This is a genomic window from Stenotrophomonas sp., assembly GCF_032056425.1.
In the GTDB taxonomy this organism is placed as follows: domain Bacteria; phylum Pseudomonadota; class Gammaproteobacteria; order Xanthomonadales; family Xanthomonadaceae; genus Stenotrophomonas.
Window position 1 is genome coordinate 54,381 of the sequence record NZ_DAMBCN010000013.1, and the last position, 50,314, is coordinate 104,694.

The 50,314-nt window shown below is 65.1% G+C and carries 46 protein-coding genes and 1 tRNA gene; 19 read left to right on the plus strand and 28 right to left on the minus strand.

Annotation, left to right across the window (positions count from 1 at the left end):
- Window positions 1–920: 920 nt before the first annotated feature.
- The 3 genes from RTY46_RS10535 to RTY46_RS10545 all read right to left on the minus strand — a co-directional run bounded on the left by RTY46_RS10535 (window position 921) and on the right by RTY46_RS10545 (window position 3,454).
- Window positions 921–2,333: an XVIPCD domain-containing protein gene (locus tag RTY46_RS10535; protein WP_312708256.1), complete on the minus strand. Its 1,413-nt coding sequence runs from the start codon at window positions 2,331–2,333 to the stop codon at window positions 921–923.
- On the minus strand, window positions 2,326–3,009 hold the full coding sequence (locus tag RTY46_RS10540) for a hypothetical protein (RefSeq protein ID WP_312708257.1): 684 nt from the start codon (window positions 3,007–3,009) through the stop codon (window positions 2,326–2,328). The genes RTY46_RS10535 and RTY46_RS10540 overlap by 8 nt, the downstream gene beginning before the upstream one ends.
- A 97-nt stretch (window positions 3,010–3,106) precedes the next feature.
- Window positions 3,107–3,454, minus strand: a complete 348-nt coding sequence (locus RTY46_RS10545; protein ID WP_312708259.1) for a helix-turn-helix domain-containing protein — start codon at window positions 3,452–3,454, stop codon at window positions 3,107–3,109.
- Between the two features lie 101 nt (window positions 3,455–3,555).
- On the opposite strand from RTY46_RS10545, the gene RTY46_RS10550 reads away from it, so the two are divergent.
- Window positions 3,556–4,545, plus strand: coding sequence for an MDR family oxidoreductase (locus tag RTY46_RS10550; RefSeq protein ID WP_312708261.1), 990 nt, complete (start codon window positions 3,556–3,558; stop codon window positions 4,543–4,545).
- 68 nt (window positions 4,546–4,613) lie between these two features.
- Here RTY46_RS10550 and RTY46_RS10555 read toward each other — a convergent pair whose 3' ends face one another.
- On the minus strand, window positions 4,614–5,348 hold the full coding sequence (locus tag RTY46_RS10555; RefSeq protein WP_312708262.1) for a hypothetical protein: 735 nt from the start codon (window positions 5,346–5,348) through the stop codon (window positions 4,614–4,616).
- Window positions 5,349–5,527: 179 nt separating this feature from the next.
- On the opposite strand from RTY46_RS10555, the gene RTY46_RS10560 reads away from it, so the two are divergent.
- The gene (locus RTY46_RS10560; RefSeq protein ID WP_312708263.1) at window positions 5,528–8,281 is read left to right on the plus strand and encodes a UvrD-helicase domain-containing protein; all 2,754 of its coding nucleotides are present in this window, start codon (window positions 5,528–5,530) and stop codon (window positions 8,279–8,281) included.
- A gap of 122 nt (window positions 8,282–8,403) precedes the next feature.
- On the opposite strand, the gene RTY46_RS10565 is transcribed toward RTY46_RS10560, so the two are convergent.
- The 4 genes from RTY46_RS10565 to RTY46_RS10580 form a co-directional block, all read right to left on the minus strand.
- Entirely contained in the window at window positions 8,404–10,593 is a 2,190-nt protein-coding gene (locus RTY46_RS10565) for an XVIPCD domain-containing protein (protein WP_312708264.1), read from the minus strand.
- Window positions 10,594–10,640: 47 nt separating this feature from the next.
- Entirely contained in the window at window positions 10,641–11,336 is a 696-nt protein-coding gene (locus RTY46_RS10570) for a hypothetical protein (protein ID WP_312708265.1), read from the minus strand.
- 390 nt (window positions 11,337–11,726) lie between these two features.
- Window positions 11,727–11,816: transfer RNA gene (locus RTY46_RS10575), tRNA-Ser, on the minus strand.
- A gap of 102 nt (window positions 11,817–11,918) precedes the next feature.
- Window positions 11,919–12,911, minus strand: a complete 993-nt coding sequence (locus RTY46_RS10580; protein WP_079222336.1) for a LysR family transcriptional regulator — start codon at window positions 12,909–12,911, stop codon at window positions 11,919–11,921.
- 124 nt (window positions 12,912–13,035) lie between these two features.
- On the opposite strand from RTY46_RS10580, the gene RTY46_RS10585 reads away from it, so the two are divergent.
- The gene (locus RTY46_RS10585) at window positions 13,036–13,620 is read left to right on the plus strand and encodes an NAD(P)H-dependent oxidoreductase (protein WP_108753482.1); all 585 of its coding nucleotides are present in this window, start codon (window positions 13,036–13,038) and stop codon (window positions 13,618–13,620) included.
- A 147-nt stretch (window positions 13,621–13,767) separates the two neighbouring features.
- A complete protein-coding gene (locus RTY46_RS10590) occupies window positions 13,768–14,118 on the plus strand; it encodes a ligand-binding protein SH3 (protein WP_312708267.1) in 351 nt (116 codons plus the stop codon).
- Between the two features lie 82 nt (window positions 14,119–14,200).
- On the opposite strand, the gene serS is transcribed toward RTY46_RS10590, so the two are convergent.
- A complete protein-coding gene (gene serS / locus RTY46_RS10595) occupies window positions 14,201–15,481 on the minus strand; it encodes a serine--tRNA ligase (protein ID WP_312708269.1) in 1,281 nt (426 codons plus the stop codon).
- A gap of 113 nt (window positions 15,482–15,594) precedes the next feature.
- Here serS and RTY46_RS10600 point away from each other — a divergent pair, with 113 nt between their 5' ends.
- On the plus strand, window positions 15,595–16,233 hold the full coding sequence (locus RTY46_RS10600; protein WP_312708271.1) for an energy transducer TonB: 639 nt from the start codon (window positions 15,595–15,597) through the stop codon (window positions 16,231–16,233).
- A gap of 118 nt (window positions 16,234–16,351) precedes the next feature.
- Window positions 16,352–16,912, plus strand: a complete 561-nt coding sequence (locus RTY46_RS10605) for an energy transducer TonB (RefSeq protein ID WP_312708272.1) — start codon at window positions 16,352–16,354, stop codon at window positions 16,910–16,912.
- A gap of 128 nt (window positions 16,913–17,040) precedes the next feature.
- Here the strand turns inward: RTY46_RS10605 and aroA are convergent, their stop codons facing one another.
- The 4 genes from aroA to RTY46_RS10625 form a co-directional block, all read right to left on the minus strand.
- Window positions 17,041–18,348, minus strand: coding sequence for a 3-phosphoshikimate 1-carboxyvinyltransferase (aroA, locus tag RTY46_RS10610; protein ID WP_312708273.1), 1,308 nt, complete (start codon window positions 18,346–18,348; stop codon window positions 17,041–17,043).
- Between the two features lie 72 nt (window positions 18,349–18,420).
- Window positions 18,421–19,605: a prephenate dehydratase gene (gene pheA, locus RTY46_RS10615; protein WP_312708274.1), complete on the minus strand. Its 1,185-nt coding sequence runs from the start codon at window positions 19,603–19,605 to the stop codon at window positions 18,421–18,423.
- Between the two features lie 51 nt (window positions 19,606–19,656).
- Entirely contained in the window at window positions 19,657–20,742 is a 1,086-nt protein-coding gene (serC, locus tag RTY46_RS10620; RefSeq protein WP_312708275.1) for a 3-phosphoserine/phosphohydroxythreonine transaminase, read from the minus strand.
- Window positions 20,743–21,032: 290 nt separating this feature from the next.
- Window positions 21,033–21,842: an FHA domain-containing protein gene (locus RTY46_RS10625; protein WP_312708276.1), complete on the minus strand. Its 810-nt coding sequence runs from the start codon at window positions 21,840–21,842 to the stop codon at window positions 21,033–21,035.
- A gap of 125 nt (window positions 21,843–21,967) precedes the next feature.
- Between RTY46_RS10625 and RTY46_RS10630 the strand changes: the two genes are divergently transcribed.
- From RTY46_RS10630 to RTY46_RS10640, 3 genes are all read left to right on the plus strand, one after another.
- Entirely contained in the window at window positions 21,968–22,243 is a 276-nt protein-coding gene (locus tag RTY46_RS10630) for a polyhydroxyalkanoic acid system family protein (RefSeq protein WP_312708277.1), read from the plus strand.
- An 80-nt stretch (window positions 22,244–22,323) separates the two neighbouring features.
- Complete coding sequence (locus tag RTY46_RS10635; RefSeq protein WP_312708278.1) at window positions 22,324–22,812, plus strand: phasin family protein; 489 nt, start codon at window positions 22,324–22,326, stop codon at window positions 22,810–22,812.
- Between the two features lie 236 nt (window positions 22,813–23,048).
- Window positions 23,049–24,068, plus strand: a complete 1,020-nt coding sequence (locus RTY46_RS10640; protein ID WP_312708279.1) for a restriction endonuclease — start codon at window positions 23,049–23,051, stop codon at window positions 24,066–24,068.
- A 145-nt stretch (window positions 24,069–24,213) separates the two neighbouring features.
- On the opposite strand, the gene RTY46_RS10645 is transcribed toward RTY46_RS10640, so the two are convergent.
- From RTY46_RS10645 to RTY46_RS10660, 4 genes are read right to left on the minus strand one after another with little or no spacing between them, the layout of a single operon-like run.
- Window positions 24,214–24,591 carry a type II toxin-antitoxin system HicB family antitoxin gene (locus RTY46_RS10645; RefSeq protein WP_312708280.1) on the minus strand — a complete coding sequence of 126 codons (378 nt, stop codon included), beginning with the start codon at window positions 24,589–24,591 and terminating at the stop codon, window positions 24,214–24,216.
- Between the two features lie 23 nt (window positions 24,592–24,614).
- Entirely contained in the window at window positions 24,615–24,881 is a 267-nt protein-coding gene (locus RTY46_RS10650) for a type II toxin-antitoxin system HicA family toxin (RefSeq protein WP_312708281.1), read from the minus strand.
- A gap of 17 nt (window positions 24,882–24,898) precedes the next feature.
- On the minus strand, window positions 24,899–25,627 hold the full coding sequence (gene hutC, locus RTY46_RS10655) for a histidine utilization repressor (RefSeq protein WP_312708282.1): 729 nt from the start codon (window positions 25,625–25,627) through the stop codon (window positions 24,899–24,901).
- A gap of 43 nt (window positions 25,628–25,670) precedes the next feature.
- Entirely contained in the window at window positions 25,671–27,041 is a 1,371-nt protein-coding gene (locus tag RTY46_RS10660) for a formimidoylglutamate deiminase (RefSeq protein ID WP_312708283.1), read from the minus strand.
- A gap of 67 nt (window positions 27,042–27,108) precedes the next feature.
- Between RTY46_RS10660 and hutI the strand changes: the two genes are divergently transcribed.
- Genes hutI through hutU form a run of 4 tightly spaced genes read left to right on the plus strand, consistent with a single transcriptional unit; the run spans window position 27,109 to window position 32,385 of the window.
- Complete coding sequence (hutI, locus tag RTY46_RS10665) at window positions 27,109–28,332, plus strand: imidazolonepropionase (protein WP_312708285.1); 1,224 nt, start codon at window positions 27,109–27,111, stop codon at window positions 28,330–28,332.
- Window positions 28,329–29,870 (plus strand): histidine ammonia-lyase, encoded by a 1,542-nt coding sequence (gene hutH / locus RTY46_RS10670; RefSeq protein ID WP_312708287.1) that lies wholly within the window; start codon window positions 28,329–28,331, stop codon window positions 29,868–29,870. Before hutI ends, hutH begins: the two co-directional genes overlap by 4 nt.
- On the plus strand, window positions 29,867–30,721 hold the full coding sequence (gene hutG, locus RTY46_RS10675) for an N-formylglutamate deformylase (RefSeq protein WP_312708289.1): 855 nt from the start codon (window positions 29,867–29,869) through the stop codon (window positions 30,719–30,721). The genes hutH and hutG overlap by 4 nt, the downstream gene beginning before the upstream one ends.
- On the plus strand, window positions 30,718–32,385 hold the full coding sequence (gene hutU, locus RTY46_RS10680; protein ID WP_312708290.1) for a urocanate hydratase: 1,668 nt from the start codon (window positions 30,718–30,720) through the stop codon (window positions 32,383–32,385). The genes hutG and hutU overlap by 4 nt, the downstream gene beginning before the upstream one ends.
- Before the next feature lie 75 nt (window positions 32,386–32,460).
- Here the strand turns inward: hutU and RTY46_RS10685 are convergent, their stop codons facing one another.
- Window positions 32,461–33,054 (minus strand): Imm30 family immunity protein, encoded by a 594-nt coding sequence (locus RTY46_RS10685; protein WP_312708291.1) that lies wholly within the window; start codon window positions 33,052–33,054, stop codon window positions 32,461–32,463.
- A gap of 108 nt (window positions 33,055–33,162) precedes the next feature.
- Here RTY46_RS10685 and RTY46_RS10690 point away from each other — a divergent pair, with 108 nt between their 5' ends.
- The 4 genes from RTY46_RS10690 to RTY46_RS10705 all read left to right on the plus strand — a co-directional run bounded on the left by RTY46_RS10690 (window position 33,163) and on the right by RTY46_RS10705 (window position 39,554).
- Window positions 33,163–34,713, plus strand: coding sequence for a serine hydrolase domain-containing protein (locus RTY46_RS10690; protein ID WP_312708292.1), 1,551 nt, complete (start codon window positions 33,163–33,165; stop codon window positions 34,711–34,713).
- A complete protein-coding gene (locus RTY46_RS10695; RefSeq protein WP_312708294.1) occupies window positions 34,706–36,340 on the plus strand; it encodes an AAA family ATPase in 1,635 nt (544 codons plus the stop codon). Before RTY46_RS10690 ends, RTY46_RS10695 begins: the two co-directional genes overlap by 8 nt.
- Before the next feature lies 1 nt (window position 36,341).
- Window positions 36,342–37,214: a hypothetical protein gene (locus tag RTY46_RS10700; RefSeq protein ID WP_312708295.1), complete on the plus strand. Its 873-nt coding sequence runs from the start codon at window positions 36,342–36,344 to the stop codon at window positions 37,212–37,214.
- A 231-nt stretch (window positions 37,215–37,445) separates the two neighbouring features.
- A complete protein-coding gene (locus RTY46_RS10705; protein WP_312708296.1) occupies window positions 37,446–39,554 on the plus strand; it encodes a TonB-dependent receptor in 2,109 nt (702 codons plus the stop codon).
- 39 nt (window positions 39,555–39,593) lie between these two features.
- On the opposite strand, the gene RTY46_RS10710 is transcribed toward RTY46_RS10705, so the two are convergent.
- From RTY46_RS10710 to RTY46_RS10720, 3 genes are read right to left on the minus strand one after another with little or no spacing between them, the layout of a single operon-like run.
- Window positions 39,594–40,115, minus strand: a complete 522-nt coding sequence (locus RTY46_RS10710; RefSeq protein ID WP_312708297.1) for a hypothetical protein — start codon at window positions 40,113–40,115, stop codon at window positions 39,594–39,596.
- Window positions 40,116–40,145: 30 nt separating this feature from the next.
- A complete protein-coding gene (locus RTY46_RS10715; protein WP_312708298.1) occupies window positions 40,146–41,033 on the minus strand; it encodes a hypothetical protein in 888 nt (295 codons plus the stop codon).
- Between the two features lie 37 nt (window positions 41,034–41,070).
- Complete coding sequence (locus RTY46_RS10720) at window positions 41,071–41,337, minus strand: hypothetical protein (RefSeq protein WP_312708300.1); 267 nt, start codon at window positions 41,335–41,337, stop codon at window positions 41,071–41,073.
- Window positions 41,338–41,465: 128 nt separating this feature from the next.
- Between RTY46_RS10720 and RTY46_RS10725 the strand changes: the two genes are divergently transcribed.
- Window positions 41,466–41,774, plus strand: a complete 309-nt coding sequence (locus tag RTY46_RS10725; protein WP_312708301.1) for a hypothetical protein — start codon at window positions 41,466–41,468, stop codon at window positions 41,772–41,774.
- A gap of 24 nt (window positions 41,775–41,798) precedes the next feature.
- Here RTY46_RS10725 and RTY46_RS10730 read toward each other — a convergent pair whose 3' ends face one another.
- Entirely contained in the window at window positions 41,799–42,374 is a 576-nt protein-coding gene (locus RTY46_RS10730) for a TetR/AcrR family transcriptional regulator (RefSeq protein WP_312708302.1), read from the minus strand.
- Between the two features lie 69 nt (window positions 42,375–42,443).
- Here RTY46_RS10730 and RTY46_RS10735 point away from each other — a divergent pair, with 69 nt between their 5' ends.
- Window positions 42,444–42,989 carry a thioesterase family protein gene (locus RTY46_RS10735; RefSeq protein ID WP_312708304.1) on the plus strand — a complete coding sequence of 182 codons (546 nt, stop codon included), beginning with the start codon at window positions 42,444–42,446 and terminating at the stop codon, window positions 42,987–42,989.
- A gap of 8 nt (window positions 42,990–42,997) precedes the next feature.
- Here RTY46_RS10735 and RTY46_RS10740 read toward each other — a convergent pair whose 3' ends face one another.
- The 6 genes from RTY46_RS10740 to RTY46_RS10765 all read right to left on the minus strand — a co-directional run.
- Window positions 42,998–43,465 (minus strand): hypothetical protein, encoded by a 468-nt coding sequence (locus tag RTY46_RS10740; RefSeq protein WP_312708306.1) that lies wholly within the window; start codon window positions 43,463–43,465, stop codon window positions 42,998–43,000.
- A gap of 15 nt (window positions 43,466–43,480) precedes the next feature.
- Complete coding sequence (locus RTY46_RS10745) at window positions 43,481–44,233, minus strand: SGNH/GDSL hydrolase family protein (RefSeq protein WP_312708307.1); 753 nt, start codon at window positions 44,231–44,233, stop codon at window positions 43,481–43,483.
- Between the two features lie 176 nt (window positions 44,234–44,409).
- Window positions 44,410–46,797, minus strand: coding sequence for a GH92 family glycosyl hydrolase (locus tag RTY46_RS10750; protein WP_312708308.1), 2,388 nt, complete (start codon window positions 46,795–46,797; stop codon window positions 44,410–44,412).
- A gap of 283 nt (window positions 46,798–47,080) precedes the next feature.
- Complete coding sequence (locus RTY46_RS10755) at window positions 47,081–47,275, minus strand: hypothetical protein (protein WP_312708310.1); 195 nt, start codon at window positions 47,273–47,275, stop codon at window positions 47,081–47,083.
- A gap of 127 nt (window positions 47,276–47,402) precedes the next feature.
- Window positions 47,403–49,865, minus strand: a complete 2,463-nt coding sequence (locus RTY46_RS10760) for a prolyl oligopeptidase family serine peptidase (RefSeq protein WP_312708311.1) — start codon at window positions 49,863–49,865, stop codon at window positions 47,403–47,405.
- Between the two features lie 182 nt (window positions 49,866–50,047).
- The coding region (locus RTY46_RS10765; RefSeq protein ID WP_312708312.1) for a hypothetical protein at window positions 50,048–50,314 on the minus strand (267 nt) is incomplete at its 5' end.

Genomic DNA, 50,314 nt, shown 5'->3' on the forward strand with positions numbered 1-50,314 from the left:
CCAAGGTGGGCACCTACCGGGCAGCGCGCCGCCCTGCGTGGCCCCGGCTTGGTAGATGCCCACCTTGGTGGGCATTGCTCTTCGCCTATCCCTCGTGCCCACCAAGGTGGGCACCTACCGGGCAAGCCGCCGCCTCTGGCCTGTCACGGAACAAGACACCGTTCCACCTGCAGCGACGATGCCTCGCAGGCATCGAACAACCCATCGACCACCGCCGCTGACGGGCGGCCCGTCGGATCATCACTTTCCCGCGCCAAATGGGCGGCATGCAGCACGGCGGTCAATGCGGTAATGCCCGACGCGCAGCGTGTGGCAATGGCCAGGTCGAGCGCGCGGGGGCGCTTAGACGGTGTTCGACCCACGGTTCACCGTCGGCACGCAGGTTCCTGCCGTGGGCTTTCAGGTGCGCGAAGAACGCAGACAGCTCGACGCTGTCGGCGGAATCGCAGAGCGCGTCTTCCAGCTGTTCGGCGATGGCATTGGGCAGATCGCGCGTGGCGTTACCCAGCAGTGGCGGACGGTGCGGGTTGGCGTGCCGGATACGAAGTACGAGAAGCCGGCGGATCGGAAGATCCCCACGCACCGTCCACCATGGACTGGCAAGCGGTGCATTGTCGGGGCCGCACCGTGCGGTGCAAACCCGACGCCATGTACTTCGTAAGTTCGGGACGCCAATCCCGGCCAGGGCGAGTGCCTTGGCCGGGGCCATCATTCGCGCGCCGTCCAGGCCTGAAAAGAGGCAGAAACGGCAACGTGTGCACCCTGCGACAACCGGGCCGTTTCGGCTGCTGAAGCCGTGACGAAACGCACGCGGCGGAGAGCTCAATCGTCCGCTATTGCATAGCCGATAACGACGTTGGAGACATCAGAACCGCTCCCCACGTGCGAACCGCGACAGACCCGCAGTCCTGCAGCCCCCGTCACAGGCCCCGCATCGACTGCGCGTGTGTCTGCATCTCCGTCTGCCGCTGTGTCCGCTCTTGGGTCTGCTGCAGGGATCGGGTCTGGCGAATCCCTTCCGCCTGCTCCAGGCTCTGCTGCGCAGGCTCCTGGGCTGCCAGACGACCGTCCACGCGTGCGTGGAAATGCGGCCCAGCGTCTCCGAACGGCGCGTGCACGGCAAAGACGGCCTGGGCGCCATCGCCGCGCAGCGCACCGGTTACCTGGTCCACGCGCTTTATCAGCGGATCGCCGACCTGCTGCCGGTACAGAGAAGCGCTGACGTTGCGGGACTCCTCGGCGGACCAAGTACCCGTCCCCTGCACCCAATCATGGATTCTGGCGTAGGTGGAATGATCGGGGTGCGCCGGATTATCGGCCAGCACCGGGGCGTCGCGCACCGCCGAGGGCGGAAGCACATCGGGCTGCGCCCTGATGGTCGGGCCGATCTGCCTGATGCTGTACGGATGCAGTTCGCCATGGGACGTATCAGTGAGCGGGAACGTATTACCCTGCCCTCCCAGCTGAACACCGTTTGCCTGTATCTGGATGAGGTTGCCCTTCAGTTCGGCAACGTTCAAGCCAATATGGGGCACCGTCCCGCCGGATTCCCTGGCTACCCGTGCCGACACCTGCGCCGCGATGGAGACGGCGGAGGAAAGGTAGAAGTTATTGTAGTCCGAGGTGCCTGAGTGGCCCAGCCCGGAACTCGGCGGATCAAAATGACAGACCGCCACGGCGTTGACGGCAGGGCTATCGATGTTGCCCCCGGTTCGCTGCATGCCATTGGGGTCAAGGTGGATACCGGGAGCAGCGCGGCCATTGGCGAAGCAACGCGATGTACCCTCGAGCCGCCGCATCAACATTTCCCCGTCAATGTCCGCATCCTCGTGCTTGACGCGGCTGGCAACTGCGTTCATCGACACCAGCTCGGCAAAGGCTTCGTTCTGACGAAACGCTTTGACGAAGTTGCGGGTGTGCTCGGTGATATCGGCAGTGGATGCCCCCGAGGCAGCGCCTCTGTTCAGAGATGATTCCACGTAGGACGCAAAGGCGGCCGTACTGAACTCACTGGACCTGGCCATCAGGGCATGACCTGTTTCATGACCCAGCACCCCAGTGATGAGATCAATCCGCGCCACGGGGTCGGCCTGCAGGAAGATGTTGGAATTGATGCTGATGGATCGGGTGCCCGGGTTGAAGTGCCCACCTTCATTGGGCGTGCTCGCCACAGTGATGTGTTTCAGATCGCCGCGCTCGACGGCCTCGCGCATCAGGTCCGCCAGCACGGGCGACGATGTGACCGCCTCGCGCAAGTTGTCGGCCGCCCATTTGGGAAGCGCCGACTGGCGCCCGGTCTCCTGCAGCATGCGTTCGACACGGGGATCAATCATCGTTGCGCCCCAGCTGGAACGTTACCGTGGTGAAGCAGGTCGGATCATCCCGGCGATCAGGCCTTACGACAACAAACAGACTGACCGATGGCGCCACTCGTCTGTGGAAGGTGATCCGCTGGTCATAGCCGAAGGTAGGAACGACTGCGGCAAAACCGTCTTCCCCCAGCTGACGACTGAGCGGCGTGTAAGACAGACAGGCCTGCGGGCTCATCGTCAGCTCGATGAAAAGACCGGGTCGTTGCCGGTCCAGCTTCCAGGCCGCCCAACTGTAGCGGCCCTCGCCGATGCGCCCGGCAGCTCCCCAGCGTTGGTTGCGCACATCTGGCGGCAGCTTCAGCCCAAGGATTTTCTCCAGGCGCTCCGGCTCCGAATCGCCTGCTGCTCGGTAGGCACTGGCCAGCGCAAGGATCTTCTCCAGCATCTGCGCTTCAGTAAGCACGGGGCCGGGCGACAGCTCGGCATACCCGGCGAACGGCTTGATTGACCGATTGTCCAGGGAAGCAGCTTCATCCGCGATAGCGGCGGCACCGTCCTGGGCCTGGCGAATCTGCAACTCGGTTGCGTCCTGCACTGCCTTCTCCTGTTGTGCGTCTGGTGGCGCAGCGCAGGCTACCGGTCCGAGCAACACGGCAACGGTGAAAACGGCGGCCATTCCTTTGCCAAAATTATCCATGGCCCACGCGATCCTGGGGGGTTGCGGCCAGCCTACCCCCGGCTGTGCAGCCCGTGCAACGCGGGCTTCGTGAATCCATGCGCACCATCGCGCTTGGTCAGCTGCCGCTGCCCTCGCGCTGGTAGCCGCGATACGTTTCGCCCCACTCGCGCATGGCCAGCAGCACCGGCACCAGCGTGTGGCCGAACTCGGACAGTTCGTACTCCACCTTCGGCGGCACTTCCGGATAGACATGGCGGATCACCACGCCATCAGCCTCCAGCTCGCGCAGCTGGCTGGTCAACATCGATTGGGTGGCGTTGGGCACACGCCGCGTCAGTTCCATGAACCGGCGCCTGCCCTTGATCAAGTGGAACAGAATGATCGGCTTCCACACGCCGCCCATCACCGAGAGGGTGACTTCCACGGCGCATCCACTTTTGTTGTCCCAACGCTTACTACGCATGAATACTCCGGAAAACCATAGTACCTACGAAAAACCATCGTTCTTGTTGCAATAACGGTGCGAGCCTAGCATGGGCGCATCCATTGACCGTGAGGCCCGCGATGACATTCAAGGCACTACTTTCCAGCAAGACCGACGACCGCGTCGTTACTGAACTGGTCGATTTTGATGAGGCCGACCTGATGGACGGCGATGTGCTGGTGCAGGTCGATTATTCGACCCTGAATTACAAGGACGCGCTGGCGCTGACCAACAGCCGCCCGGTCATCCAGAAATTCCCGCTGATTCCCGGTATCGACCTGGCAGGCGTGGTGCTGGAATCCAGCAATGCCGATTTCAAGGCCGGTGATCGCGTGGTGCTCAATGGCTGGGATCTGAGCATGGGCCACCACGGCGGCCTGGCCCAGCGCGCCCGCGTGCGCGGCGAGTGGCTGAACAAGATTCCCGGCAACCTGACTACCCGCGATGCCATGGCCATCGGCACCGCTGGCTATACCGCCATGCTGTCCGTGCTGGCACTGGAAGATGCGGGCGTGACACCGGAGAAAGGCGATGTGCTGGTGACCGGCGCCAATGGCGGCGTAGGCTCGATTGCCGTCTCCATCCTTTCCAAGCTGGGCTATCGCGTGGTGGCCGCCACCGGCCGCCCCGAACATGCCGAGTACCTGCACAGCCTGGGCGCGGCGGAGATCATCGACCGCGCGCAGCTGTCCGAGCCGCGCAAGAAGCCGATCAGCGCCGAGCGCTGGGCAGGCGTGGTGGACGTGGCCGGCGGCCCGACCCTGGTCAACGCGCTTGCCGAAACGAAGTACCGCGGCGCGGTGGCCGCCTGCGGCCTGGCACAGAGCGATGCGCTGCACGGCTCGGTGCTACCGTTCATCCTGCGCAACGTCACCCTGGCCGGCGTGGATTCGGTGAACGCACCGCAGGACGTACGCCAGCGTGCATGGGACCGCCTGGCCACCGATCTGGACCCGCAGAAGCTGGAAAGCACGGTGCAGTTGATCGGGCTGGCTGAAGTGCTGGATGTGTACGAGCAGATCATCCCGGGCAAGGTGCGCGGGCGGATCGTGGTGGATGTGAACGCCTGATGGCAGGCAGGCCCACGGTGGCACAGTGCCACCGCGGGGCCGATGGCGTGCCCTGCTTCAATGCAGCGCTATTCTGAAACTGCAATCGGCGGATTGCATTCGCTGCGGAATTTCCCCGCTTTCCGGTCCAGCTCAGCACGCAGCTTGGGAATCTTCGCCAGCTTGCCGCGCATCGTCGCGATGGGCAGCACACCCTTGAAGTAGCTTTCCGTCACACCCACCGCGTCTGGCGCACCGCGGATGTTCCACACCAGTTTTTCCAGGCCCGTACCGTAAGCCAGCAGCGTATCCAGAGACAGGAAAGCCCTTCCGCCAAGGTTGCCGTCGCGGAAGCGATTCCAGTCCATATTGGTTGTCAGGCTGGTGGAGTACACCGAAAACTGCTTGCTCGGATCTTCCGACCGATACAGGTGTATCCAGGTGTGTTTGGGATCTTTCAGCTGCTGGCCGATTTCCTTGGCGTCAAAACGGAAATTCATGACCACCACGACCTCAGCCTCGGGAACGACCTTCTGGCGCGTCGCGTCCACGGGCCAGTAGTAACTCAGGCTCCAGGTGCTGGTCATGCCAGTGCCGAATGGCGTGCTGTTTGACGTCCACTGGTAGGTATCCCGCGATGCCGTAGCGCCCGTCGCTCCGTCTACCTGCCGGGACACAGTCCATGCACCGTCCGCCTCATCCATCCCGAAGCTGCAGAACAGTGCCGGGCCCGACGATTGCGCCAATGCGGGCAGTGCTGCGGCACACAGTGCAATGGCCACAACACAGGTGCGACCAGCGGTGGAAAACAGTCCTGCAGGCATTGGATTCCTTCCCGGGTTCCCATCCATGGAGGGGTCGCAGCCATCCGCTACGGCCTGGCGACAGCCTAACTCACTTTGACCGCACGGCAACAGTCACACGCCTCATCAAGCCCCCTTATCATGGGGCTGTAAGGGCGCTTCACGCCCAGTGACGTACGCAAGGCAGTATCTGGATGTCTATGGAATGGCGCCCCTCGGGCTGGGGCCAACGCGTGACCCGCTCACCGGACTGGCGACTGCGGCTGGAAGGCGAGCACGTCGCGCTTCTGATCGAGGGTCGGCAGTACCGACAACACCTGGACGGCGACCAGCGGGTACGCGTGCTTCCCGGCCTGTTCTGGGCCAGGGTTGCGCTGCAGACCGAGGACGGCGAAATGCTGTCCGTCGATGGCCTGCCCAACCGCGAGGCCTCCCGGTTGTCGGCCGCTGTCCAGCAGGTGCTCTTTGTACGCACCACGCGTGGGCGCAAGGCGCTCTTTGCAGACACCCTGGCGCAGATCCAGGCCTGGCTGGCCGAGGCAGATGCGCTGACCGACCGAAGCAGCGCCGGCCGCCGCTGGATCACGCACGAGCAGCAGCAGACGCTGCTGGCCGAGCGCCCCGCCCTGCCCCTGTCGCCTGCCGAGCTGCGGCGACTGTTCCTCGATGATGCCGTGCACGATGACCTGCATTCGCACAGCCACCGTGCCGCGATGGACGCCCTGCACGACTGGGAACTGGATTGGCCATCCGTCTGGGCCGAGGCCAACGCAACCATGACAACGCGCGAGCTGGTGCTGGCCAAGGACTTCCTGGGCCGGGTCGAGAGCAAACCGCTGACCGAGGAACAGGCCCGCGCGGTCATCTGCTTCGACAACTGCGTGCAGGTCGTCGCTTCGGCTGGTTCCGGCAAGACCTCGACGATGGTGGCCAAGGCCGCTTATGCCATCGACCGTGGTTTTGTGGCGCCCGACCGCATCGTAATGCTGGCCTTCAACAAGGATGCGGCCAAGGAACTGGAAGCGCGCGCGCAGCGGTCGTTCGAGCGGCTGGGCATGGGCGATACCGTGGTGGAGGCGCGCACCTTCCACGCACTGGGCCTGTCGATCATCGCCAAGGCGACCGGGCGCAAGCCCGATGTTCCCGAATGGGCCATCGATGCAACGCTGGGCTTCAACAAACTGGCCGAACTGGTGGACGACCTGAAGGACCGCTCGACCCACTTCCGTACCCAGTGGGACATGTTCCGGCTGGTATTCGGCCGCGACCTTCCGCCGCTGGGCGCGCAGATGCTGGCCGATGGCTACGATCGCGATGGCACGCCCTACATCCGCACCCTGCAGGGCGAGCGGGTGAAGAGTCTGGAAGAGTGCGTGATTGCCGATTGGCTGTTCTACAACGGCGTGGCCTACGACTACGAGCGGCGCTACGAATTCGATACTGCTACCGATACCCATCGCCAGTATCGACCAGACTTCTATTACCCGGATGCCGAGCTCTATCACGAGCACTTCGCGCTGGATGCCGACGGCCAACCGCCGCCGCAGTTCGCCCACTATGCCGAGGGCGTGCGCTGGAAGCGTGAGCAGCATGCCGCACGCGGGACTGCGCTGGTCGAGACGACTTCGTTCGGGCTGCGCAGTGGCGAAGCCCTGCACCATCTGTCGGAACGGCTGGGCGAATCGCGCATCGAACTGGACCCGAACCCGGACCGCGAACTGCCCGACGCCGGCGCCAAGCCCATGCCCGATGCCGATCTGATCGGTTTGATGCGCACCTTCATTGCCCATGCCAAGAGCAACTGCCTGAGCCTGGAAGACATGGCCGAGCGCCTGCGACAGATGCCCGAAGACCAGTTCAAGGAACGCTACCGGCGCTTCCTGGAAATCGCCGGGCCCGTGTTCCAGGCGTGGGATGACGCGCTGGCCGACGAACGCAGCATCGATTTCGAGGACATGTTGAACATGGCCGCCGGACTGCTGGAACAGGGCCATTATGAATCGCCCTACGAACTGGTGATGGCCGACGAATTCCAGGACGCCTCGCGCGCCCGCGCCCGCCTGTGCCGCGCCCTGGTCAGCCGCCCGGGCCGTTATCTGTTTGCGGTGGGCGACGACTGGCAGTCGATCAACCGGTTCGCCGGTGCCGATGTTTCCGTAATGACCGGCTTCCGCGAATGGATGGGGCACGGCCAGGTACTGAAACTGGAGCAGACCTTCCGCTGCCCACAGGAGCTGTGCGATATCTCCAGCCGCTTCATCAGCCGCAACCCGGCGCAGATCGCCAAGGCGGTTCGTTCTGCGACGGCGCCTGTTGGACCGGTGCTGCAGGCATTCCAGATGACCCGGCGCGAAGAAGTGCAGGATGGCGTTCACCAGTATCTGGCGACGCTGCACCAGCAACTGCTGTCCGGCGCGGTGCCTCGCGGCCGCAGCGGGCGCGTGACGGTGTTCATTCTGGGCCGCTACCGGAATGAGCGCAGCGCACTGCCGGCGGATTGGAAGACGGCGTTTGGCAGCACGATGGACGTCGAATTCCTGACCGCGCACCGTTCAAAGGGGCGCGAAGCCGACTACGTGATTCTGCCGGGAATGGTGAACCGTGGATTCCCCAGCCTGCGCGCAGACGACCCGGTGCTTTCGCTGGCGATGCCCGAAGGCGATACCTTCCCGCTGGGCGAAGAACGACGGCTGTTCTATGTGGCGCTGACGCGTGCGCGGCGGAGTGTTGTGATGTTCACGCTGCAGGGCAAGCGCTCGCCGTTCCTGGATGAGTTGGTGGAGGATGGCGTGATGGAAGTTACGAGCGTGTCGGGTGTGGCGATCAAGGAGGAGCGCTGCCCGGTGTGCAAGGTGGGGGTGTTTGTCGAGCGGAATGGGCCGCACGGGGCGTTCCGGTCGTGTTCCAGTTATCCGTTGTGCCATAACAAGCCACGGGGTGGGCGCAGCAGCTAGGATCCAGGATCTGCACTCACTTGCGGTCCTCATCAGCCCCAAACGCCCTGGCGTGTCGTTGCCCCCACTCCGTCATCTACGAGCGGCGACAGAGGCGTCCCCCGTCGCGCCGCTCAGGCAAGTTAAAGTCCTCGAATCGAGGCGTCTGACACTTGCTGCTGCGACAGGCGCTCGTCTTGCTGCGTCAGCGCCTGTCGCTGAGTGAGTTCCTGCACCTTCTCGGCAGTCTCTTGCATGGGCGGGTGCCTCTGCGATACGTCCGTGATGGCTCGGTAGCCGGCGCACGTACCCAGTACCACCAGCCGGTCACCCATCATCTGGATGCTGCCAATGCTGGACACATCGGTCATGCCATTCTTCCTGGTCGCATAAAGTGCCGTAGCGACCACGTCATCCGAGATATGCGGGGGCGTTCCGCTTCGGATCGTGTCGAAAATCCGCCTATCGCCAGTCGACAGCGAATTGTAGGCCTGCAGCTGCTCACGGGTGCGCTCGTCCGCGGTCGCGCTTCTCACATAGTGCGGAGAGCGCGCTTGCGCCCACTGACACGCGTAATCCTCCATGGTTCCGGCGAGTACCTCGCCTGGATTGACGCTTACGCGTCGTTCCGGCGCGGACGCACGGCCACGCATGACTCCATCGATGTTTCCATCACGACCCATTTCCACGTTGGTGATCAGCATTTTCCCCCGCTCAGCGGCAACCAACAGCGCAGCCGCCAATTTTTCGCTATGAGGCCCATGCTGGATGCGCTGACCATCTTCCATGCGGTACACCTCCCCAAGGTTCTGCCGATACATGGCGTGCGCCGGGTGAGTCGAGTCGCGCAGATCATTCGGGAGTTGTAGCGATGGCCCGGCTCCCGCCAGTGGATCGCCTTGTGCGGGCGCAACAGGAACATGCTGATGATCGTGTCTGGGATCGACACTACCGTCCTGGGTGTGATGGAAGTTTCCTGATGTCGCCGGCGTCTGGCTGCTGTCGTAATAGGGTTGCGGCACCGACTTGTTGATCGTGATATTGATGCCTTCCTGCTCCATCAGACGTTCCTTCAGCCCGATGCTCGCCATGTTGAGCGTAAGCCTGTGAACGACGCCAGGATGACCTTGCACGTGCTCCCTCTCGGCCTCGGTTATTTTCTCCACCGCCCAAGTGCCGTAGCAATTTATATAGTCGGTCTTCCCACTCTCACCGAGATGCACGGGGCGCTGCCCAGGTGGTGCACTTGCATCCGGGCGATTGAAATAATGCTGCCCCATCGCGGCAATATTAGCCGGCGATTGGGAAAGCGTATTGTCAGAGTTGAAGGCGAGACCAGACCTTGGGACTGTCGCGTTTGTAGTGTTGTCCAGCTCTACGAAGTCCCGGGTGCGGCCTCGCCCCGCATGGCTCGGCAACAAACGCATGCCTTCGAGTGCAATACCCGGATTCAATCGTTCCTGACGACTCAGCAGAGCATTCCAGCCTGCAATTTCAGCTTTCGCCTCGTCGTTACGGCCAGCCTGAACGTAGTTCCGTACCGTGGGCGTGTAATCGTGAACTATCGCCGGCGATGCGGCAATCTGTCCAACCTGGCGGATAAATAAAGCCGTCGCTTGATTTTTCGCTGGGTGATTGAAGGCATGCTGCACTTCATGCCCGATCACGAATGTCAGATCATCCGGATCAAACCGGCCATTGGGATCAGCCACCGTGCTCGTCTGAAGGCCCGCCGGGGGAAGATTCAAGGTGTGCCTCCCGCCGTCGTAAGTTCCGCCAGCAGAGACGCCCGCTCGAACAAAGCCAAAGTTCTCCAACAGCATCCCTGACGCATTTCGGCTTGTATCGGGCGTTGTCGCCGCCCGCTTTACCTCTTCGGCCAGCACCTGAGAGCCGTTGAGTGTTGCCTGAAGATTCTCAAGCATATCCTGGCTGACGGGCTGCGGAGCCACCGGCGCACCTGCCCCGGGCAGCGTCGGAACGGTATAGGTGGAATGCCCGAACCGAATGGTCATCTCCTGGACCTGAAGCACTGCCCTCAGATCATCACCTGGCACCGCCCCACCAGGCTGGAGCGCAGCAGGAGGCAACGAGACAACTCCCGACTGTAGATCATAGTGCCCGACGTGATTCGGGACGCCGCCATCAGCCGCAGCCAGGGCGAAACCGCGAAGCTGGTTGGCAAGTGCTGCCGCATTCAATTCTGCAAGAAGCTTCGTATCGCTCGTGATTGCGGCGCGCAACTGTGCGCCCTGGTCGGGCGATACTTCCGCTTGTTGCCCAAATTGAGCAAGTGCAGCCTCAAGCCGCGCATTTGGCTGTAACCGAGCCATATCAGACCTTCCTTGTCAACGATCCTTAGGATTGTCCCGGTGCGCAGTTATGGGTGCCCTGACACATCATTGGTGACGAACAATCCAACCTTTCGAACGCATGCTGGATAGGCCTTTCCATCTGTGGATTGTCCCAGCTCAGGATCCAGTTCAACGTACAAACCCTCTTTGTCGTACTGGTTTTTTCCCGGAAATGTTCCATTCCTGCCACGCCTGTCGCGATACCCCATTCGTAACAGCGCATTGTGGTATTCGCGATAGCTTGGTGTGCAGAACGGAAACGGCTGCGGTGATGCGTCAGCATCACTGTGGAATTCCAGTTCAACGCCCCAGGTCTCGCCCGGCATCTCGATGGAGTATCGAAGAGCAAGGAACCAACCATTCCCTAATGGTTGACGATAAGAAGGGTAGATCGGATCTGAATCGAGCGTTACGCCCATGATTTCCTGGACGAGCTTCACAGATACATTGCTTTTTGACTGCACAGTAGCGATCAGCCTCAGGAATCGTTGTGCAGCGATTTCTGCACTGAGTCCCTGATCGGATACGTCATTGCGTTCCACGGGCATCATGACGGGGCTCTCCTTGCCTTCTTCGTAACGCGTCGCTGCATCGTAGTTGGCGGACACTGCTTTTGCCGCCTTGGTGTCTGGTCCTTCTGCGCGCACGGTTGGGACGCCAAGTCTTGCAGATTGCGCAACAGCGCCATGAGCACAAGCTGTAAGCAGAAGTGCATGCAGCATCAGGAGTGCGTGCCGAGTGAGATCCATCCTCATTGCGCACTGTCCGAATTGGAATGTGACCCCAGCATATCGCGGGTGAACGGAGAAAGCGCAACCGCGCCTTTGCATGCCGACAGCGAAATATTCTATTTCCGTGACCGGCACCCGGTAATTGCCCCAGGGCCACCACACAAACGTGCGCAATCGCACAATTAATCGGTGCGCACTTCGAGACACGTCAGTGCGAGAGGACACCGACAGAGCCGGGACCGACTTACGAAACGCCCGTCAGGCAGTCAAACAACAAACAAGGGGTGCGAAATGCGACCGCAGCGTTGTTCAGACTTGCACACTGCACCCGGAAGCAACCCGGATACGACGACAGCTGAACAGCCAAGAATCTGCAATCCGTGGCGGAGAGAGTGGGATTCGAACCCACGGAAGGTTTGACCCTTCGCCGGTTTTCAAGACCGGTGCCTTAAACCGCTCGGCCATCTCTCCGTATCGGCCCAGCCTGCTGGCCGGGCACGCATTCTCGCACGGCCGGGCGATTTGCCCAAGACCGGCGTAACGCCGGGCGTGACCCGGCGCTATCGGCAGGGCTCAGCCTGCATCCACCGCCAGCGCACCCAGCGCACTGGCCTTGATCTTCTCCTTGGCCTTCTCGCACGCGCCACCGCAGTCCAGGCGCGAGGCCTCCAGCTGCGGCGGCAGGTGTTCGGCCAGGAAGTCGATGAACACGCGCACCGCCGGCAGCAGGCCGCGGCGCGAGGCGAACACGGCGTGGCACACGCCCTGCGGCAGAGACCAGTCCGGCAGCACCACTTCCAGCTCACCGTTGCGCACGGCTTCGGCGCACACGGTTTCCGGCAGCATGGTGATGCCGAAACCGTCCTTCACCATGCTCTGCAGCAGCGGGAAGTCGAAGCCGGCCACGCGCGGCTGCAGGTCCACCCGGCGCACTTCGCCTTCCGGGCCATGCAGTTCCCAGCGCTGGCGCGCCTCGTCTTCGCTGATGCTGAGGGTGACGTGCTGGGTCAGCTCTTCCGGGTCCTTCGGGCGGCCGGCGCGGTCCAGGTACTTCGGGCTGGCCACCAGCAGTTCCTGCACCTGGCCGAAGCTGCGCATGACCAGGCTGCCGTCGTCGTCCAGGCGCGAACGCACGCGCAGGGCCACGTCGTAGCCTTCATTGATGATGTCCACGCGGCGGTTGCTGATGTTCAGCTGCAGGCGCACCTTGGGGTACTGCTCGAGGAACTTGGGCAGCAGCTTGGGCAGCTGCATCTGCGCCAGCGAGACGGGCACGCTGGCGCGCACGACGCCCCGCGGCTCGGCGCTGAGGCGGTCGACCACCTCGCGCGCGGCCTGGGCCTCGGCCAGCATGGTCTGCGCATGGCGGTGCACGCTGGTGCCGACGTCGGTGACGGCGAAGCGGCGCGTGGAACGCTGCAGCAGGCGCACGCCCAGGTCGGTTTCCAGCTGGCTGATACGGCGGCTCAGGCGCGATTTGGGAATACCCAGGGCGCGCTCGGCGGCGGCGAAACCACCGTGGTCCACGACCATGGCGAAGTAGTACAGGTCATTCAGGTCATGCATACCCGAGTTCCATATCTAGAACAATTCGTGGCATTGAACCACCTTTATCCCGCCCATGCAACAACCTATCGTTCTCTCCGTCGGCGGCGAACCCGCCCCTCCTTCCCGAACATAGGTGACTGCCATGAAGCTTCTGCATCTCGACGCCAGCGTGCTTGGCGACAACTCGGTCTCGCGCCAGCTGACTGCGGCGGTGGTCGCCCAGTTCAAGGACCAGATCGACGGCCTGCAGGTCGATTATCGCGATCTGGACGCCAACCCGGTACCCCATTTGCGCAGCGGCTCGCTGGCCGGCGCCGATGCCGCTGAGGCGGCCGATGCTGAACAGGTGATGCAGCAGTTCCTGGCCGCCGACATCCTTGTCATCGGCGCGCCGATGTACAACTTCAGCATTCCGTCCACCCTGAAGGCCTGGATTGACCGCGTGGCCGTGGCCGGGCGCACCTTCAAGTACACCGAGAACGGCCCGGTCGGCCTGGCCGGCGGCAAGCGCGTGATCGTGGTGAGCGCCCGTGGTGGCATCTACACCGATTCGCCGGCCGACTTCCAGGAGCCCTTCCTGCGCCAGGTGTTCGCGTTCATGGGCATCGACAACGTCGAGTTCGTGCGTGCCGAGGGCATCGCCTACTCGCCGAAGCACCGCGAAGACGCCATTGCCGGCGCGCTGTCGGCCCTGCCGTCGCACGCTGCCGAAGAAGTGGCTGCGTAAGTACTGCGTTCCAGCGACCGGCGCCCTCCCCCCTCCTCGTCGGGGGCGCTGATTGCGGGCCGGGAACCCCTCCCCCATCCCGGCCCACCCTGACGGCTCCGCATTGCGGGGCCGTTTTTTGTTGCGTGGGGCCGGTAGGCTGGGGGCATGGACTACATCGTGACCACTGCGCACCGCAGCGAATTTCCGCAACCGATCACCCTGCGCCGTGGGCAGGCGCTGGTGGTGGGCGAACGTTATGAAGGCCCTGAGGGCTGGGAAGACTGGTTTCTATGCCAGGCCGAGGGACAGGAGCCAGGGTTCGTGCCGGCCCCGGTGATCGGCCGCGATGCGCACGGTGGCGCATTTGCCACGCAGGATTACTGCGCGCGGGAGCTGGATGTGGATCCAGGGCAGGTGTTGCGTGGGGTACGCACGCTCAATGGCTGGGCGTGGTGTGTGCCGCAGGCGGGCGAGCCCGGGTGGGTGCCGTTGGAGAAGGTGCGGGTTGTGGGGTGAACCACGGACGGGGTCAGAGCCCTTTCCTGCGGAAAGGGAATCTGACCCCACACCCGCCGGGCATGGCCCGGCGCTACCGGGTTCAACCGATGGTTTCGATACCGCCCATGTACGGGCGCAGCACGTCCGGCACGGTGATGGTGCCGTCGGCGTTCTGGTAGTTCTCCATCACGGCGATCATCGCGCGGCCGACGGCCACGCCCGAACCGTTCAGGGTGTGCACCAGTTCCGGCTTGCCGGTGGCCGGGTTGCGCCAGCGGGCCTGCATGCGGCGGGCCTGGAAATCACCGGTGTTGGAGCACGAGCTGATCTCGCGGTAGGTGTTCTGCGACGGCAGCCAGACTTCCAGGTCGTAGGTTTTGATGGCCGAGAAGCCCATGTCACCGGTGCACAGCAGCACCTTGCGGTACGGCAGGCCCAGCTTTTCCAGCACCACTTCGGCACAACGGGTCATGCGCTGGTGCTCGGCGTCGCTGTCTTCCGGGCGGCAAATGGACACCAGTTCCACCTTCTCGAACTGGTGCTGGCGGATCATGCCGCGCACGTCGCGGCCGCCGCTGCCGGCCTCGGCGCGGAAGCACATCGAGTGGGCGGTCACGCGCAGCGGCAGGCGCTCGGCGTCGACAATCTCGTCGCGCACCAGGTTGGTCAGCGGCACTTCCGAGGTCGGGATCAGGTAGCGCGTGGAATCGCCCACGGCGGTCTTGAACAGGTCGTCCTCGAACTTCGGCAGCTGGCCGGTGCCACGCAGCGAATCGGCGTTGACCAGCAGCGGCACGTTGGTTTCTTCGTAGCCGTGCTCACCGGCGTGCAGGTCCAGCATGAACTGGGCCAGGGCACGGTGCAGGCGGGCCACCTGGCCGCGCAGCACGGTGAAGCGCGAGCCGGACAGCTTGGCGGCGGTCTCGGCGTCCAGGCCGGCGTTGCGTGCGCCCAGCTCGACGTGGTCCAGCACCGGGAAATCGAAGCTGCGCGGGGTGCCCCAGCGCGCCTGTTCCACGTTGTCGTTCTCGTCGGCACCGGCCGGCACATCGTCAGCCGGCAGGTTGGGAATGCCGGCGGCGATGATTTCGATCTTCTCGCGCAGCGCGTCCAGTGCCACTTCCGAGGCCTTCAGCTCGTCGGCAAACGCGGCCACTTCGGCCATGATGGCCGACACGTCCTCGCCCTTGGCCTTGGCCTGGCCGATGGCCTTGGAACGGCTGTTGCGCAGGCTCTGCAGTTCCTGGGTACGCACCTGGATACGCTTGCGATCGGCCTCCAGGGACTCCAGGGCAGACACGTCGAGCTCGAAGCCGCGGCTGGTGCGCAGGCGTTCGGCGAGGTCGGCGGGCTGGTGGCGGAGCAGGGCTGGATCAAGCATGGCAGGTGTCGTGGTGGGTAACAGGGACGGGATTATCGCCTGTTATACGGATTTCTGCCGCCCGGTTCATTCCGGGCATGGCAGAATCGGGGTACCCCATGCTGGTCTGGTCCATGTCTGCACCTCGCTCGTCCTCTGCCAAGTCGTTCACTGTGCACATTCCGCGCAACGCCCTGAAGATCGCCGGCATCGCCTTCGGCGTGGGCATTGCGCTGTTCGTGGTGGTCTGGCTGACCGGCCGCGACAAGGAATTCTTCCGCGCCGACCCGGCCACGGCCACCCCGCAGGAAACGGCGCAGATCGAGCCGCTGCCCGAGCCGTTGCCGGCCGCCGCCGGCTCCAGCGACATGCCCGATGCCAAGCCGGCGCCCCTGCCCGAGGAGGAGGCGCCGAAACTGGTGGAAACCGCCCAGCCGCCGCCCGCGGCAGTGGACCCGGCCGCCCCTGCCCCGGGTACGGCCGCGCCGGCGGCAGCAACCTCGCAGCCGATGCCGATTGCCGAGCAGTCACCCGCGCCCAGTTATCCGCCTGCCGCCCTGCGCCGTGGCGAAGCGGGCAGCGTGGTGGTACGCGTAGACGTGGATGCCACCGGCTACCCGAACAACGTGACGGTGATCCAGCGCAGCGGTTCGCGTGACCTCGACCGAGCCGCCACCGACGCGGTACGCCGCTGGCGTTTCACCCCGGCGCAGAGCAACGGCCAGGCCGTGCCGGGCAGCATTGAAGTGCCGTTCGACTTCAAGCCGCAGTAACTGAACGCTGCCCGGCAGGCAACCTGAACCCTGCCGGTTGCGTTGACGCAACGCTGACACATTGCCACTGCTGCCCGGTCCAGACTCGGGGCGTCGTAACAGACGCGAGGAGCGAGCAATGACGGCTACTACCCACGAAAACCTTCATTCGCGCCAGCTGCAGCAGGACGTGCCGCACCGGCCGACCTCGCCGTGGCTGTGGATGGCGCTGATTGTGGCAATGTTTGCCGCGGCCTTTGTGTGGCTGCGCTTTGCCAACCAGGAAGACGTGGCGCCGGCCCCGGTGGGCGAGCGCATGCTGCCGGCCACCGAAACCCCGGTCGCGACCACGGCGCCGGCGGCGCGTACGGCGGCACCGGCCAACAGCCCCCGACGCAGCGCGCCGGCGGTCAGCAATCGCGAAGCGCGCCCGCTGGCCAGCAATGCCAAGCCGACCTATCCCCCTGCCGCGCTGCGCAGCGGCGTGCAGGGCAGCGTGGTGGCCAGTCTGAACGTGGATACGCGCGGCAATGTGACCCAGGCCAGCATCGTGTCGCGCAGCGGCGAGCGCAGCCGCGACCTGGACCGCGCGGTGATCAATACCGTGCAGGGCTGGAAGTTCCAGCCGGCCATGCATGAGGGGCGCGCCGTGGCCAGCGTGGTGCGCGTACCGGTGGATTTCCGCACCGAACAGCGTTGATCGCGGACGAGGGGTTCGTGATGGGGCGGAGGCTTCGGCCTCCGCCTTTTTTTGATGCCCTGTAGAGTCGAGCCATGCTCGACTGAGGGCGTGCAGCAGTCGAGCATGGCTCGACTCTACAAAGGCGGTCAGGCCAGGTTGAACCCTGCGCTGCGGGCCAGACCGTCGAAATCCGGGAACGAGGTGGCGACGTTCGCAATGTCGTTGATACGCACCTCACCGCTGCTGATCTGCCCGGCAATGGCAAACGCCATGGCAATGCGGTGGTCGCCGTGGCTTTCGATGGTGCCGCTGCCCAGGGTCACGCCGCCGTGCAGGGTGGCGCCGTCTTCGGTTTCGTCCACCTGCATGCCCAGCGCGCGCAGGCCGGTGGCCATGGCCGCCAGACGGTCCGATTCCTTCACCCGCAGCTCGGCCGCGCCGGTCACCACGGTCTGGCCTTCGGCCGCTGCGGCAGCAACGAACAGTGCCGGGAACTCATCGATCATGTCCGGCACCAGTGTCTCGGGAATGCGCGCGCCCTTCAGCGGGGCATGGCGCACCACCAGATCGGCCACCGCTTCCCCACCCTGCACGGCCGGGTTCTCTTCGGTGATGTCCGCCCCCATCAGCCGCAGTGCATGCAGCAGGCCGGTGCGGCGCGGGTTCAGGCCCACCTGCTTCAGGCGGACGTGCGAATCGGGAACGATGCTGGCGGCCACCAGGAAGAACGCCGCCGAGGAGAAATCGGCCGGCACCACGATGTCGGTGGCGCGCAGACGCTGGCCGCCGCGCAGGCGGGCCTTGCCCGGCGAGAATTCAATGTCCACGCCAAATGCCGACAGCATGCGCTCGGTGTAGTCGCGGGTCGGGTGCGGCTCAACCACGCTTGTTTCGCCCTGCGCATACAGGCCGGCCAGCAGGACCGCCGACTTGACCTGCGCACTGGCCACCGGCGAAGCGAAGTCGATGCCGTGCAGCACCTGCCCACCGTGCACGTGCAGCGGCGGGGTGCCATCATCCTGCGTGTCGATCTTCGCGCCCATCTGCGACAGCGGACCGGTGACCCGGCGCATCGGACGGCCCGACAGCGATTCATCACCCACCAGGGTGCAGTCGAACGCCTGCCCGGCCAACAGACCGGCCAGCAGGCGCATGCCGGTGCCGGCGTTGCCGCAGTCCAACGGCGCGCTGGGCGCCTGCAGGCCGTCGATGCCAACGCCATGCACGATGCGCTGCGAAGCGCTGGGGGTCTCGATGCGCACGCCCAGCTGGCTGAAGATCCGCGCGGTGGCGCGGGTGTCTTCACCTTCCAGGAAACCGTCGATCTGCGAAGTACCATCGGCCAGCGCGGCGAACATCACCGAACGGTGCGACACCGACTTGTCGCCGGGAATGGTCAGGCTGCCCTGCAGGGGCTGGCCCTTGCGGGCAATCCAGTGTTGCGCGTTGCTCATCGTTCGATTGTTCCGTAGACGCCGGCGAACCGGCGGTGCTTCAAGAGATGCGGCAGGTGGCCGCCACAGCCATCAGGGCACGGCGACCGGGTAGGAACCCAGCACCTTGATCTGCGCCGAGTGCGCTTCCAGTTCTGCCAGCGCGGCCTGCATGGGCGCATCGTCGATATGGCCGGCCAGATCGATGAAGAAGCCGTATTCCCACTTGCCGTGGTGCGACGGGCGCGACTCGATGCGGTTCATGCTGATGCCGTGGCGGGCGAACGGGCTGAGCACATCGAACAGCGCGCCAGGCTTGTCATGGATGAACACCAGTACCGAGGTGCGGTCGTGGCCGGAAGTGGGGAAGATGTTGCGGCCCACCACCAGGAAACGGGTGGTGTTGTCGGCATCGTTCTGGATGGGCTTGGTCACGACCTTCTTCAGGCCGTACACGTGCCCGGCGCTCTCGCCACCGATGGCGGCGGCATCGTCGGCATTACGTGCACGACGCGCGCCCTCGGCGTTGCTGGACACCGGAATCTTCTCGGCCTTGGGCAGGTTGGCGCGCATCCATGCCGAGGTCTGCATGAACGACTGCGGGTGGCCGTAGACACGCTCGATATCTTCGATGCGGCCGCTGCGCGACATCAGGTACTGATGCACGCGCAGTTCCACTTCGCCGCAGATCTTCAGGTTGGAGGTCAGGAACATGTCCAGGGTGATCTGGATCGTGCCCTGCCCCGAATTTTCCACCGGCACCACGCCGAAATCAGCGTTGCCCGCTTCCACTTCCTGGAACACTTCTTCGATGCTGGCCATCGGCAGGCCCAGCGCCGAGCGACCGAAGTGCTTGAGCACGGCCTGCTGGCTGAAGGTGCCTTCCGGGCCGAGGTAACCGATCTTCAGCGGTTCCTGCTGGGCCAGGCAGGCGGACATGATTTCGCGGAAGACGTGCACCAGCAGCTCGTCGCTGAGCGGCCCTTCGTTGCGGTCCACCACCATGCGCAGCACCTGCGCTTCGCGCTCGGGGCGGTAATAATCGACGGCGGCGGCCAGCTTGCCCTTGGCCTTGCCCACCTGGTGCGCAAACTGCGCGCGTTCGGCGATCAGGCCCTGGATGTCGCGGTCGATCTGGTCGATCTTGGCGCGCACATCGGCCAGCGCCAGCGGTGCCAGCGTGGGGGCCGCGGTGGTGGTCTTCTTGCCCTTGGGGGCCGCGCTGCCCTTGGCCGTTTCAGCCTTAGCGGGCGCCTTCTTGGCGGGTTTGCTTGCCATTGGAATTCCTTGTTGCAGGGCACGCACCGGCTGGCGCGCGCCGTTCAGTGCTCAACCGTGACGCTGCTGGAAATCGGCCATGAAGGCGACCAGCGCCTCGGCCCCGGCCAGCGGCATGGCGTTGTACAGCGAGGCGCGGATGCCGCCCACCACCTTGTGGCCCTTCAGCGCCAGCAGGCCAGCGGCCTTGGCCTCGGCCACGAAGCGCGCGTCCAGATCGGTGCTGGGCAGGAAGAACGGAATGTTCATCCGCGAGCGCGCCGAGGGCGCCACTTCATTGCGATAGAAGCCGCCGGAGGCATCGATGGCGCCGTACACCAGCGCGGCCTTGGCGGCATTGCGCTTGGCGAACTCGACCACGCCACCTTCGGCCAGCATCCACTTGAACACCAGGCCGGCCAGGTACCAGTTCCAGGTGGGCGGGGTGTTGAGCATGGAGTCGCGGGCGACGTGCGAGCGGTAATCGAAGATGTCCGCGCGCGGCTGGCCGGCGCGCTCCAGCAGGTCGCGGCGGATGATCATCACCGCAATGCCGACCGGGCCCAGGTTCTTCTGCGCCCCCGCATAGATGACGCCATAGCGGCGCACATCCAGCGGCTCGCTGGCGATGGACGAGCTGAAATCGGCCACCAGCGGCACCGTGCCGGTATCGGGCACATCACGGAATTCGACGCCGTGGATGGTCTCGTTGGCGGTGATGTGCACGTAGGCCGCATCGGCCGAGAGCTGCCAGCCCTCGCGCGCAGGCAGTTCGCGATATCCGTTGGCTTCGCTGCTGGCGGCGATGTTCACATCCACATAGGGGCCGGCCTGCTTGACCGCCGTCTTTCCCCAATGGCCACTTACCACGTAGTCGGCGCGCTGGCCGGGCTGGGCGAAGTTGAGCGGGATGAGCGCCTGCTGGGTGGTGGCACCCCCGGGCAGGAACAGCACCGCGTAGTCGTCGGGGATATCGAGCAGGCGGCGCAGGTCGGCCTCGGCCTCGGCGGCCACGGACATGAATTCCGGGCCGCGATGGCTCATTTCCACGATCGAGGCGCCGGCACCGTGCCAGTCCAGCATTTCCGCCTGCGCCTGGCGCAGGACCGATTCCGGCAAGGTTGCAGGGCCGGCACTGAAGTTGAACGCGCGCGTCATGTCACACCTGTGGGGCAAGACCCCTAGTATGCCGCAGCGCACCAGCCTTGCGGCCTTGTCGCGCAAGGGAAATTTGGTTGCATTCGTATCCAATTGCCGGCGGGGGCAATGTGCCAACCAAGGTTGGCACCTACCGAAGCGGGGCATGCCCTGCTCTGGTAGCCGCCGACCTTGGTCGGCGTACGCCGTCAGGCGTCATGCGGCCGGGCGCATCGTGCCAACCAAGGTTGCCACCTACCGGAGCGGGTTGGGTCGGGCGGTCGCGCCGGGCCATGCCCAGCGGAACGGGTTCAGCGCGCGCCGAACCAGAGCAGCAGGCTGAGCACGCTGGCCAGCAGCAGGGCACTGACCAGCAGCCACGGCCAACGACGCACGCGGCGCGGTTCGGCAGGGGCCATCGGGGCCTGCACGCTGTCGGTGGCCTCGTCGTCCGCACTGGGCAGCGGGCGTCGGCGCGGGTCGTGCGGCACTTCCAGCACGAAGCGATGCTGGCCGTCGAACACCAGCTGGTCACCGGCCTGCAGCCAGCAATGGCGCACGGCCACGCCATTCACCCGGCTGCCTTCGGCACTGCCCAGATCGCGCAGCAGAACGCGTTCGCCGTGCAGTTCCACCCGTGCATGCTGATCGGCGAAGGCCGGCTCATCAATGGCAATGTCCGCATCGTCGCCGCGACCGATCACCCGCGGCCGCGCCAGGGTGAAGCCGCGGCCATGATGCAGGCCGCCCACACCGCGCAACAGGCGCTGTTCGTCGATGCCCGGATCGGCCAGGGCCGCGGGCGCCGGTGCCTGCAGCAGGGTTTCCACTTCGCCCTGCAGCACCATCTCCACGCCGTCCACGTACACCGCATCGCCTGCGCGCAGCAGGGCCATGCGCCGCACCGGGCGACCGTTCACATGGATACCGCGGATGCCGTTGCCGACCTGCAGCCACAAGCCGCGATCATCCAGGCAGAACTGCGCCAGCAGCAGGGCGCCGTTGCCAGCATCGCCCAGCCGCACGCTGCCGTTGGCCTGGCGCACGATGCGCTGCACCCCGGGCCGCAGCGGCTGGTCGGGCTGTTGGTGTTGGCTGAAGTGAACAAGCAGGTTCTGCACGCGGCGCAGACTAGCAGGTTGGCCGCCAACGCAGAAGAACCTGGCCTGAGTGCTTGGCGTCACGCCCGCCGATGCGCACAATGACCGCCCTCTTACTACAACCCGGCCCTGTGCCAGGAGCCTGCATGTCCAGCATCGACGTCCGCCACGCCCATTCCCTGCCCGACGCGCAGGCGCGCGAGGCCATCGACCAGGTGGCCGCCAAGTTGTCCGAACGCTTCGGCCTGAAGGCGAACTGGGCGGCCGACGTGCTGAACTTCAGCGGCAGCGGCGTGGACGGTGCCATTGAACTGCAGCCGGGCGCGGTGCGGGTCACGGCCAAGCTGGGCTTCCTGCTGTCGGCCATGAAGGGCATGGTGGAAACCGAGATCCAGCGGGTGCTGAAGGAAAAGCTGGGCTGAATTCCAGCGTCGGGCCGTCACGGCCCAGCAACGCAACACCGCGCTACTCTCGGGGCAGGCCCAACCTCCCCGGAAGCGCGATGAACACCTACGACAATGACGACCGCCGCGACGACGATGCCAGCTTCGGCGAACAGGCCGGGCGCTTCTCGCGCAAGCTGAGCGATTCGGCACAGCAGGTCTGGCTGGCCGGTCTGGGCGCGCTCGGGCGTGCGCAGGCTGAGGGCAACCGCTTCTTCGATGGGCTGGTGAAGGAAGGCGAGGCATGGGAAGCGCGCCGCCGCGAACGCAGCGGCGAACAGGGCCCGGGCTGGCGCGACAATGTGGAACAGTCGCTGGACGAGGCCCGCGAAAAGGCGTCGGGCACCTGGACCAAGGTTGAAAAAGCCTTCGATGACCAGGTGCAGGGCGTCCTGAAACGCATGCATGTGCCCACCGCGCAGGATGTTGCCGCGCTGGAAGCCCGCCTGGATGCGCTGCATGCGCGTCTGGCCAAGCTGGAAAACCGCGCCGCATCGGGCACGGATGCACCCGCACCCGGCAGCCATCAGGGGCCGGGCGCCGCCTGACCGGCCGATTGTTGCAATGCAATAAAATTTGCCTGACAATCGCGAGAACCCGCCAATCGCTTCGCCTGCCGTTTGTTCCCTCCCCTCACGGCTTCAGGATTGGCGGGTTTTTTCGTGCCTGCACAGCGCTGATCTGCGCGCTGCATCACGCTTCTGGTCGGGATCGTCCTGACGCAATCGCCCAGTGTGGCCTTTACACTGTCGGCTTCTGAATTTCCCCTTCCGTTCGCACCTGCATGCTTCCTTGGATTCTGGCCCTGCTGTCGGCCCTGCTCATCTGTACCCTGGCTGTTGTCTACCTGTGGTGGGTGAAGCGGCGGCAAACGGAAATGCGACTGGGCCTGCAAGCCCTGGCCGGTATGCATTGGCGTGAGTTTTCCACGCTGATCAAGCGCATGCTGAGCGAGCAGCGCGGGCTGCGCGAGGCGCATGACGCGGACGAGGATGCGCGCGAGCCGCGCAGCGATTTCGTGCTGACCGACGGCCCCAACACCTGGATGGTCTGGTGCAAGCACGGCCTGGCCTACCGCATTGGTACGGCAGCGGTGAACGAGCTGGGTGCGGCCACGCGCCTGGGCGGTGCCAAGGGCGGCCTGCTGATCACCGAAGGGCGGGTGGAGCGTGATGGCCTGGCCGCTGCCGAGAAACAGGCCGTGGAAGTGCTGGACGGCCCGCGCCTGTGGCCGCTGTTGCAGCCTTACCTGCCCGGTGACATCGAAAGCCGCGTGCGTGCCAGCGCGCGCCACGAAGCCGTGCGCCGCATCGCCATTTCCGCATTGGGCGCGGTGACCGTGGGGCTGCTGGTCGGGGTCAGCCTGCAGGGGCTGCACGCCGATGCACCGGTTGCCGCCCCCGAGCCCGCGCCCGTGGCCACTGCCAGCCCAGCGGTTGCACCAGCCGCCCCCGTGGCAGCGCCGTCACCTGCGGCGGATGCGGCCCCGGCCAGCGCGCCCGTGGTGCCGGCAGCCAAGGCCGGCGACGACAGCCGCAGCAACCCCAACCCCGACGCGGCCACGCTGGAGCGCTACCAGTCCGATCTGGCCCGCGCCCTGGCCGGCCAGCGCGGTATTGCCAGCGGCGTCTGGCTGACCCGCCAGACCCTGGCCATCAACCGTACCGGCGATCTGGAACAGGTGTGGCCGCGCGTCTGCCAGGAAGTGCTGCGCTACCCTGCCCTGCGCACCGTGCGCGTGCAGCTCAACGCCCGCCCGGGCGTGGACGAGCCGGTGCGCTGGCGGCAGTGCGCCACGTATTGAGTGGTGCGCCATCCACGCATGGCGTGGATCTACCTGGCATTGCGTGGGTCGACGTTGCGGGGTCCCGGCATTACGTGTACCAACCCTGCGCGGTCTCACCCAGTAGATCCACGCCATGCGTGGATGGTTGCGCCGCCCGCCGCCGTCAAGCCAACGCGGCAAGATGGGCGATGTAACTTGAACGTGTTTCCCCGGCCGCCTTGGCCTGCGCATCCAACCTGGACAGGATCCGACGCGGCAGGCTGATGTTCACCCGCTCGATGGTGTCATCCAGCAGTGCGGGATCGATGCTGATATAGGCAAGAATCCATTGCGTCCCACCTGCCGCGTCGGCGACCAGTTTCTGTGGTGCCGACGGTGTTGGAATCGAGTGCCCGGCATCCAGTGCGGCGTCAATCCAGGCAAGCGCAGCCTCTTCGGCCGAACGCAGTGCGTCATCGAGCGTGTCCGCGGCAGAGAAGCAGCCCGGGAGGTCCGGCACCACCACGCCCCAAGCAGTGCGTTCATCACCGGCTTCGATCAAGACTGGATATCGCATGGGAGCCTCTACTTCAGTCCAGCAAGCTTCCGGATTGCCTTGACCAGGCCAATTCCCAGATATTTCCTGGGATGCGGCACGGTAAGGATGTGCGGGCAATGCGGATGCACGAATACATGATGGGAGCCACGGATTCGACAACAGGTCCAACCCGCCTCGCGCAGCTCCCGGATAAGGTCCCCGCTCTTCACGCCGGGGACGATACACATCGTACACACGCCCCGACAGAGTTCAAGGCGACAGATCTGCCGGTTGAAGGAACGCCATCCACGCATGGCGTGGATGGGCCGCCTCAGCGCCCGCCCGGCGCGAAGCGGGCCACCAGGTCCCAGGCATCGCCCAGGAACACCTGCCGCACCCGGGTGATCGGCTGATCGCCGCGCCAGGTCAGGCGCTCGATCACCAGACAGGCGGTACCCGGCGCCACCTGCAGCAGCTTGGCCGACGCGGCGTCGGCGCCCCACGCACTGATGCGGTGCTGGGCACGGGTCCAGGACACGTTCTGCAGCAACCAACTGCCGGGGGCGGTGGTGCTGAAATCCATCTCCAGCACTTCGGGCACGCCCGCCGGGCTGATCAGGCGGTGTTCCAGCGCCAGCGGTCGGTCATCGGCCAGATGCAGGCAGCGCATCGCCAACAGCGAGCCCGTGCCGGCCAGCTCCTGTTCGCCCACGTTGCCCGCTACGGCCCCGCGCAGTTCACGCTGCAGCAGGCGGTAGCCGTACTGGTGGCCGCGCGAGCCGACTTCCATGGCGATATCGGGAATTTCCAGCGCCACCTGTTCCAGGTGCGGCGGCTGCCGGGCCACGAACGAACCGGCGCGGCGCCGGCGCTCGATCATGCCGCTCTCGGCCAGCGCGGTCAGCACCTTGTTCACCGTCATCCGCGAGCAGCCGTACTGCTCCATCAGCTCGTGCTCGTACGGAATGCGGAAACCCGGCGCCCACTCTCCACTGAGGATGCGGCTTTCCAGATCGCTGCGGATACGCTGGTTGAGCGTGGCGGACTTGCGGGCCTTCACGGGGGTGGGGATCTCGATGAGAATCTCGATGAGCAGGAGGCGGTCAGCCCAGCACGCCACGCAGGGCAGCGGCAAAGGCAGTGGTGATGGCCTCGCGCTGCAAGTGGCGGCCGTCGGCCACGACCTGGCGGCCATGGCGCCAGACCGAACGCAGCGCGCCATTACGTGCAGCGAAGACCCAGCTGTCAAGCCATGCGTCATTCTGTCGCGCCTGCAGGGCCGGGTGCGCGGCGTCCAGTTCCAGCAGATCGGCACTGGCGCCGACCTGCAGACCGGCGACCACGCCCAGCGCCTGCGCACCGCCGTGCAGGGCGCCTTCAAACAGGAAACGGCCACTGCTGCGGCGGGCATCGGGGGCCAGCACATTGCGGCCGCGCAGGCTCAGGCGCTGGCCGTATTCCAGCAGTCGCAGCTCTTCGGCCGCGTCGATCAGCACGTTGGAATCGGAGCCGACGCCAAAGCGCCCGCCCTCGCGCGCGAACGCCTGCATCGGGAACAGGCCGTCGCCCAGGTTGGCCTCTGTGATCGGGCACAGCCCGGCCACCGCCTGGCTGGCCACGATCGCGGCGCGCTCGTCGTCGGTGATGTGGGTGGCGTGCACCAGGCACCAGCGTGCGTCCACCGGCGCATGGCTGTACAGCCATTGCACCGGGCGCTGGCCGCTCCAGGCCAGGCAGGCGTCGACTTCGCGCACCTGTTCGGCGATATGGATATGCACGGGGCCATCGGTCAACGGCAGCAGCCCGCCCAGCTCTTCGCCGGTCACGGCACGCAGGCTGTGCGGTGCGATGCCCAGCACCGCATCAGGCAGCGCAGCCAGGGCGGGCTTCGCCGCATCCAGCAGCTGCGCGAAACCGTCCACGTCGTGGATCAAGCGGCGCTGCGCGGGATTGGGCGGCGCGCCGCCGAAATCGGCATGGGCATAGAACACCGGCAGCAGGGTCAGGCCGATACCGGTCTGCGCCGCCGCCGCGGCAATGCGCGCGCTCATCTCGGCGCAGTTCGCAAACGGCTGGCCGTCGGCGTCGTGGTGCAGGTAGTGGAATTCGCCCACGCGGGTGAAGCCGCTTTCCAGCATGTCCATGTACGCCTGGGCGGCGATGGCCTGCACTGCATGGGGACGCAGGTGGGCCAGGAAGCGGTACATCAGTTCGCGCCAGCTCCAGAAGCTGTCGCCATCGCCGCCGCCGATCTCGGTCAGCCCGGCCATGCCGCGCTGGAACGCGTGACTGTGCAGGTTGGGCAGGCCCGGCACGGCGATGCCGATGCGGGTGTCGCCCGATTCCGCGCCCTGCCCCGTGCTGATCGCCGTGATGCGACCGTGCTGCACCTGAAGGCGCACATCACGGGCCCAGCCGTCGGCCAGCAAGGCATGGGCGGCGTGGAAAGCGGCAGGGGAACGCGAATCGGACATGGCTGGACAACCCGAAAGGGACGCTTATATTGTATAGACATATAAGCACAGCCGCGTACTGGATGCCATGCACGTCGACACCCTCTGGTCCAATGTCCACCTGATGACCCTCGATGGCGAGGGCCTGGGGATCATCCGCGATGGCGTGCTGGCCTGCGCCGACGGCCGCATCGCGCACATCGGCCCGGCCGGCAGCGATGCCCACCTGCGCCCGACCACGCGTTTCGATGGTGAGGGCCGCTGGATCTCGCCCGGGCTGGTCGACTGCCACACGCACCTGGTCTACGCCGGCAACCGCGCCAACGAATTCGAGCAGCGCCTGCAGGGCGTCAGCTATGCGGATATCGCACGGGCCGGTGGCGGCATCGTTTCCACCGTGCGCGCCACCCGTGCCGCCTCGCCGCAGCAGCTGGCCCGCGAAAGCCGTCCGCGCCTGCTGGCCATGCGCGCCGAGGGCGTGACCACGGTGGAGATCAAATCCGGCTACGGCCTGACCCTGGACGACGAGCGCAAGCAGCTGCAGGTGGCGCGCGCACTGGGCGAGGAATGCCGGGTGAACGTGGTGCCGACCTTCCTCGGCGCGCATGCGGTGCCGCCGGGCCGCCAGGCGCAGGAGTACACCGACGAGGTGTGCAACGTGATGATTCCGGCCATCGCCGCCGAGGGCCTGGCCGAAGCCGTGGACGTGTTCTGCGAGAACATCGCGTTCTCGCCCGCGCAGGCACGGCAGGTCTTTGAAGCCGCGCGCGCGAACGGGCTGGCGGTGAAGATCCACGCCGAACAGATGAGCAACCAGCATGGCGCCGAACTGGCCGCCGGCTTCGGTGCACTGTCGGCCGACCACATCGAACATCTTGACGATGCCGGCGTTGCTGCAATGGCCGCTGCCGGCACCGTGGCCGTGCTGCTGCCCGGCGCGTTCTACTTCACCCGCGATACCACCCTGCCGCCGATTGCCGCGCTGCGTGCGGCCGGCGTGCCGCTGGCCCTGGCCACCGACAGCAACCCAGGCACCTCGCCGCTGACCAGCCCGCTGCTGGCGATGAACATGGGCGCCACCCTGTTCCGCCTGACCGTGGACGAATGCATCGCCGGCTTCACCCGTGAAGCGGCGCGCGCACTGGGCCGCAGCGAACGCATCGGCCGCCTGGCGGTGGGCATGGACTGCGACCTGGCGATCTGGGACATCGACGCACCGGCCGACCTGGTCTATCGCATGGGATTCAACCCGCTGCACGCGCGCGTGGTGCGCGGGCAGCCCGACCTGCCTGCTTCCTGGAGCAACACATGAGCAACACCCTGGTTCTTCGCCCCGGCCATGTCACCCTCGCCCAGTGGCGGCAGGTCTACCGCGGCGCGCCGCTTGCACTGGACCCGGCCGCGCTGCCGGTGGTGCGCGCCAGCGCCGCCGCGGTGGCCGCCATCGTCGCCAAGGGCGCGCCGGTGTATGGCATCAACACCGGCTTCGGCAAGCTGGCCAGCGTGCGCATCGAGCGCGAAGACCTGGCCACCCTGCAGCGGAACATCGTGCTCTCGCACGCCGCTGGCGTGGGCGAGCCGATGCCGGCCAGCGTGGTGCGGCTGATGATGGCGCTGAAGCTGGTCAGCCTCGCCCAAGGTGCCTCTGGCGTGCGCGAGGAAACCCTGCTGCTGCTGGAAGCAATGCTGGTCAACGGCGTGCTGCCGGTGGTGCCGGCGCAGGGCTCGGTGGGTGCGTCGGGCGATCTGGCCCCGCTCTCGCACCTGGCCAGCGTGATGCTGGGCGTGGGCGAGGCCTTTGTCGGCGATGCGCGTCTGCCGGCCATGGACGCCCTGGCACGTGCCGGCCTGCAGCCGGTGGAACTGGGCGCGAAGGAAGGCCTGGCCCTGCTCAACGGCACCCAGTTCTCCACCGCTTACGCGCTGGCCGGGCTGTTCGAGATCGAGACCGTGTTCCAGGCCGCGCTGGTCACCGGGGCGTTGTCGGTAGAAGCGGCCAAGGGTTCGGATACGCCGTTCGATCCGCGCATCCACGCCATCCGTGGCCAGCGCGGGCAGATCGCTACCGCCGCGACCCTGCGCACACTGATGCAGGGCTCGGACATCCGCGAATCGCACCGCGACAACGATGTGCGCGTGCAGGACCCGTACTGCCTGCGCTGCCAGCCGCAGGTGATGGGCGCGGCGCTGGACATCCTGCGCCAGGCCGCGACCACGCTGGAAATCGAAGCCAACGGTGTCTCCGACAATCCGCTGGTGTTCACCGATACCGGCGAAGCGCTGTCCGGCGGCAACTTCCACGCCGAGCCGGTGGCCTTCGCCGCCGACATGCTGGCGATGGCGGTGTGCGAGATCGGCTCGATCAGCGAGCGCCGCCTGGCCATGCTGGTGGACCCGGCGCTGTCCGGCCTGCCCGCCTTCCTGACCCCGCGCCCCGGTTTGAATTCCGGCTTCATGATTCCGCAGGTGACCGCCGCCGCGCTGGTCTCTGAAAACAAGCAGCGCGCCTACCCGGCCAGCGTTGATTCGATCCCGACCTCGGCCAACCAGGAAGACCATGTCTCGATGGCCGCGCACGGTGCACGCCGCCTGATGCAGATGGCCGAGAACGCGGCCAACGTGATCGGCATCGAGCTGCTGGCCGCCGCCCAGGGCTGCGATTTCCACGCGCCGCTGCGCTCCAGCGCCGCGCTGGAAGCCGTGCGCACCACCCTGCGCGCGCACGTGCCCACGCTGGAAGAGGATCGCTACTTCCACCCGGACATGGTGGCCGCCACCGATCTGGTGCGCAGCGGTGCGTTGGTAAAGGGCCTGGCCGACGTCTTGCCGACCGTGGAGCCGCAGGCATGAGTGCCCGCCCCGACTGGCTGACGGTGCACGAAGGCGATGCCCCGTTGATCGTCAGCTTCCCGCACACCGGCAGTGAACTGCCACACGAACTGTTGCGCGACTACCACTCGCCCTGGCTGGCGCGCCGCGATGCCGACTGGTGGGTGCACGACCTGTACGACTTCGTGCGCGGCATGGGCGCGACCACGGTGCGTTCGGCCATCTCGCGTTCGGTGATCGACCTCAACCGCGATCCCAGCGGTGTTTCGCTGTACCCGGGCCAGAACACCACCGGCCTGTGTCCGCTGACCACCTTCGACAACCAGCCGCTGTACCACGCCGGCCGCGAGCCGGATGAGACGGAGATCGCGCGCCGCCGCGACACGTATTTTGCGCCCTATCACGATGCGCTGGCGGCGCAGATCGCACGGCTGCGCCAGCGTCACGGCACGGTGGTGGTGTATGACGCGCATTCGATCCGCTCGCATATTCCGCACCTGTTCGACGGCGAACTGCCGCAGTTCAACCTGGGCACGGCCGGCCCATCCGGTGCACCGGACACCTCCTGCGATAACGCACTGAGCGATGTGGTGGAGAACCTGCTGAAAATCAGCGGCATGAGCCAGGTGCGCAACGGTCGCTTCAAGGGCGGCTGGATCACCCGCCACTACAGCGACATCGCCGGTGGCGTGCATTCGCTGCAGATGGAGCTGGCCTGCCGCGGCTACATGCACGAGCCCCTGCCCGACCAGGTGGACGAGCACAGCTGGCCCACCCCACTGGACCCCGACCACGCCGCACCGCTGCGCCGCACCCTGGCGCAGGTGCTCACTGCCTGCCTTGAATTCGCTACGAACCGGAGCGCCGCATGACCCGCAACGACCCCAGCCGCACCATCACCGCGCCGACCGGCACCACGCTGAATGCCAAGAGCTGGCTGACCGAAGCGCCGCTGCGCATGCTGATGAACAACCTGCACCCGGACGTGGCCGAGCGGCCGCAGGAGCTGGTGGTGTACGGCGGCATCGGCCGCGCCGCGCGCGATTGGGAAAGCTTCGATGCCATCGTCGAAACGCTCAAGCGGCTGGACGATGACCAGACCCTGCTGGTGCAGTCGGGCAAGCCGGTGGGCGTGTTCCGCACCCACGCCGATGCGCCGCGCGTGCTGATCGCCAATTCCAACCTGGTGCCGCGCTGGGCCAACTGGGACCACTTCAACGAGCTGGATAAGAAGGGCCTGGCCATGTACGGCCAGATGACCGCCGGCAGCTGGATCTACATCGGCGCGCAGGGCATCGTGCAGGGCACCTACGAGACCTTCGTGGAAATGGGCCGCCAGCACTTCGGTGGCGACCTGACCGGCAAGTGGCTGTTCACCGGTGGCTTGGGCGGCATGGGTGGCGCACAGCCGCTGGCCGCAGTGATGGCCGGCGCCTCGTGCCTGGCCGTCGAGTGCCGCAAGAGCAGCATCGACATGCGCCTGCGCACCGGCTACCTGGACACCTGGACCGACAACCTGGACGAAGCGCTGCGCCTGATCGAGGAGTCGTGCAAGGCCGGCACCCCGAAGTCGGTGGGCCTGCTGGGCAATGTGGCCGATGTGCTGGCCGAACTGCTGGAGCGCGGCATCAAGCCGGACCTGCTGACCGACCAGACCTCCGCGCACGACCCGGTGAACGGCTACCTGCCGCAGGGCTGGACCGTCGAGCAGTGGGACGACAAGCGTGTCTCCGCGCCGAAGGACGTGGAGAAGGCCGCGCGTGCCTCGATGGCCAACCACATCCGCGCCATGCTCGGCTTCCACGCACTGGGCGTGCCGACCGTGGACTACGGCAACAACCTGCGGCAGATGGCGCTGGAAGAAGGCGTGGAGAACGCGTTCGACTTCCCCGGTTTCGTGCCGGCCTATATCCGCCCGCTGTTCTGCCGCGGCATCGGCCCGTTCCGCTGGGCCGCGCTGAGCGGCGACCCGGAAGACATCGCCAAGACCGATGCCAAGGTGAAGGAACTGATTCCGGACAACCCGCACCTGCATCGCTGGCTGGACATGGCCGCCGAGAAGATCAAGTTCCAGGGCCTGCCCGCACGTATCTGCTGGGTGGGCCTGGGCGACCGCGATCGTCTGGGGCTGGCCTTCAACGAGATGGTGGCCAACGGCGAACTGAAGGCACCGGTGGTGATCGGCCGCGACCATCTGGACAGCGGCAGCGTGGCCTCGCCGAACCGCGAGACCGAAGCGATGGCCGATGGTTCCGATGCTGTGTCCGACTGGCCTCTGCTGAACGCCCTGCTCAACACCGCCAGCGGCGCGACCTGGGTGTCGCTGCACCACGGTGGCGGCGTGGGCATGGGCTTCTCGCAGCACGCCGGCATGGTGATCGTCTGCGACGGTACCGAAGCGGCGGCCAAGCGGATTGGCCGCGTGCTGTGGAACGACCCGGCCACCGGGGTGATGCGCCATGCCGATGCCGGGTATGACATCGCGGTGGAGTGCGCGAAGGAGAAGGGACTGGATCTGCCAGGGACTCTGCGCTGATCGAGCGGCGCCGGGCATGGCCCGGCACTACCTTCAACGTGTGGTAGAGCCGGCCGCTGGCCGGCATTCGCATCGCTACATCAGCGCCGAAGCAACCAACGATGCCTTCGCGCGGACACTGTCCGACGCATCACGCTTCAGCGCTTCGATCAAGGACACGACTTCTGCTGCGCCTTCGGTTGAGGCCTCGTTCTTCAGGCAGGCAATCAACCTGTCTCGGTCTGGATCACTGTTCACCAGTCTGTAGATGAACGTCCTCAACCATTCTGGTGCCACGGTACGCATGTACGGAGCTGATCGGACAAGCGCAGAAACCATCCTGTCGCCGTCACTGTGCTCGACAAGATGAAGAAGCCCCCACATGACTTCCTCATGCGGAGTGTCATCGGCGAATATCGAGAAGAGGACACCCAGCTCGCGACTGGAGAACTCCAGGTCTGACAGCGCCTGAACCGCCTCGTCAAAAACCGCGACCTCTTCTGACGTGAGCATTTTCGAAGCACGCAACAGCTCGTCCAGAAGTTGGCTCTTGATCAAAGCGTCGTTGGTGGCATCCGGCACTGCCTGCACCTGTCCATTAATGGCGTGACATTCGATTGTACGCGAGAGCCGGGATAATACTGGTACTGGACTGAAACGCGGCTGGGCGTCGATCGGATCGATGCTCAAGCCAGCGCCTGGGGCTTTGCCGCATACGCGTCCATGTGGGCACACACCCTATTGACCCAGTGCACGCCGCTGACCAACATGCGCCATCACCGCTGACGGAACGCCGCGATGTACCGCACGCTTGCTGCCGCATTGCTCTGCGCCCTCTTCTCGGCTTCAAGCGCTTCGGCGCGAGAGTCCTCCGGCGACCTCCCCAGCCAGCTCGACACCCAACTGCAGGTCAACCGCGAGCGCTACGGCATCGCCGGCCAGGCCGTGCTGGTCGCCCAGAACGGCCACCTGCTCTACCTGGGCGCCAGCGGTGAACGCGACCCGGCCACCCATGCAGTGGCCACCGTCGACAGCATCTTCGCCGCGCAGTCGATGGCCAAGCTGCTGACCAGCACGCTGGTGATGCAGCTGGTCGATCAGGGCACGCTGGATCTCGACGCACCCGCAAGCCGCTATGTCCCCAATCTGCCCACCGCCTGGCAGGCGATTCCCGTGCGCGATTTCCTCAACCACAGCTCGGGCATCGCCGAGTACTACGACCGCGTGGACAACCGCTGGGTGAGCAAGGGCTACCCCGGCGTTGCCCCGGATCTTGCCGCTGCACTGAAGGTGGCCGGCGCGGCGCCGATGCAGTTCGCGACCGGCAGCCGTGTGCAGTACACCCAGGCCAACTATCTGGTGCTGACGGCGCTGCTGGAAGCGCACTACCGCAGGCCCTATCCGGATATCGCCCGCGAACGCATTCTCCGGCCGCTGAAGATGCGCAGTACTTCGTGGGGGATGGACAGCGTGCCGGCAGCACGCGCGGCAGTGCCGTATACCGGCAAGGACGGCGCGTTGCAGACGGCCGATGAAGATCCGTGGCCGCGCTACGGCTGGGGCCATGCGGACCTGCAGACCACCGCGGGCGACATGAACCGCTTCCTGCAGGCGCTGGCCACGGGGAAACTGGTACGTACAGCGACGTTGGAAAAGCTCTGGCAGCCGCAGAAGCTCGCCAACGGCGGCAGCAATTTCTTCTCCACCGGCTGGGACACCACGCGCAGCGATGGCTACACCCAGGTCGGCCATGACGGTGGCACCCGCGTGCGGGCCCGGCTGGCCTACAAAGGCAGTCTGGCCAACGGTTACTGGGTGTTCGTGTACTTGACCAATGGCAGCGCGCGCAATGTGTGGTCCAGCACCCTGGTGGAAAGCACGATGGCGGTGGCTGCACCGCAGGACTTCGCGCATGCCCTGCTGTCCGAGCGGTTGATCGCCTATGCGTCGGATGAGGCCGCCGGCGCGGCGCAGACGATGCGGGACTGGTTGCAGGACAACAACCGCATCACCGGCAGCGAACGCGAGCGCGCCATCAACGCCAGCGGCTACGCGATCCGCGAGAGCCTGGGTGCGGGCAAGGCGCTGAAAGTATTCGCCCTCAACACCGATCTGTACCCGGATTCGGCCAATGCCTGGGACAGCCTGGCCGAGTGCCATTCGGCGCTGGGGCATGCCGAGATCGCCAAGGCCATGTACGGGAAAGCGTCGCAACCTGCCGAGCAATCGAAAAATCTGAAACCTGTCGACTTTTCCATACCACAGAAATGGACGAAAATTTACAGCAACCGACCCGCCATCCAATCAATGCCGCCGACTCAATCAACTAAGGATATAGCCATTGAATAGCGTCAGAAAAACCATCCCAACCTGCATTTTCGCAAGAGACGCATCCGCGGCCAAGAGATTGCCATTCGGTTCGTCAGTAATTTTTCCGTCAAACGATGACTGGAATGATTACGGATATCAACTCAGAGCAAAAATTGCGCTGAAAATAGACGATGCAACCACCGTAGTTGCCGACATACTAATCGGATTCTACGAAGAAGATGCAAAAGAAGATAACGGACGAATCCGCCTTATCCAATTGATTGGATCCTCGAAAAAGACAATCGAAGCCAACCTCCATAAATTCTTCATCATGCTCCCTTCGATTCAAAGCTACCGAGATCTAGCATCATCAATCAAGCCGCCCGCACTCAAGAAAATACTAATAAATGCAAACGAACTTGCAACACTAAAACACTTCAAACCAACATCGAAAATCATTCCAAAAGCAACCAAGGAGCGCGTCTTCAACCTTGGATTTCTTCGGGATTCAGAGGTTCACTTCGCCCTCCACAACGCAGGATCGATAATTCAAGGGCTTTCCAACGAGAAAACAGTTCGACCCGCCACGCAATGGAGACTCAACTTCAACCTCGATAAAAAGCACTTGCAATATGAATTTGACATAAACTTCAACCATGAATCCGAACTCCCTCGACGCATCGCTGTAATCATTGGAAAGAACGGCGTAGGAAAGTCACAATCCCTCAATGCAATATGCAGAAGCCTTCTTAGCAGAGAAAATCATTTGCGAGAGTCGGAGTCGGGCGACCGCCCCCAGATCAGTCGCCTAATTGCTTTTGCATCGACTATAGAATCAATTTCAACCTTCCCTGCCGAGAGGCGAACCCAGCGAACCTGGTACAAGCGACATCATATTGGCTCTGCATCCAAGCAGAAAGTGGGCTCAAGGCTACCGGAAACAATCCTCAGGATATCTCAGTCCGAACAATCAATTGCGAGTCGCAGCAGGCTCTCAATATTCAACGACTCACTTTCTGCGATACGTGACCATGAACAACTCGCACTTGTACGCACCGATGGCGGCATACCAGTTAGAATTTCGGAGATAAAGAGCGGAACCAGCATTCGAAACCTAGAACAACAGGCCTCCATCGACCCACAAAAAGACCCCGTACGCGTAGTGAACGGAAAAGCAACAAAACTCAGCAGCGGCGAGCTCTCATTTATAAATTTCTCAGCCCTTGCCTGTGAGTCCATTGAGAATGGCTCACTAATCCTTCTTGATGAACCAGAAACCCACCTCCATCCTAATTTCATCAGTGAATTCGCAGCATTACTGGATCGCATTCTCGAGCTAACAGGCTCTTCCGCAATCATTGCAACACATTCATCCTACTTCGTTCGGGAAGTTTTCAAAGAACAAGTGTCGGTCATTGAAAAAGATGAAGACGGGAAGATTCAAGTACTCAAGCCTCGACTCAGGACATTTGGTGCCGACGTAGGAGCAATTTCAAGATTTGTATTTGGCGAAAACTCCAATTCGAGCATATCGAAAAGAGTAAAGAGAAGAATTCTAAATTCCAACAATTCCTGGGAATCTATATACGAGACCTACAAGGATGAACTCTCACTCGAGACGCTGGGGGAAATACACGAATTGATCTTGAACAAGGAGTCGACCTGAGATGCGCCACTTGAATGCCTGGAAAATAAACGATCACATGCTTATAAGATCACTAGCGCGAAATAAAGAGGTTTCGAGCCACCCCCACCTGAAGCCGGAAGCAGCAGCAATTTCAATAGCCTACATGACATATTTGGCCTCGAGCGGAAACGCACAATCCATAGAACCAACTGGCATTGGCAAAGCCGCAACCAAATATCTTCACACACACTACAAACACCCACCAGCCTCTCATAAATTTATCAAAAAACTAAGAGATGATAATGCTGCGATGACTTGCACCATGTGCGGATCACCGAACTGCGGAACGCTCGATCACGTTCTACCAAAAGCCATATATCCAGAGTTCAGCCTGTTTTCTGCAAACCTAGTTCCCGCCTGCCTCTGCAATAACAAGCGGAATAACATCTATAGAGGAAAGGCGGGTGAGCGGGTCCTCCACCCCTATTTCGATGATTTCATGAATGAGAGACTGGTAACTTGCAGATTCCGCGACCATGACAGAGCACCGTCCATTGAAATAGTGAATAATCTTGCGGCGTCGGATGAAAATTTCGCAGCGGTCGAATTTCACATTAACAATGTCGTAAAGAAAAGCGCAATAATTGGATCATTACGTAGAGATTGGGGAACACTCGCGAGAAAGCCAAGTCTAATAAACTCCAACCTTGGAACCACCCCCGCATCAAAAGTTCATTTAGCCAGAATACTATCTGAAGAGCTATATAAATCAGATGACCGTCAAGAGAGCAAGAATAGCTGGCTTTCCATATTTGTATCCGGCCTACTTGAGGACGTAACGCTCGATTGGCTATTTAGCAGGCTAACTGCCCCGGGCAGGCGTGACGACGACCCTCTGATCGAAAAAATATGAAATACATAATTCTTTTGATGCTTCGTCGAGAATTCCACGCATCTAATGTCGAGTGGTGGGCGACTGTTGGCCAATTGCTCTTACTTTACTCGCGCGGGGCATAGGGGGGCGCCGTCACTGAAAACTCAGTACCCGATTAGTCAGCACCTTCCCCATACGCCGCCGATGGGTGACGTACCGCCTGCAACCTGTTAACTTGCGCACCACTTTCGTGGTTTACAGACTGTCCGCATGTCGCTCCCGTCTTACCGCCCTATCCCGTCGCTGCTGTTCCTGGCCGTCTCCCTCGGCCTTGCCACCACCGTCCACGCCGCCCCGCAGGCCACCACCCTGGATGCCGTGCAGGTCACTGCCGCCGATGCCAGCGCGCAGGCGCGCGCGGCGCTCAAGCGCGTGCCCGGCGCCAGCAATGTCATCGACGTCGCGAAGACCGACAGCCGCCTGTCCAGCAGCGCCGATGTGCTGGCCTACCAGCCGGGCATCAGCGCGCAGTCGCCGGGCAACGAAGGCACCAAGGTGTCGATCCGCGGGTCAGGCATCAACCGCGGGCCCGGCGCGCACGCCTCGGGCATTGCCGTTTCGCTCGATGGCCTGCCGCTGACCGGCGCGGGCGGCACGCCCTACGAACTGCTGGAACCGTTGTGGCTGTCGCGGGTGGAAGTGCTGCGCGGCGCCAACGGCTTCGAGCGCGGAGCGCTGGCACTGGGCGGTGCGATCGACTATGTCAGCCGCAGCGGCCGCGATTCGGCCGGTGTGCAGCTGCACTACGAAGCCGGCAGCCGCGGCTACCAGAAGCGCGGGATCAGCTGGGGCGGTGTCACTGGCGACGTCGATTACTTCCTGGCCTACACCGACAGCGAGTTCGACGGCTACCAGCGCCACGCGCGCGGCGACGGCAAGGGCGCGATGGCCAACATCGGCTGGAAGATCAGCCCTGACCTGCAGACGCGCTTCTTCGTGCGCTACCGCGAGACCAATCACGAAACGCCCGGGCGCCTGACCCGCGACCAGATCCGCAACGACCCGCGCGCGGCCAACCCGGCCAACCTCGCAATCGATGCGCGCCGTCCGCAGCCGGGCAGCACCTGGATCGGCAACATGACCACGCTGCAGATCGACGAAGATTCCTCGCTGCAGGCCGGGCTGGTCTACCACAAGTACCCGATGGACCTGGGCGAGAGCCTGTACCGCCAGCAGCTGGACTACGCCGACCTCAACGCCACGCTGGACTACCGCCGCCGCCATCCGCTGTTCGGACTGGACAGCGAAACCACCGTCGGCCTGCGCGTGACCCACGATCTGGATGCCAACGTGCGCGAGTCGCTGCGCTTTGCCAGCAACGGCTATGCGGCCGGCACGCACACGCGTGACTTCCGCCATCTCGGCACCCAGAGCACGCTGCATATCGGCAACAACCTGGCCGTGACTGATCGCCTGCGCGTGCAGACCGGCTTTGCCCTGATCAACACCCGCAGCGATGTGCAGGTGACCTGGCCCAGCAGTGGTGGCCGCGTGCGCGACCACGACTGGGACTACGCGCCACGCCTGGGCTTCACCTGGCAGCACAGCGCGCAGACGCAGTGGTTCGGCAACCTGAGCCGTTCGGTGGAAGCGCCGCACCCGTGGTCGATGATCTGGGGTTCGAACCAGTACTTCGCTGCGGGCAACGGGCCGTCCACCGGCCGCCAGCGCAGCCCGGTGCCGATGCAGAACCAGACCGCCACCACGCTGGAACTGGGCGCGCGCGGTGACGCCGCACTGGGGCGCTGGGAGCTGACCGGCTACTACGCGCACGTGAACCACGAGCTGCTGACGGTGGAACTGCAGCCGGTACCGAACCTGTTCATTGCCGAGAACAATGCCGGCCCCACTGTGCACCGCGGCATCGAAGCCGGCCTGGACAGCACCCTGTGGCAGGGCGTACCGGGCCGGCTGTCGCTGCGCCAGGCCTACACCTTCAGCGATTTCCGCTACCGCCACGATGCACGCTTCGGCAGCAACCGCCTGCCCGGCCTGCCGCAGCACAGCTACCAGGCTGAACTGCGTTTCGATCACGCCTCGGGTTTGTACGCGGCGCTGAATACCGAATACGCCTCGCGCATCGCGGTGGACTATGCCAACAGCTACTGGGCCGACAGCCACGTGATCTTCGGCAGCCGCATTGGCTATGACGCCCCCGGTGGCCGCTGGCAGGCCTGGGCCGAAGTGCGCAACATCGGGGACCGCCATTACGCGGCAACGGTCACGCCCGGCTATGACGACGCCGGCAAGGATGTAGCCCGCTCGACGCCGGGCGAAGGCCGTGGCGTGTACGCGGGCATGCGCTGGCGCTTCGACTGAGAACCCGCACGCAATCGCCGGGCATTGCCCGGCGCTGCCTCAAGCGATGCGCCAGCGTGGCAGGCGCTCGCTGCGCTTCCAGATGAGCGGCGCCGCGGCGATCAACAGCAGGGCCATCAGCCAGCGCGGCGAGGTGGTCAGCAGCCCGTTGACCCACCCGGCTTCGACCACCGGCGGCACCTCCTGCCAGGGGCTGTAGCCCAGGTAGAGCACGCTGCCGGCGCGCCACACGAACACCAGGCCCATGGCCGCCAGGAACAGGGCCGTGCTGCGGCAGGTCCAGCGCTGCGAGGGCGTTCCCCACTCACGGGACACGGCCACCAGCATGCCGATGATCAGCGCGGCCATCACGGCCACCAGGGCGATATCCACCTTGCGCCCGATACGTTCGTAGCTGCAGGCACGGCATTTCGCCTCTTCGCTGGCGGTCGCCGCTTCGGTGGCTGGCACCGCGGCGGGAGGCGATGACTGTGCCAGGCCGGTGAACGGCAGCAGCAGCGCCAGAACCACCCCCAACGCCCATCGAAGCCAGAGGCTGTTGCTGCGCATTGCGATATCCATGTCGCGTCTCCTTCCTGTCAATTGATCTGTTCACCACGTGTAGGGCCATGTGCCAGGGCTGCTGCGCACGCCGCCGCCCCTGTCCTCCCGCTCAAACACCCAGCGGCCGTCCTCACGGTGCAGCAGGAACTTTTCCCGGAGACCAAATCCATCAAAGCAGCTGCCACTGACCACCGAAATCATCGCCCACTGCCCGTCGAGACTGAACACCGGGCGTGAGAGCGACACGATCTGCAACTGCTGTTGAGTCACGTCCCGGTTGCAGCCCGGCCCGCGCGCCACCTTCATCTTCTGCAGTTGTTGCTGGGTCATCCGCTGCACACCCACCAGTGCCTGCTCGGGTACGCGCGAACGCCGCGCATTGGCGGCGCCCTGCGCAGCCTCCAGCTCCTGCCGCAGCCGGAACAGCGCCGCACCTTCATCATCGGGGAAACGGGCCAGAGGAGCATCATCCTGGCAATCGGTCATCGCGGGGCGCTGCCTGCAGAAAGGCAGCGTCCACTCCATCACCCTGGCCCAGGAAGGCGCTGGGGTATCCAGCGTGGGCTGTCGCGGTGGCCGCCAGCGCCCGACATTCTTCACCGCAGCCGCGGTGTCGGAGGGCGTGGTCATGTCCGCCGATGGCGCTGAAACTGCTGCCTCCACACGCGGCACGGGCCGGGGCGGCAAGGTTGCGGCCTCTTCCATCGACAACGCCCTCACGATCAGAGGCGGCGGGGCCATCGGCGGAAAGGGTGGACGCACCTGGCGGATAGCCAGCGCCATCACCTCGGCCTGCATCTGCGCAGTGCCCAGCACAACGGGCCTTGAACCGATCCGCACCGCTGGCGCCTGCCACACGCGCTCGACCAGCAGCGCAACCACCAGCATGCCCACAACCCAGCACACGATGCGCTTGTAGATGATGCGTGCGTGCATGTTCCTCCCTGCTTCGTCCTGGAACCGTAGCGCCACGCTACGGCGCGCGCGCCACCTGGATCAGCGTGACCACATCGGGCGCCAGCTTCTGCGCCAGCCAACCCAGTGCGGTCAAGGCGTTGTCCCCTTGTAGACGGCCTCGATGCGATGACCGTCCCAGAGTGTCTTCATCATCGATCAGGCCGTAGCCGATTGCCTCGTCGTTATCGAACACGCGGCGAAAGCCGAGCGCCGCCAGAGCGGCATCATGGAAATGCGCGGCGGCATCCAGATCGCGGACACCCAGGGAGAGATGGTGCAGCATGCGGACATCCTTGCCGGGCACGCGGTGGCGGTGATGGCCGATTCTAACCGCGAAACATGTGGCTGCGGCATGGCGCTGGCGCCGCGGGGCCGCTATCGTGGCCGCCCGGACACAGGACGTTGCACGGCATGCAGGCCCGCCAGTTCACCCGCCCCCTCGCCTTCATTCTCTTCGTGCCGATGATCGGCCTCGCCGGCTGGGGATCGTGGGCAGCCACCTACTGTTTCAGCGACGGCTGCCTGGGGGTCATCCTGCTCTGGATGGCGGCATTGGCTGCCCTTGTCGTACAGGCCCTGCTGGTGCTGCCGCTGCATGCCTGGGCGCTGAAACGGCAAGGCCTGCCGGCCTCGGTCAGCTACCTGTGCTGGCTGGCGGCATCGATCGTTTCGGTGGTGGTTCCGGTACTGCTCGGCTGGCTGTACATGCTGTTCAAGTAGCGCCCTGTTCAACCCTCCGACGGCTCAGCCTGCGCGCGCCGCCTTCAGCAGGTGCTCTGTCACCTGATCGAACGGGGCGATGTCCTGCAGCGCGCGGCTCATCGCTACCGCACCTTCCACGCTGGCGATGACCAGGCTGGCCAGGCCGGCCGCCTGTTCCGGCGCATGACCGTCGCCGATGAAGGCCTGGGCCAGATGGCCCTGCCAGCGCGCGAACACCCCGGCCGCCGCTGCGCGGGGTTGGCTGGAAACCGCCTCTACGGGCTCTTCAACCGCTGCGGCCAGCACCGGGCAGCCAGCGCGGAACTGCGAGCGCAGCAGGCGCTCGCGCCACATGGCCAGGAATCGCTCCAGGCCAGGGACGGCGCCGTCACGCAGCAACTCCAGCAGCAGCGCCTCCACCCTGTCGCCCGCCATGGTGGTGGCTTTGGCCAGCAGTTCCTGCTTGCCGCCCGGGAAATGGTGATAGGTCGACCCCAGCGGCGCATCGGCCAGCTTGGTCACCTCACGGATGCTGGTGGCATTGAGCCCTACCCGCGCCAGCATCTGCGCCGCCGCGTCGATGACACGCTGTGGGGCATCGCTCGCTCGTGGGCTCATGCTGCGCTCCTTGCTAGGACAGTCGTCATAGATTAGCGTAACGCCGATTCTATAACAGTCGTCATAACCATGAATCTCTGGTTCCGCCTGCTTCATCTGCTGTTGTGCAGCCTGTTCCGCCCGCGCCTGGAGGCCCCGTTCGGAGTTTCCCGCCTGCAGTTGCGCGTGCTGCCCAACGATCTGGACAGCAACCTGCATATGACCAATGGCCGCTACTGGAACATCTTCGACCTGGGCCGGCTGGATCTGATCCTGCGCATGGGCCTGGGCAAGGTGGCGCTGCGTGAGAAATGGGCCCCCATCGTCGGTGCCGGCACCATCCAGTTCCGCCGCGAACTGCGGCCATTCCAGCGCTACACGTTGGAAACACGACTGGCCGGCTGGGTCGGCACGCGGGTGATCATGGAACAGCGCGTGCTGATCGGGCCGGAGCAGAAGGTCGCCACCCGCGCGCTGCTGGTCACCGGCATCTACGACCGCCGCGCGCGCAGCTTCGTGGGCATGGAGCGGATGATGGCGGCCATTGGCAGCGATACGCCGCCCTCGCCGGCCCTGAGTACAGCCGCCGAAGCACTGCTGGCCGCCGATGCGGCGCTTAAACGCGACGAAGACTGAGCGGTAGCCTAGAGCGCCTTTCTGAGCACATCCTGCAGGCGGCGCTTGTGTGAATCGACCGCCTTCCAGTTCCAGTCGCACACCGGAGGGACTTCCAGCGCGCCGCGCTCGCGGGCCAGTGCGGCCCGCTCGGTCAGGGCCTGCACTCTCGCGCTGACGTTCGCATCGATGGCCATCGGCAGCAGGATCGAGATCAGTCCCCAGCCGGACACCGTGACGCGCGCGGATTCACCGCGCCCCGTGTCGAAGGGCCGTGTACGCACGCTGCCCCCCATGTCCGCATAGTGCACGCCGATCAGCAGCATGCCGCCAGATACCCACTGCAACGCCCTGCCGTGCTCGCACAGGTCCTCGGCGGAATCGTAGCGGCGCGGCTGTTCGCCGGCGCTTGAATACAGTTCAGTGACCAGCACCGGGCTGCGCTTGAACACGGCGCGCGCCACGGTCTCGATGACCTTGTTGGACACTGTCGCCATCGTCAGCGCATGCACTCAGGGTGCGGCACGCGGTGTGGTTGCCAGCGCACGCTTGATGGCGCGCTCGGCCAGCGGGGCCATCACGGCATAGCCTTGTGCGGTGGGGTGCACGCCATCGGCCGCCAATGCCGGATCCAGTCCCCCCGCTGCATTGGCCATGGCCGAGTAATAGTCCAGATACACCAGCCCCTGCGCGTCGGCGTACTGCTTGAGCGCTGCGTTCAGAGCGCGCACCTTGGTCGCCGGCGCGATGCCGGGCATCCAGGGATACTCGCTCACCGGCAGCACCGAGGACAGCACCACGGCAATGCCGTGGGCACGCGCCAGGTCCACCATCGCATACAGGTTGTCCTCGATCATCGCCTGCGTGCTGGGCCCGGTATTGCCCGCAATATCGTTGGTTCCGGCCAGGATGACCACCACATCCGGCTGCAGCGCAATGACATCCTGGCTGAAGCGCAGCACCATCTGCGGCGTGGTCTGCCCGCTGATACCGCGGTTGAGATAGCCCTTGCCGGGGAAGAACGCCGCAGGATCCTTTTCGCCCCAGCCCTGGGTGATGGAATCGCCGAAGAACAGCACGCGCGGCACGCCGGCCTGCTTGGCGGGCAGGCGCGCGTTGGCTTCACGGTAGCGGCCCAGATCGGGCCAGTCGGCAAGGCGCTGCTGCATGAAGCGCACCTCATCCGGGCCGACCTGGTCCACGGGCTTCACCAGCAATGGGTTGATCGCCACGGGTGGCTGCGCCTGTGCGCAGGTGGCGCTCATTGCGAGGGCCACTGCGGAGGCGCAGCAGCGCGCGCGTAGAAACTGGATCATGGTTGTTCCCGGAGGCTCCGGCTGCCGATTGCCTGTTGCACGGTGAGGCTAGCACGGTTGGGCAGCGCATCATCCACGCATGGCGCGGATCTACCGCGTACTGGCTCATTCACGCCTGGCATGGATCAGCGGGGGCCGTGCGAGGGCGGGACGTCCTGGGCGCCCCACTGCTCGTTCTTCGTGGTACCGAGCTCGAAGTCGAGGGTGCCGCCGCGCTGCACGAAGCTGGCCGGCAGCCAGCTCGCAGTGCTGGCCCTGCCATCCACCTGCAGCGACTGCACGTACGGCGCATCCATCGCTGCGCCGCGTGCACGCACCACGATCTTCGCGCCCGGGCGGGTGATCACCGCTTCGGTGAACAGCGGGCTGCCGATCACCAGGTCCGCGCGGCCCGGGTACACCGGGTACAGGCCCAGCGCCGACCACACGTACCACGAGGACATCTGGCCGAGGTCATCATTGCCAGGCATGCCTTCCGGCGTGTTGGTCCAGATCTGCCGCATCGCCTGGCGCACGGTTTCCTGGGTCTTCCATGGCTGGCCGAGGAAGTTGTACAGCCACGGCGCGGCGATGGACGGTTCATTGTCCAGTTCGGCGTGCAGCGGGCCGGACTTGGTCACGGCCCATGTACCGTCGGGTTTGCGGAAGAACGCATCGAGCCGCGCGATGCTGGCTTCGCGGCCACCCAATGCTGCAAACAGACCGGCGGGGTCGAACGGCACCATCCACAGGTACTGCGCGCCACTGCCTTCGACGAACCCGTCATCTGCGGCTGGATCGAACGCCGGCCAGCTGCCATCGGCGTTGCGCGGCTGGATGTAGCCCTGCTGCGCGGTGGCCTTCGGGTTGTAGAGATTGCGCCACCAGCCGGAGCGCTCACGGAACTGCTTTGCTCCCTGCGCATCGCCGGCGGCCAGGGCCAGCTCGGACAGGCCGAAATCGGCGCTGACCATTTCCAGCGTGTCGGCTGCACTGCCCCAGCCCGGCGCGCCTTCCGGCATGTACTTCAGGGCAAGCCACTGGTCCAGGCCCGGGCGCTGGCCCACGCACAGCACCGGGCAACCGCGCTTGTCGAGGTCACGTGGAGTGGGCACGGTGGCCGCTTTCTTCAGCGAGGCGTAGGCGCGCTGCAGGTCGAAGCTGTGGCCGCCAAAGGCATGGATGGCCGCCACCGACGGCGGCGACGGATCGCCGTTCATCACGCCGGTGGCGCCGGTGATGTGGGTCCAGCGGTCCCAGACGCCGCCATTCTGGTCGGCCTGGTTGAGCAGCGACTGCGCAACGTCCGAACCGACCTGCGGCTGCAGCAGGGTGAGCAGCTGCAGCTGCGAGCGGTATACATCCCAGCCCGAGTAGTTGGCGTACTGCGCCTGCTGCCGCTTGGCCAGCGCGTGCACCCTGCCGTCCATGCCGCGGTAACGGCCATCGCCATCGCTGTGCAGGTTGGGCGCCAGCATGGCGTGGTACAGCGCGGTGTAGAACACGGTGCGCTCGTCGGACGTGCCGCCCTGCACCCGCACCTGCCCCAGCAGTTCGTTCCACTTTGCGCGGGTGGCGGCCTGGGTGGCGGCCACCGTGGTGCCCTGCGGACTCTCGCGGCGCAGGTTGGCCCGCGCCCCGGCCTCATCCACGTAGGAAATGCCAATGCGTGCGGTCACCACCGGCGTGCGCCTGGCATCGAAACTGATCCAGCCGCCCGCGCCCTTGCCTGCCGGTGGGTGGCCCTTGCTGCCATAGGTGGTGCCACCGCCGCCCTCGCGCGCGCCGGCCTGCACGCTGTCGTCGCGCCAGGTGCCCCCCACGTCGAACGGCTGGTCGAACTCGGCGACGAAATGCAGGGTGTAGTAACTCTCGCGGCGGTCCTCGGCGAGGTAGCCACAGAAATTGCCGCTGGTGACCGACCCGCGCACGGTACGCGTGGCCGGGTCGATGATGATGGTCGAATCGCTGCTGCCCACTTCGCTGTCGGACGTGCGGAACAGCAGGTTGGCCGGCTTGTCGGCCGGGAACTGGAACTGACCGACCGCGGTGCGCGCCGTGGCTGCCAGGCTCACGGCCACGCCGTTGTCGAGGGTGAGCGTGTAGGCGCCGGGGCTGGCGCTTTCCTTCGCGTGGTCCAGCAGGCTGGTGTAGCGCACGCCGGCATCGGCCGAAGACGGCGACAGCTCGACTGGCAGGGTTACCGGCATCAACGGAATATCGCCGCTGGCACCGGTGCAGCCGGTGCCGTTGACGTGGGTCAGACTGAAACCACGCACGCCGTTGCTGCGCCACTCGTAGCCACCGGGCGCGGCAATCGGGAAGCGCTTGCCCGGCAATGCGGTCATTTCCGGGCTGAAGGCCACCATGCCGAAGGGCACCGTCGGCCCCGGGTAGACGTTGCCGGCGTTGGTGGTGCCGATGAACGGATTGACCTCGGCGGCCAGGTCCTGCGCGGGCGCCCTGGCGGCCAGCAGCGGCAGCGGGCACAGGGTCAGCACAGCCGAAGCAACGGCCAGCAACGAACGTGACATCGACAACTCCAGTGGAAGTAGGCACGCACGTGCCTTGAACCACCGAGGGTAGTACGCGCCGAAGCGCCCTGCGACGGGCCGTAGGTCATGGTTGGCGGTACCCGGTCACGATCGCGGCCGTCCGGCCGCGCGCCCATCAGTACAGCGTGCCCAGCCTGAACAACGGCAGGTAGGCGGCAAACATGGCGAGCGGAGTTGCCAGCATCACCGCCACGCTCCCGATCAACGCCGACAGCCGCGCACGTCCTGCCACCCAGGCAGCAACCACCAGCGGCGGCCCCAGCTAGGCCAGCCCGTAACTGCTGGCAAACAGCTGGGTGATCAGCGGCAGCGGCTGGCCCGCTTCGGCGAACTGCGAAACGAACTGAGGCAGCGCAAACCGGCCCAGTGCGGTGCAGCCCACGGCGGCGGTGCCGCTGGACAACAGGCCGATCAGCAGCCATCCCCATCCCGAGCGTTCCCGTACAAGCTTTCTCATGAGCATCCGTGGTGAACAGCGCAGTCGAGCATGGCTCGACTCTACAAGAAGGGCCGCCCTGGGGCGGCCCTGTTTACGGCAGTCGAGCATGGCTCGACTCTACAAAGGCAGTCGAGCAGGCTCGCCGTTATTTCGCGTTCTTCACGTAGGTGTCGAACCAGTTCAGCATTTCCGACACCAGCTGCTCGTTCGATTCCAGCGCGGTGTACCAGTGCGGTTCGTTCGGCAGCATCACCAGGCGGGTGGTGCCGCCATTGCCGCGGATCGCCTGGTACAGCTTGCGCGACTGGAACGGCTCGGTACCCGGGTTGGCATCGTCTTCGCCATGGACCAGCAGCAGCGGCAGCTTGATCTTGTCGGCGTAGAAGAACGGCGAGGCTTTCAGGTACACGTCCTGTGCCTGCCACACCGAGCGACGCTCGTTCTGGAAGCCGAACGGGGTAAAGGTCTTGTTGTACGAGCCGCTGGTCGCCACGCCCGCCTTGAACAGGTTTGTGTGGGCGATCAGGTTGGCCGTCATCAGGCCGCCGTGGCTGTGGCCGGTCACGCCGATACGGTTGCGGTCGACCACGCCCATGTCCACCGCCTTGTCCACCGCCGCCTTGGCGTCGGCTTCCAGCTGCTCCAGGTAGGTGTCATAGGCGGTCTTAGGATCGCCGACGATCGGGAACGAGGCATTGTCGATGATCGCGTAACCGGCCAGCAGCATCAGCCGGTACGGCTGCAGGCGGGTGAAGGTCTGCTGTGAACCCGACACCTGGCCCGCCTGCGCGGCGTTGGCGAAGTCGGCCGGGTACGCGTACAGGATCGCCGGCACGCGCTGGCCTTCCTTGTAGCCCGGCGGGGTGTACAGGGTGAAGGACAGATCCACGCCGTCGGCGCGCTTGTAGGTCACCAGCTGCTTCTTGATCTGCCGAACTTCCGGGGTCGGGTCGACCAGCTTGGTCAGCGCGGTGGCGGTGGACGCGAACTGCGCCTCGCCATCCTTCGCTGCGGCAACCGCCTCGCCCTGCTGGCGCACGAACGCGTTCGGCGGGTCCATCACCGACTGGTGCCAGGTCAGGTAGCGCCCGGGCGTGTTGGTGAAGCCGAGGAACTGCTCGTAGGCATCGGCATCGCTGCGGAACAGACGCTCGCTCTTCAGCGAGCCCAGGTCCAGGCGGTCCAGGAACGGGCGGTCACCCTGCGGCGAAGCCCCCTGCCCGCGCAGGAACACAAAATTGCCGTCCTGGCGTACCACGGCGGCACCGTTGGGCAGACGCTTGAACACCAGGTTGCCGGGATCGCCGTACAGCTCATCGCTGGACATGTCCCACAGCAGTCGGCCCTCCTTCTTCGGCTGGTCAACATCGACGATGCGGGTCTGCACCCAGTGCCGGTTCTCGTCGTTCTCGAACAGGAACGACACCGCCGGGTCGGCCGACCAGGCCAGGCCCTCAAACCGCTGCGCGGTACGGGCGATCTCCACCGGCTTGCCGTTGAAGGGTGCCTTCAGCATCAGCACGCGGTCGCGGTGCGGCACGCTCACCTTCCAGTCACCCTTGTCCAGCGCTTCGGCGTAGACCAGGGTGGCCGGATCGGTCGAGCGCCAGTCGAAACCGCGCGGGCCTTCGGGCACGCCGTGCACTGGCACGCGGTCGGCCAGCGGCAGGCTGGCGATGGCCGTGCTCTTGCCACTGGTGATGTCCAGCACCGCCACATCGTTGGCGAAGCGCTGGTAGGTGACCGCATGCGAGAACGGCGGCTTGATCGATTCGGTCAGCACGTGCACGCCATCGGGTGCGGCGCTGACATCGTTGAAGATGGCGGCGCTGCCCACCGGGCGCACCTGGCCGCTGGCGGTGTCGACCACGGCCAGCTGCGAAGCCCCGTAGTACGCGAACAGCTTTTCATCGTGCACGCTGGTCAGCGTATCGCGGGCTTCATAGGTACTGCTCTCACCGCTGCTGCCCAGCGATTCCTGTGCATCCGGGCCGGTCGGCACGCCGCCGTTGGACGGCGCGGCGCCCTGGTTGGCCGGCACCAGCTTCACCAGCAGGCTGTTGCTGCCCCCCAGCCACTGCACGGTGCTGCCGAAGATCGGATTCAACTGCACGCCCGGCATCTGCTTGACCTGACCGGTGGCGGCATCGCCCACCCATAGCTGCACGCTGTCGGCCACCGCATTCTGGAACGCGAAGTGCCTGCCGTCGGCCGACCACTGCGCGCCACCGGCGCAGCCCTGCGGCAGCGTCACCGGGGTGGTCTTGCCGCTGGCAATCTCGACCACGCTGAAGTCGGCCACGCAGGCCGGAATGCCGTAACCACCGGGGGTGTCATGGCGGCTGCGGTTCTTCGGCTCCAGGCGCACCCCGGCCAGCTTCAGGTACGGCTGGGCCACGCGGGCGATCGACGGATAGGTCTGCGCGGTGGTCAGCAGCAGGCGCTGGCCGCTGGGGTCCACGCTGGGAACCGGCGGCGGCGGCGCCTTCAGCACCTTGAGCAGTTGTTCCGGCGGCTTTGCGTAATCGGCAAGTGCCGGGCCCGCGGCCAACAGGCCGAAGCAAGCAACGGCGACGGCCGCTGCCAGAGAGGTGCGATGGATGAGCATCCTTGATCCCTTGGGGTGTGATTGGACACCCGCCAGAGTGCGGGCATCGGCCGAATCTAGCACCCCTTCCCTGCCCGTCCATGGGCCGGAAGCAATGCACGCCGGGCATCGCCCGGCGCTACCACGGGCGTCGGCAACCTCCGGTAGCGCCGGGCCATGCCCGGCGAAAGACAATCGGTGTTCTACTGCTGGGCGTGCAGATCCCAGGTGGTCAGGTAATCGGGGTCGATCACGATGGCGCCCCCGGTGCGAAGCTGGTACTCGCCCGGCTCGGCGGGCCGGTACTGGTCCAGCATCGGCGGCAGATAGTGTTCGTGGCCATCGTCCTCGTCGGCCAGCACCACCCCCTCTTCGGCGCTGATGCGCAGCACGGTGCCTGAATACTGCTGCTGATCGCGCATCTGGCCATCCCCGCCATAACGGGTGATGCCGACCAGCACCACTTTGCC

What these genes read in the sequence shown, in the direction of transcription:
- RTY46_RS10585 (WP_108753482.1), top strand. Translation starts at nt 13,036, where the DNA reads ATGAAGCTTCTGCATCTCGACGCCAGCGTGCTTGGCGACAACTCGGTC.
- hutI (WP_312708285.1), top strand. Translation starts at nt 27,109, where the DNA reads ATGCACGTCGACACCCTCTGGTCCAATGTCCACCTGATGACCCTCGAT.
- serC (WP_312708275.1), bottom strand. Translation starts at nt 20,742, where the DNA reads ATGACGCGCGCGTTCAACTTCAGTGCCGGCCCTGCAACCTTGCCGGAA.
- RTY46_RS10700 (WP_312708295.1), top strand. Translation starts at nt 36,342, where the DNA reads ATGCGCCACTTGAATGCCTGGAAAATAAACGATCACATGCTTATAAGA.
- RTY46_RS10730 (WP_312708302.1), bottom strand. Translation starts at nt 42,374, where the DNA reads ATGAGCCCACGAGCGAGCGATGCCCCACAGCGTGTCATCGACGCGGCG.
- RTY46_RS10640 (WP_312708279.1), top strand. Translation starts at nt 23,049, where the DNA reads ATGCTTCCTTGGATTCTGGCCCTGCTGTCGGCCCTGCTCATCTGTACC.
- RTY46_RS10590 (WP_312708267.1), top strand. Translation starts at nt 13,768, where the DNA reads ATGGACTACATCGTGACCACTGCGCACCGCAGCGAATTTCCGCAACCG.
- RTY46_RS10600 (WP_312708271.1), top strand. Translation starts at nt 15,595, where the DNA reads ATGTCTGCACCTCGCTCGTCCTCTGCCAAGTCGTTCACTGTGCACATT.
- RTY46_RS10565 (WP_312708264.1), bottom strand. Translation starts at nt 10,593, where the DNA reads ATGGCTCGGTTACAGCCAAATGCGCGGCTTGAGGCTGCACTTGCTCAA.
- RTY46_RS10750 (WP_312708308.1), bottom strand. Translation starts at nt 46,797, where the DNA reads ATGTCACGTTCGTTGCTGGCCGTTGCTTCGGCTGTGCTGACCCTGTGC.
- pheA (WP_312708274.1), bottom strand. Translation starts at nt 19,605, where the DNA reads ATGGCAAGCAAACCCGCCAAGAAGGCGCCCGCTAAGGCTGAAACGGCC.
- RTY46_RS10635 (WP_312708278.1), top strand. Translation starts at nt 22,324, where the DNA reads ATGAACACCTACGACAATGACGACCGCCGCGACGACGATGCCAGCTTC.
- RTY46_RS10570 (WP_312708265.1), bottom strand. Translation starts at nt 11,336, where the DNA reads ATGCTGCATGCACTTCTGCTTACAGCTTGTGCTCATGGCGCTGTTGCG.
- RTY46_RS10705 (WP_312708296.1), top strand. Translation starts at nt 37,446, where the DNA reads ATGTCGCTCCCGTCTTACCGCCCTATCCCGTCGCTGCTGTTCCTGGCC.
- RTY46_RS10650 (WP_312708281.1), bottom strand. Translation starts at nt 24,881, where the DNA reads ATGCGTGGATGGCGTTCCTTCAACCGGCAGATCTGTCGCCTTGAACTC.
- hutG (WP_312708289.1), top strand. Translation starts at nt 29,867, where the DNA reads ATGAGTGCCCGCCCCGACTGGCTGACGGTGCACGAAGGCGATGCCCCG.
- RTY46_RS10740 (WP_312708306.1), bottom strand. Translation starts at nt 43,465, where the DNA reads ATGGCGACAGTGTCCAACAAGGTCATCGAGACCGTGGCGCGCGCCGTG.
- RTY46_RS10540 (WP_312708257.1), bottom strand. Translation starts at nt 3,009, where the DNA reads ATGGATAATTTTGGCAAAGGAATGGCCGCCGTTTTCACCGTTGCCGTG.
- RTY46_RS10720 (WP_312708300.1), bottom strand. Translation starts at nt 41,337, where the DNA reads ATGCTGCACCATCTCTCCCTGGGTGTCCGCGATCTGGATGCCGCCGCG.
- RTY46_RS10760 (WP_312708311.1), bottom strand. Translation starts at nt 49,865, where the DNA reads ATGCTCATCCATCGCACCTCTCTGGCAGCGGCCGTCGCCGTTGCTTGC.
- RTY46_RS10660 (WP_312708283.1), bottom strand. Translation starts at nt 27,041, where the DNA reads ATGTCCGATTCGCGTTCCCCTGCCGCTTTCCACGCCGCCCATGCCTTG.
- RTY46_RS10745 (WP_312708307.1), bottom strand. Translation starts at nt 44,233, where the DNA reads ATGAGCGCCACCTGCGCACAGGCGCAGCCACCCGTGGCGATCAACCCA.
- RTY46_RS10550 (WP_312708261.1), top strand. Translation starts at nt 3,556, where the DNA reads ATGACATTCAAGGCACTACTTTCCAGCAAGACCGACGACCGCGTCGTT.
- RTY46_RS10545 (WP_312708259.1), bottom strand. Translation starts at nt 3,454, where the DNA reads ATGCGTAGTAAGCGTTGGGACAACAAAAGTGGATGCGCCGTGGAAGTC.
- RTY46_RS10630 (WP_312708277.1), top strand. Translation starts at nt 21,968, where the DNA reads ATGTCCAGCATCGACGTCCGCCACGCCCATTCCCTGCCCGACGCGCAG.
- RTY46_RS10735 (WP_312708304.1), top strand. Translation starts at nt 42,444, where the DNA reads ATGAATCTCTGGTTCCGCCTGCTTCATCTGCTGTTGTGCAGCCTGTTC.
- RTY46_RS10715 (WP_312708298.1), bottom strand. Translation starts at nt 41,033, where the DNA reads ATGCACGCACGCATCATCTACAAGCGCATCGTGTGCTGGGTTGTGGGC.
- hutH (WP_312708287.1), top strand. Translation starts at nt 28,329, where the DNA reads ATGAGCAACACCCTGGTTCTTCGCCCCGGCCATGTCACCCTCGCCCAG.
- RTY46_RS10755 (WP_312708310.1), bottom strand. Translation starts at nt 47,275, where the DNA reads ATGAGAAAGCTTGTACGGGAACGCTCGGGATGGGGATGGCTGCTGATC.
- RTY46_RS10690 (WP_312708292.1), top strand. Translation starts at nt 33,163, where the DNA reads ATGTACCGCACGCTTGCTGCCGCATTGCTCTGCGCCCTCTTCTCGGCT.
- serS (WP_312708269.1), bottom strand. Translation starts at nt 15,481, where the DNA reads ATGCTTGATCCAGCCCTGCTCCGCCACCAGCCCGCCGACCTCGCCGAA.
- RTY46_RS10605 (WP_312708272.1), top strand. Translation starts at nt 16,352, where the DNA reads ATGACGGCTACTACCCACGAAAACCTTCATTCGCGCCAGCTGCAGCAG.
- RTY46_RS10710 (WP_312708297.1), bottom strand. Translation starts at nt 40,115, where the DNA reads ATGGATATCGCAATGCGCAGCAACAGCCTCTGGCTTCGATGGGCGTTG.
- RTY46_RS10555 (WP_312708262.1), bottom strand. Translation starts at nt 5,348, where the DNA reads ATGCCTGCAGGACTGTTTTCCACCGCTGGTCGCACCTGTGTTGTGGCC.
- RTY46_RS10535 (WP_312708256.1), bottom strand. Translation starts at nt 2,333, where the DNA reads ATGATTGATCCCCGTGTCGAACGCATGCTGCAGGAGACCGGGCGCCAG.
- hutU (WP_312708290.1), top strand. Translation starts at nt 30,718, where the DNA reads ATGACCCGCAACGACCCCAGCCGCACCATCACCGCGCCGACCGGCACC.
- RTY46_RS10560 (WP_312708263.1), top strand. Translation starts at nt 5,528, where the DNA reads ATGGAATGGCGCCCCTCGGGCTGGGGCCAACGCGTGACCCGCTCACCG.
- RTY46_RS10580 (WP_079222336.1), bottom strand. Translation starts at nt 12,911, where the DNA reads ATGCATGACCTGAATGACCTGTACTACTTCGCCATGGTCGTGGACCAC.
- RTY46_RS10725 (WP_312708301.1), top strand. Translation starts at nt 41,466, where the DNA reads ATGCAGGCCCGCCAGTTCACCCGCCCCCTCGCCTTCATTCTCTTCGTG.
- aroA (WP_312708273.1), bottom strand. Translation starts at nt 18,348, where the DNA reads ATGAGCAACGCGCAACACTGGATTGCCCGCAAGGGCCAGCCCCTGCAG.